Source organism: Thalassotalea piscium (assembly GCF_030295935.1).
GTDB classification, from domain to species: Bacteria; Pseudomonadota; Gammaproteobacteria; order Enterobacterales; family Alteromonadaceae; genus Thalassotalea_B; species Thalassotalea_B piscium.
In genome coordinates this window covers 2768228-2825898 of sequence record NZ_AP027362.1, presented here as the reverse complement: position 1 = coordinate 2825898, position 57671 = coordinate 2768228, and the positions used below count along the sequence as shown (strand labels likewise).

At 38.4% G+C, this 57671-nt stretch carries 53 protein-coding genes, 2 tRNA genes and 3 rRNA genes (1 of these 58 cut by a window edge); 34 read left to right on the top strand and 24 right to left on the bottom strand.

All coding sequences use genetic code 11. The features are described 5' to 3' along the window. Nucleotides 1-32: 32 nt before the first annotated feature. A complete protein-coding gene (gene can, locus QUD79_RS12470) occupies nucleotides 33-668 on the bottom strand; it encodes a carbonate dehydratase (RefSeq protein WP_184421705.1) in 636 nt (211 codons plus the stop codon). A gap of 196 nt (nucleotides 669-864) precedes the next feature. Between can and QUD79_RS12465 the strand changes: the two genes are divergently transcribed. After that, nucleotides 865-1140, top strand: coding sequence for a peptidylprolyl isomerase (locus QUD79_RS12465; RefSeq protein ID WP_184421708.1), 276 nt, complete (start codon nucleotides 865-867; stop codon nucleotides 1138-1140). Here the strand turns inward: QUD79_RS12465 and QUD79_RS12460 are convergent. Further along, nucleotides 1137-1301 (bottom strand): DUF2897 family protein, encoded by a 165-nt coding sequence (locus tag QUD79_RS12460; protein WP_184421711.1) that lies wholly within the window; start codon nucleotides 1299-1301, stop codon nucleotides 1137-1139. The two genes, QUD79_RS12465 and QUD79_RS12460, sit on opposite strands and share 4 nt — an antisense overlap. A 179-nt stretch (nucleotides 1302-1480) precedes the next feature. On the opposite strand from QUD79_RS12460, the gene QUD79_RS12455 reads away from it, so the two are divergent. Beyond that, nucleotides 1481-2647 carry a methyl-accepting chemotaxis protein gene (locus QUD79_RS12455; RefSeq protein ID WP_184421714.1) on the top strand — a complete coding sequence of 389 codons (1167 nt, stop codon included), beginning with the start codon at nucleotides 1481-1483 and terminating at the stop codon, nucleotides 2645-2647. 31 nt (nucleotides 2648-2678) lie between these two features. Here the strand turns inward: QUD79_RS12455 and QUD79_RS12450 are convergent, their stop codons facing one another. The 3 genes from QUD79_RS12450 to QUD79_RS12440 form a co-directional block, all read right to left on the bottom strand. Beyond that, a complete protein-coding gene (locus QUD79_RS12450; protein WP_184421717.1) occupies nucleotides 2679-3272 on the bottom strand; it encodes a PilZ domain-containing protein in 594 nt (197 codons plus the stop codon). Nucleotides 3273-3341: 69 nt separating this feature from the next. Next, the gene (locus tag QUD79_RS12445) at nucleotides 3342-3947 is read right to left on the bottom strand and encodes a TetR/AcrR family transcriptional regulator (RefSeq protein WP_184421720.1); all 606 of its coding nucleotides are present in this window, start codon (nucleotides 3945-3947) and stop codon (nucleotides 3342-3344) included. 12 nt (nucleotides 3948-3959) lie between these two features. Then, nucleotides 3960-5189, bottom strand: a complete 1230-nt coding sequence (locus QUD79_RS12440) for a threonine/serine exporter family protein (protein ID WP_184421723.1) — start codon at nucleotides 5187-5189, stop codon at nucleotides 3960-3962. Nucleotides 5190-5275: 86 nt separating this feature from the next. Between QUD79_RS12440 and QUD79_RS12435 the strand changes: the two genes are divergently transcribed. Continuing rightward, nucleotides 5276-5452: a globin family protein gene (locus QUD79_RS12435; RefSeq protein WP_184421726.1), complete on the top strand. Its 177-nt coding sequence runs from the start codon at nucleotides 5276-5278 to the stop codon at nucleotides 5450-5452. 16 nt (nucleotides 5453-5468) lie between these two features. Here the strand turns inward: QUD79_RS12435 and QUD79_RS12430 are convergent, their stop codons facing one another. Beyond that, nucleotides 5469-6233 carry an NRDE family protein gene (locus QUD79_RS12430; protein WP_184421729.1) on the bottom strand — a complete coding sequence of 255 codons (765 nt, stop codon included), beginning with the start codon at nucleotides 6231-6233 and terminating at the stop codon, nucleotides 5469-5471. Nucleotides 6234-6341: 108 nt separating this feature from the next. Here QUD79_RS12430 and QUD79_RS12425 point away from each other — a divergent pair, with 108 nt between their 5' ends. From QUD79_RS12425 to QUD79_RS12415, 3 genes are read left to right on the top strand one after another with little or no spacing between them, the layout of a single operon-like run. After that, complete coding sequence (locus QUD79_RS12425) at nucleotides 6342-7112, top strand: class II aldolase/adducin family protein (RefSeq protein ID WP_184421732.1); 771 nt, start codon at nucleotides 6342-6344, stop codon at nucleotides 7110-7112. 32 nt (nucleotides 7113-7144) lie between these two features. Then, nucleotides 7145-8329 carry a mandelate racemase/muconate lactonizing enzyme family protein gene (locus QUD79_RS12420; protein ID WP_184421735.1) on the top strand — a complete coding sequence of 395 codons (1185 nt, stop codon included), beginning with the start codon at nucleotides 7145-7147 and terminating at the stop codon, nucleotides 8327-8329. Between the two features lie 22 nt (nucleotides 8330-8351). Continuing rightward, entirely contained in the window at nucleotides 8352-8696 is a 345-nt protein-coding gene (locus tag QUD79_RS12415; RefSeq protein WP_184421738.1) for a YajD family HNH nuclease, read from the top strand. 4 nt (nucleotides 8697-8700) lie between these two features. Here QUD79_RS12415 and QUD79_RS12410 read toward each other — a convergent pair whose 3' ends face one another. From QUD79_RS12410 to QUD79_RS12395, 4 genes are all read right to left on the bottom strand, one after another. After that, nucleotides 8701-9162: an Lrp/AsnC family transcriptional regulator gene (locus QUD79_RS12410; RefSeq protein WP_184421740.1), complete on the bottom strand. Its 462-nt coding sequence runs from the start codon at nucleotides 9160-9162 to the stop codon at nucleotides 8701-8703. A 264-nt stretch (nucleotides 9163-9426) separates the two neighbouring features. Continuing rightward, nucleotides 9427-10284 carry an amidohydrolase family protein gene (locus QUD79_RS12405; protein WP_184421743.1) on the bottom strand — a complete coding sequence of 286 codons (858 nt, stop codon included), beginning with the start codon at nucleotides 10282-10284 and terminating at the stop codon, nucleotides 9427-9429. An 18-nt stretch (nucleotides 10285-10302) separates the two neighbouring features. Then, nucleotides 10303-11028: an SDR family NAD(P)-dependent oxidoreductase gene (locus QUD79_RS12400; protein ID WP_184421746.1), complete on the bottom strand. Its 726-nt coding sequence runs from the start codon at nucleotides 11026-11028 to the stop codon at nucleotides 10303-10305. A 26-nt stretch (nucleotides 11029-11054) separates the two neighbouring features. Beyond that, nucleotides 11055-12563: a dipeptidase gene (locus QUD79_RS12395; RefSeq protein ID WP_184421749.1), complete on the bottom strand. Its 1509-nt coding sequence runs from the start codon at nucleotides 12561-12563 to the stop codon at nucleotides 11055-11057. A 243-nt stretch (nucleotides 12564-12806) separates the two neighbouring features. On the opposite strand from QUD79_RS12395, the gene QUD79_RS12390 reads away from it, so the two are divergent. The 3 genes from QUD79_RS12390 (at nucleotide 12807) to QUD79_RS12380 (ending at nucleotide 14605) form a co-directional block, all read left to right on the top strand. Further along, a complete protein-coding gene (locus QUD79_RS12390) occupies nucleotides 12807-13292 on the top strand; it encodes a GNAT family N-acetyltransferase (RefSeq protein WP_184421752.1) in 486 nt (161 codons plus the stop codon). Between the two features lie 384 nt (nucleotides 13293-13676). Beyond that, complete coding sequence (locus QUD79_RS12385) at nucleotides 13677-13916, top strand: hypothetical protein (protein WP_184421755.1); 240 nt, start codon at nucleotides 13677-13679, stop codon at nucleotides 13914-13916. A gap of 263 nt (nucleotides 13917-14179) precedes the next feature. Beyond that, complete coding sequence (locus QUD79_RS12380; RefSeq protein WP_184421758.1) at nucleotides 14180-14605, top strand: DUF3010 family protein; 426 nt, start codon at nucleotides 14180-14182, stop codon at nucleotides 14603-14605. A gap of 195 nt (nucleotides 14606-14800) precedes the next feature. On the opposite strand, the gene QUD79_RS12375 is transcribed toward QUD79_RS12380, so the two are convergent. From QUD79_RS12375 to rpsT, 3 genes are all read right to left on the bottom strand, one after another. Next, nucleotides 14801-15124, bottom strand: coding sequence for a hypothetical protein (locus QUD79_RS12375; RefSeq protein WP_184421761.1), 324 nt, complete (start codon nucleotides 15122-15124; stop codon nucleotides 14801-14803). Nucleotides 15125-15646: 522 nt separating this feature from the next. Further along, on the bottom strand, nucleotides 15647-17302 hold the full coding sequence (locus QUD79_RS12370; protein ID WP_184421763.1) for a DUF8614 domain-containing protein: 1656 nt from the start codon (nucleotides 17300-17302) through the stop codon (nucleotides 15647-15649). A gap of 177 nt (nucleotides 17303-17479) precedes the next feature. Next, nucleotides 17480-17740, bottom strand: coding sequence for a 30S ribosomal protein S20 (gene rpsT / locus QUD79_RS12365; protein ID WP_184421766.1), 261 nt, complete (start codon nucleotides 17738-17740; stop codon nucleotides 17480-17482). A 467-nt stretch (nucleotides 17741-18207) separates the two neighbouring features. Here rpsT and murJ point away from each other — a divergent pair, with 467 nt between their 5' ends. The 12 genes from murJ to QUD79_RS12305 all read left to right on the top strand — a co-directional run bounded on the left by murJ (nucleotide 18208) and on the right by QUD79_RS12305 (nucleotide 32528). Next, nucleotides 18208-19785, top strand: coding sequence for a murein biosynthesis integral membrane protein MurJ (murJ, locus tag QUD79_RS12360; protein ID WP_184421769.1), 1578 nt, complete (start codon nucleotides 18208-18210; stop codon nucleotides 19783-19785). 133 nt (nucleotides 19786-19918) lie between these two features. Continuing rightward, nucleotides 19919-20869 carry a bifunctional riboflavin kinase/FAD synthetase gene (ribF, locus tag QUD79_RS12355; protein WP_184421772.1) on the top strand — a complete coding sequence of 317 codons (951 nt, stop codon included), beginning with the start codon at nucleotides 19919-19921 and terminating at the stop codon, nucleotides 20867-20869. A gap of 30 nt (nucleotides 20870-20899) precedes the next feature. After that, nucleotides 20900-23737, top strand: a complete 2838-nt coding sequence (gene ileS, locus QUD79_RS12350) for an isoleucine--tRNA ligase (RefSeq protein ID WP_184421775.1) — start codon at nucleotides 20900-20902, stop codon at nucleotides 23735-23737. Between the two features lie 101 nt (nucleotides 23738-23838). Beyond that, nucleotides 23839-24354, top strand: a complete 516-nt coding sequence (gene lspA, locus QUD79_RS12345) for a signal peptidase II (RefSeq protein WP_184421778.1) — start codon at nucleotides 23839-23841, stop codon at nucleotides 24352-24354. Between the two features lie 3 nt (nucleotides 24355-24357). Then, entirely contained in the window at nucleotides 24358-24792 is a 435-nt protein-coding gene (gene fkpB, locus QUD79_RS12340; protein WP_184421781.1) for an FKBP-type peptidyl-prolyl cis-trans isomerase, read from the top strand. Nucleotides 24793-24803: 11 nt separating this feature from the next. Next, a complete protein-coding gene (gene ispH / locus QUD79_RS12335) occupies nucleotides 24804-25733 on the top strand; it encodes a 4-hydroxy-3-methylbut-2-enyl diphosphate reductase (protein WP_184421784.1) in 930 nt (309 codons plus the stop codon). Between the two features lie 323 nt (nucleotides 25734-26056). Then, on the top strand, nucleotides 26057-26602 hold the full coding sequence (pilV, locus tag QUD79_RS12330) for a type IV pilus modification protein PilV (protein ID WP_184421786.1): 546 nt from the start codon (nucleotides 26057-26059) through the stop codon (nucleotides 26600-26602). Between the two features lies 1 nt (nucleotide 26603). Beyond that, the gene (locus QUD79_RS12325; RefSeq protein ID WP_184421789.1) at nucleotides 26604-27551 is read left to right on the top strand and encodes a PilW family protein; all 948 of its coding nucleotides are present in this window, start codon (nucleotides 26604-26606) and stop codon (nucleotides 27549-27551) included. Nucleotides 27552-27618: 67 nt separating this feature from the next. Then, complete coding sequence (locus tag QUD79_RS12320; protein ID WP_184421792.1) at nucleotides 27619-28152, top strand: pilus assembly PilX family protein; 534 nt, start codon at nucleotides 27619-27621, stop codon at nucleotides 28150-28152. A 38-nt stretch (nucleotides 28153-28190) separates the two neighbouring features. After that, nucleotides 28191-31796 carry a pilus assembly protein gene (locus QUD79_RS12315; protein ID WP_184421795.1) on the top strand — a complete coding sequence of 1202 codons (3606 nt, stop codon included), beginning with the start codon at nucleotides 28191-28193 and terminating at the stop codon, nucleotides 31794-31796. Further along, the gene (locus QUD79_RS12310) at nucleotides 31796-32200 is read left to right on the top strand and encodes a type IV pilin protein (protein ID WP_184421798.1); all 405 of its coding nucleotides are present in this window, start codon (nucleotides 31796-31798) and stop codon (nucleotides 32198-32200) included. Before QUD79_RS12315 ends, QUD79_RS12310 begins: the two co-directional genes overlap by 1 nt. Before the next feature lies 1 nt (nucleotide 32201). Continuing rightward, on the top strand, nucleotides 32202-32528 hold the full coding sequence (locus QUD79_RS12305) for a TapY2 family type IVa secretion system protein (protein WP_184421801.1): 327 nt from the start codon (nucleotides 32202-32204) through the stop codon (nucleotides 32526-32528). 80 nt (nucleotides 32529-32608) lie between these two features. On the opposite strand, the gene QUD79_RS12300 is transcribed toward QUD79_RS12305, so the two are convergent. The 4 genes from QUD79_RS12300 to nadE form a co-directional block, all read right to left on the bottom strand. Continuing rightward, the gene (locus tag QUD79_RS12300) at nucleotides 32609-33817 is read right to left on the bottom strand and encodes an IS256 family transposase (RefSeq protein WP_184426950.1); all 1209 of its coding nucleotides are present in this window, start codon (nucleotides 33815-33817) and stop codon (nucleotides 32609-32611) included. Between the two features lie 152 nt (nucleotides 33818-33969). Further along, complete coding sequence (locus QUD79_RS12295; protein ID WP_184426882.1) at nucleotides 33970-34575, bottom strand: GspH/FimT family pseudopilin; 606 nt, start codon at nucleotides 34573-34575, stop codon at nucleotides 33970-33972. Between the two features lie 332 nt (nucleotides 34576-34907). Further along, nucleotides 34908-35465, bottom strand: a complete 558-nt coding sequence (locus QUD79_RS12290) for a GspH/FimT family pseudopilin (RefSeq protein WP_184426884.1) — start codon at nucleotides 35463-35465, stop codon at nucleotides 34908-34910. A 110-nt stretch (nucleotides 35466-35575) separates the two neighbouring features. Next, nucleotides 35576-36406, bottom strand: a complete 831-nt coding sequence (nadE, locus tag QUD79_RS12285; RefSeq protein ID WP_184426866.1) for an NAD(+) synthase — start codon at nucleotides 36404-36406, stop codon at nucleotides 35576-35578. 230 nt (nucleotides 36407-36636) lie between these two features. Here nadE and glnB point away from each other — a divergent pair, with 230 nt between their 5' ends. Next, nucleotides 36637-36975: a nitrogen regulatory protein P-II gene (gene glnB / locus QUD79_RS12280; RefSeq protein ID WP_184426868.1), complete on the top strand. Its 339-nt coding sequence runs from the start codon at nucleotides 36637-36639 to the stop codon at nucleotides 36973-36975. Nucleotides 36976-37051: 76 nt separating this feature from the next. Here glnB and QUD79_RS12275 read toward each other — a convergent pair whose 3' ends face one another. Next, the gene (locus tag QUD79_RS12275) at nucleotides 37052-37816 is read right to left on the bottom strand and encodes an outer membrane protein assembly factor BamD (protein WP_184426870.1); all 765 of its coding nucleotides are present in this window, start codon (nucleotides 37814-37816) and stop codon (nucleotides 37052-37054) included. A 151-nt stretch (nucleotides 37817-37967) separates the two neighbouring features. Here QUD79_RS12275 and rluD point away from each other — a divergent pair, with 151 nt between their 5' ends. From rluD to clpB, 3 genes are all read left to right on the top strand, one after another. After that, nucleotides 37968-38942, top strand: a complete 975-nt coding sequence (rluD, locus tag QUD79_RS12270; RefSeq protein WP_184426872.1) for a 23S rRNA pseudouridine(1911/1915/1917) synthase RluD — start codon at nucleotides 37968-37970, stop codon at nucleotides 38940-38942. After that, a complete protein-coding gene (pgeF, locus tag QUD79_RS12265; protein ID WP_184426874.1) occupies nucleotides 38923-39684 on the top strand; it encodes a peptidoglycan editing factor PgeF in 762 nt (253 codons plus the stop codon). Before rluD ends, pgeF begins: the two co-directional genes overlap by 20 nt. A 135-nt stretch (nucleotides 39685-39819) precedes the next feature. Beyond that, nucleotides 39820-42396: an ATP-dependent chaperone ClpB gene (gene clpB / locus QUD79_RS12260; protein WP_184426876.1), complete on the top strand. Its 2577-nt coding sequence runs from the start codon at nucleotides 39820-39822 to the stop codon at nucleotides 42394-42396. Nucleotides 42397-42419: 23 nt separating this feature from the next. Here clpB and QUD79_RS12255 read toward each other — a convergent pair whose 3' ends face one another. After that, on the bottom strand, nucleotides 42420-42821 hold the full coding sequence (locus tag QUD79_RS12255; RefSeq protein WP_184426878.1) for a DUF4124 domain-containing protein: 402 nt from the start codon (nucleotides 42819-42821) through the stop codon (nucleotides 42420-42422). A 207-nt stretch (nucleotides 42822-43028) separates the two neighbouring features. Here QUD79_RS12255 and pssA point away from each other — a divergent pair, with 207 nt between their 5' ends. The 6 genes from pssA (at nucleotide 43029) to rrf (ending at nucleotide 50215) form a co-directional block, all read left to right on the top strand. Beyond that, entirely contained in the window at nucleotides 43029-43850 is an 822-nt protein-coding gene (pssA, locus tag QUD79_RS12250; RefSeq protein ID WP_184426880.1) for a CDP-diacylglycerol--serine O-phosphatidyltransferase, read from the top strand. A gap of 695 nt (nucleotides 43851-44545) precedes the next feature. Continuing rightward, a 16S ribosomal RNA gene (locus QUD79_RS12245) occupies nucleotides 44546-46088 on the top strand. 115 nt (nucleotides 46089-46203) lie between these two features. Further along, nucleotides 46204-46280, top strand: a tRNA-Ile gene (locus QUD79_RS12240). Between the two features lie 128 nt (nucleotides 46281-46408). Further along, nucleotides 46409-46484: transfer RNA gene (locus QUD79_RS12235), tRNA-Ala, on the top strand. A gap of 396 nt (nucleotides 46485-46880) precedes the next feature. Then, nucleotides 46881-49876: ribosomal RNA gene (locus QUD79_RS12230) — 23S ribosomal RNA — on the top strand. Between the two features lie 224 nt (nucleotides 49877-50100). Next, nucleotides 50101-50215 (top strand): 5S ribosomal RNA (rrf, locus tag QUD79_RS12225). Together the 16S, 23S and 5S rRNA genes with 2 tRNA genes alongside form the textbook arrangement of a ribosomal RNA operon. 265 nt (nucleotides 50216-50480) lie before the next feature. Here rrf and QUD79_RS17465 read toward each other — a convergent pair. The 3 genes from QUD79_RS17465 to gdhA all read right to left on the bottom strand — a co-directional run bounded on the left by QUD79_RS17465 (nucleotide 50481) and on the right by gdhA (nucleotide 52745). Beyond that, nucleotides 50481-50639, bottom strand: coding sequence for a winged helix-turn-helix domain-containing protein (locus QUD79_RS17465; RefSeq protein WP_184424120.1), 159 nt, complete (start codon nucleotides 50637-50639; stop codon nucleotides 50481-50483). A 96-nt stretch (nucleotides 50640-50735) separates the two neighbouring features. Beyond that, a complete protein-coding gene (locus QUD79_RS12220; RefSeq protein WP_184424121.1) occupies nucleotides 50736-50909 on the bottom strand; it encodes a helix-turn-helix domain-containing protein in 174 nt (57 codons plus the stop codon). Between the two features lie 483 nt (nucleotides 50910-51392). Then, nucleotides 51393-52745, bottom strand: coding sequence for an NADP-specific glutamate dehydrogenase (gene gdhA / locus QUD79_RS12215; protein ID WP_184424122.1), 1353 nt, complete (start codon nucleotides 52743-52745; stop codon nucleotides 51393-51395). A gap of 404 nt (nucleotides 52746-53149) precedes the next feature. Here gdhA and ylqF point away from each other — a divergent pair, with 404 nt between their 5' ends. Together ylqF and QUD79_RS12205 are read left to right on the top strand one after the other, a co-directional pair. Next, entirely contained in the window at nucleotides 53150-54094 is a 945-nt protein-coding gene (gene ylqF, locus QUD79_RS12210) for a ribosome biogenesis GTPase YlqF (protein ID WP_184424123.1), read from the top strand. 3 nt (nucleotides 54095-54097) lie between these two features. Beyond that, nucleotides 54098-54529, top strand: a complete 432-nt coding sequence (locus QUD79_RS12205) for an HIT domain-containing protein (protein ID WP_184424124.1) — start codon at nucleotides 54098-54100, stop codon at nucleotides 54527-54529. 146 nt (nucleotides 54530-54675) lie between these two features. Here the strand turns inward: QUD79_RS12205 and megL are convergent, their stop codons facing one another. Beyond that, on the bottom strand, nucleotides 54676-55857 hold the full coding sequence (gene megL / locus QUD79_RS12200; protein ID WP_184424125.1) for a methionine gamma-lyase: 1182 nt from the start codon (nucleotides 55855-55857) through the stop codon (nucleotides 54676-54678). 266 nt (nucleotides 55858-56123) lie between these two features. Here megL and QUD79_RS12195 point away from each other — a divergent pair, with 266 nt between their 5' ends. Further along, on the top strand, nucleotides 56124-57647 hold the full coding sequence (locus QUD79_RS12195; RefSeq protein WP_184424126.1) for a sigma 54-interacting transcriptional regulator: 1524 nt from the start codon (nucleotides 56124-56126) through the stop codon (nucleotides 57645-57647). Between the two features lie 11 nt (nucleotides 57648-57658). On the opposite strand, the gene QUD79_RS12190 is transcribed toward QUD79_RS12195, so the two are convergent. Continuing rightward, a protein-coding gene (locus QUD79_RS12190; RefSeq protein WP_184424127.1) for a response regulator crosses the window boundary here: on the bottom strand, nucleotides 57659-57671 show its final stretch. The gene runs 785 nt beyond the window's last position; 13 of the gene's 798 nt are visible here — the last part of the coding sequence; its start codon lies beyond the right edge, outside the window; it ends in the stop codon at nucleotides 57659-57661.

Genomic DNA, 57671 nt, shown 5'->3' with positions numbered 1-57671 from the left:
TTGCATGATTTGCTTTAGCTTAAATAGTTTTACTATTTATTTCTTTTGGGAATATTATAGTTTTCTTCTGAATTTAACCCACTAGAGACTTTCATATCTCTTAATATTCCGTCTTTTAGGTTGTAAACAAAGCCGTGAACCGTGGTGTTTTGTTTTTTCTTCCATGCATTTCTTAATATTGTTGAACTACAAACATTAGCAACTTGTTCTATAACATTTAATTCACATAAAGTGTTTACTTTTTCTTCTTCGTCGGTGATGTTGTCAAATTTACTTCGATGGAACCGGTAAACATCTTCAATATGGCGTAGCCAGTTATCAATTAAACCATAAGTTTTAGTATCTAATGCCGCTCTTACGCCACCACAGCCATAATGTCCGCAAACTATTATGTGTCTTACTTTTAAAATTTCTACCGCATACTGTATAACAGAAAGGCAATTTAGGTCGGTATGAATAACTTGGTTAGCAATATTACGATGAACAAATACTTCACCTGGCAGCATTCCTAATAATTCATTTGCCGGTACGCGTGAGTCTGAGCAGCCGATCCAGAGATATTCGGGTGACTGTTGCTGTGAAAGTAGTTCGAAAAACTGTGGGTCTTTATCGGTTATATCTTTCGCCCACTGAGTGTTCTTTTCAAATAAATGATCGATTGATGACATAGAATTTTTACTCTGTTTTATGCGGTTTTAGTTTTAAGTTGACTACGTATTTAGTACAACTACTATCAAGTGTATAATTCAATATAAGTGTTGGTATTTGGCGCTACGCTTAACAGTAACGCCAACACTATTTGACTGTTATTGTCATCTTTTATGCTGTATTTATCAAACGTTTATTATTGTAAGGAGATAAAAAATGACTGCATGTGCCCGACATATTTTAGTGAAAACAGAAAAGCAAGCACAAGAAATTAAAGATAAATTATCTAACGGTGGAGACTTTGCTCAATTAGCTAAAAAATTTTCTACTTGTCCTTCGGCTAAAAAAGGGGGGGATCTTGGTGAGTTTAAAAAAGGACAAATGGTTAAAGCATTTGATGATGTTGTGTTTAAAAAAGAAGTATTAAAAATTCATGGTCCAGTAAAAACGCGATTTGGCTATCATATTATTCAAACTATCTATCGCAATTAATCTTTTTTATCTTCGATTTCTTGTGCTTTTTGCCTTGCTTGTACTTTTTTAAGTTGGTCATCAGTTAAATTAAATTTTTTGGCTGATTGCTTCACCAGCATGATGCCGCCAATAATTAGGCAAACCGCGAGTATTATAATAAAAAGAACGTACATGGGCATAACAAAGCGCCTGAAAACTATTGATAGTTATCAGCATTATCCTTGATTATCACCAAAATATATAGCCATAAAGCGCTTTTGCCTGTAATTTATTAACTTGCCCTATGCTTTAATAATTATTGTACTGTATTCTGATGACCTTTTTTGGTGTGAATATATAATTAAATAACGGATTCCTTATGCTAAATCGCTTAAGTATTAAACTTTTATTACCTACTTTGGTTGTTGGAGTATTAGCCACTGTAACTGTGCTTTTATTTGCTAGTGAAATGAGTAAATTAGGCGTTGTATTTTTATTGTTTGGCACCATTGTTGGACAATTAGTAGTGAGTTTTATTTTTACTACACAACAGTTAACTTCTCGCATTGAAAAACTACAGCACTATTTAAATTTAGTGGTTAGTACAGACCAAGCACCAACAAGCTCCTTAGTTGATGATAAAACAGATGATTTAGCTAAAGTCACCAATGATTTAAGTGGTTTTATCGAGAACTTGTCTGATGTTATTAATGAAATAAAGCATGAGTCTGAAATTTTACGTCAGGGCTCTTCTTCTCTCACTAGCCAAATTAGTGATTCTGTTATTGCTGTTGATAACTCTTCAGAGCAAATAGCATTAATGGCGAACTCTATTGATGAAGTTGCGGCTACTTCAGCTACGTTATCGCAAAGTGCTACCCAGATGAGCGACTCTGCCAATCAGGTGGCTGAAATTCTAGCTCAAGGTACAAATGCTTCTAATACAAGCCAAGCTACTATCGCTCGATTTGCTGAGGAAGTAGCGGTTATGGTAGACGATTTAGCATTATTACAAGAAGAAGCTGCAAAAATAGGCTCAGTATTAGATGTTATTCGGGGAATTGCAGATCAAACTAACTTGTTGGCACTAAATGCAGCAATTGAAGCTGCAAGAGCAGGGGAGCAAGGACGAGGCTTTGCTGTAGTTGCTGACGAGGTAAGGGCGCTTGCCCATCGAACTCAGGAATCTACAGTTGTAATTCAATCTATGGTTGAAGGATTACAGTCTAAGTCAAACAATGCGGTAACAGCGATTGCCAGAGGGCAAGAATTAACAAAAGATAGCTTATCTCAATCACAAGATGTGGTAACAGCGCTATCTAAAGTAGGTGGTGTTTTTACAGAGGTTAACCAATTGATTGAACAAATGGCAAGCGGTACTGAGCAGCAGCAGAAGTCGACAGCATCGATTAATGATAATATGGCTGAAATCGTTTCTTTAAGTGCAGATGTAACCGCAGGTTTAAGTGTTGTTGCAGAGCATGCAGAACAGCAAAAAGCGACCACTGAAGAAGTAGATACTACCCTTAATCGAATTTGCGTTTAATATTAAGTGGCAGCAACTAAAAATCTAGGGTCTAGCTTTGCTCTTGACGTTTTTGCGCTAAAGCTTGTAGCTGTTTTTGCTGAGTATGAAGGCTACAGCGAACTAATAGTTCTCGATCATCTTCCCTAATATGATGAAATAACACTTTATGTTGATACCCTTCATCAACATTGGTTATTTCAATCACTTCGCCATGACAATATATGTTGCAATTATCAATATTGATAAATAACTTTATTTCTACGCTTTCATTTAAGTTTAAAGGGCTATCTGAAATGAAGGTTATGCCACTACCACTAAAACGAATGCCCTGAAAGCGATACGCAACTTCGTCTTGCTGACTAATAATAAAATTCATTAGCAAGTCAATTTTTTGTGATTGTAAATGCAAATACTGAGTTAATTGGTTTGCAACACCGCTAAGCGTTTGTAATGGTTGCAGTGCCATATTATCGATGGCAACAACTTGGGTAGCAAGTAGAAAAGGCGTAGGGATTTGCGCTTTAAACTCTTCAAATGTACAGTCTGAATTACCTTCTAAAGGTTTTACGTTAATTTTAAAGCTGTGCTCAATTGAAAAATATTGATTATATTTTGCTAGTTTTTCGTCGGTAGTGCTTTGCATAGAGAGTTTAACCTAACAAATGAGAGTTTTTAATAATATAAATAATGTACAAGGTTATCATTACAATGACTAGCGCTTTGAACCGACAAACATTGCAATAGCGCAGTCACACATTTCAATAATATTGCTATTATCTGTGTATACTCCGTCTAAAACCAACTTTGAAATACCGTGTAATGTTCCCCATAACACTTGCGCTAGGCGCAATGCATTTTCTGACTGGGGAAGCAACCCTTGCGCTTGCCAAAACTTTGTCATAGTGACTTGATAGTCAAAACTTGGATAGGCTACACTTTTTAACTCTTCAGAGCTTACGTTGTTTTTCCAAAGCGTTCTGCCAAACATCAGGTCGTAAATATTAGGATTGCTAATTGCAAACTGGATATAAGCATGACAAAACTGGCTGAGTTGCTGTGATTGACTAATACGCTTGTTATTAAAGATTAACCCTATTTCTTTTTGCCACTTTATAAAACCTTGACTTGCTATGGCGCTTAGTAGTTCATTTTTGTCTTTAAAATGATGATAGGCAGCAGTGCGAGAGACACCCACATTCTCGGCTATTTTTCGTAACGAAAGTGCTTCAATCCCCTGTGTGTCTAACATTTCACTTGCCGCTTTTATGATAGCCGCTTTTAAATCACCATGATGATATGGTGTTTTAGTTTGAGTCATTTGATTATGTACTTATAGTGGTTTTCGTGGTGCTAATACCACGTTTGCAAATATTAACCCTGCTACTAAAGACATAAAAATGAGGAAAGTTTGAGAGCCAACATTGGTTGAATTTAATATCATTTGACCTGATACCGCACTATTTAAGCCTATATAAACCTTGCTTCCAGGTACAAGTACAACTAAACCTAGTAATTTTACAATACTTGAAGGAAGGTTCATTAAGCGTGAAAAAATATTACTGTATATTCCTAACGCAAATGCTCCGGCAAAAGCTCCCAACGCAATGCCTAAATAGGTTCCCCCCCAAATACTCGCACCATAAGCTACATAACCCGAGATAATGCCCCATGGTGCATCCTTTAAACGTGCTTTAAATAAAATAACAAGGCTAAAAGAAAGTGTAGTAACAGCAACCCATGAAACCCATTCAGGCGTGTTTACTGGTTGTACAAATTCGGCGATTCCCCAAAATTTATTACCTAATGCCAAGCCTAATGCTGCGCCAAAATAAATTTTAAATAGCACCATAATAGCGTCCATTATGCGAGCTGTACCTGATATTAAGTGTCGAGCAGCGAGTTCAGAAAGGCCTAAAGTTAAAGCAAGGCCTGGAATAAATGCAATAATACTAGAAAGCACAACAAGCGGCAGGTTAATACCCGGATCAATTAATGTAATAGCTGAAGCAAGAAGCGCAACAGTTAAGGCGGCAATTGGCTCTAGCATTTCGGTCACACGCTTAGACCGCTCAGCCCAGAATACAAAGAGACAAACAACTAAACCGAGTAAGGTTGACCAAATTACATCATTCCAGCTGGTGCGCATTAACATGGCAAATGCGCCACTTGATGCACCAAAAGCAAGGAAAGTAAGCAAGCGACCATAAGGGTTCGGTTTATTGACTATTTCGTCTAGCCTTTCTATAGCTTCGGTTAACGTGCGCTGACCTGAAGATAGTTCATCAACTAACTCATCTGTTCTAGCAAGTGCACCTAGGTCGAGATCACCAGGATTTACCCGAACAATATGATTATATTCTTGAAAGTCTGGTTTTTCACCCATCAACATGAAGGTTAAAGACGTTGGTGTTATTACAAAGCTTGCATCAACGCCCAAGTTTTTAGCAACTGTTTGAAGGTGATCTTCCAAACGATAAGCAGGCGTACCAAACTTATGCAGGGCTTTGCCTAAACGAATAATAAAGTTGCGTTTATCGGTAAAGTTGTCTTGTTGTGCCATTGAGCAAAAATCCAAAGTGAATAAACTAATTTATCTATATGGTATAATAGGTTAAGTTCCACTTTGAGAAAAGAAAGTATTTAGATATGACATTATTAATTATTTTAGGTGTAGTATTTTTAGGTGTGATGTTAATGGTTGTTTTGGGTGAAAAGTTTGGTAAACCAATGGAGCCTGAACAGCAAGCAAAGTATTCAAAGTTAGTGCGTTACTTAGTGTTCGCTTTGATTATTATTGCAATTATTAAAGGTTTAGCTGGTTAAATTTAATACTCAAGGCTTAAAATGAAAACTCAACTTGATTACTTGTTACACCGTAAGCGTTGAAACTTCGCTCAACAACATGGCAACGGCCACACTTGTCTTTAAGAAATATGGTCGTTGAACGTGTACCATATTCGGGTGATACAATAAATATACTACTTAGCAACTGTTCCCAGGTAGTTGAAATGCCTGTATTTGGAAGTTGTTTAAAGTCTGCTTGGGTGTTGTTTTGCATTAGTAAAAACAATTCATCAATATTGAGTTTACCGTGAGCGCTTACTAACTTTTCAAGCTTTTGTTTGCCAAACTTCATTTTAGGCCAAATATCATTTAATGCACCATTGCATAGGCTAAATGTACCATTATTTAGCACTGTAAATTGTTGAGTCGTACTATCAAAACAATGTAAGTGTGTTTCATCGCCACGAAGTAAATTAAAACCATTGTAATTAGATGAGCTTTTTTGTAGTGCTATCTGCATTTCTTTTGGGTTTTGACTTACTAAATTTGGTGTTAATGCATTTATTACTAGGTTACCCCGCGACTTTTTAGAGCTATCAAATTTATTGGGCAGCCGATAATTGGTTAACGCAGCAAATTGTTTTTGTGCGTTTACCCCAAACCATGTACCACCCGCCTGTAAATCTTTACCTGCAAGCATCGATGTATCTTGCCACCAGTGCATTGCTTGAGTTGGACGTTGATGAAACTCGTCTCGATTTGCACATACAATAAGCGGATAAATTGGGTGTTCATTGATGGATATAAATAAAATACACATATAATTCAGTTATTCTCTATCTATCAGCTTTAACTCACGTAGGGCATTGGGTACACTTCTTACACTATCACTTAATAGTTAACAGTCCCTAACAACTAAGGAAAATAAATGTTTGAGATACCACAACTGTCTTTGCAGGGTAAAGTGTCAGATGAAGAATGGCAAACAAGGGTTGATCTTGCAGCGTGCTATCGCTTGGTTGTTTTGCATGGTTGGGATGACCTTATTTATACACATATTTCTGCACGTATTCCAAACACAGAGCATTACCTAATAAATGCTTTTGGTTTAGCATTTGATGAAATTACCGCATCTAATCTCGTTAAAATTGATATTGATGGCAATATTATTGATAAGGATTGTCCTTTTACGATAAACCCTGCTGGTTTTACTATACACAGTGCCGTACATGAGGCTAGACACGACGCGCAATGTGTTATGCACTTGCATACTAATGAAACGATTGCGGTAGCTAGTATTGAAGAAGGGCTATTACCGCTGAGTCAATATGCAATGTTCGCACTTGCGTCGATTAGCTATCATAACTACGAAGGCTTAGCGGTTAATGCGCAAGAGAAAAAACGCTTGCAAAGTGATTTAGGCGATGCAAATTTTATGTTATTACGTAATCACGGTGGTTTAACCTTAGGACAAACCGTAGGCGATGCTTTTATGCACATGTACGATTTAGCGCGTGCTTGTCAGATCCAAGTACAAATATTATCTCAGGGAAAGCCTACCGTTTTGGTAGAACAACATATTGTTGACGGTATAAAAGCACAAGCAAATGTTGTTCATACAGGGGCTACAGGGGGACAAAAGTCTTGGCCTGCTATGCTAAGACGTGTTTATCGGCATGATCCTACCTTTGCAAGCTAGTCGATTGAACAATTAATTATACGAGAAATTTAATGAAAATTACCAAAGTAGAAATTTTTGATATTGAATGCCCTGATCGTCCAGCATGGACGCCTGTTTTTGTAAGAGTATATACTGATGAAGGTCTTGTTGGGCTTGGTGAAGCTGGTTTAGCTTACGACTGGGGGCACAGTGCTGCTGCAGCAATGATCAAAGAAATTGCTGAAGCAGTACTGATTGGTTTTAACCCTATGCAAACAGAATTGTTATGGTCACGTATGTTAAGGGAGAGCTTTTGGGGTTTAGGTGGCGGACCGGTTCTATATGCTGCAATGAGTGCCATAGACACTGCATTATGGGATATAAAAGGGAAAGCTTTAGGTGTGCCTGTTTACCAATTACTTGGTGGAAAGGTTAACGATAAGCTTAGAACCTATGCGAGTCAATTGCAGTTTGACTGGGATAAAGAATGTAAAAAGTTAATTCAACCTGAAGAATATGCACAAGCCGCTTTAAAAGCAGTAGCGCAAGGGTACGACGCAGTAAAGGTAGACCCTATTGTATATAACGCTGATGGTAGTTCTTCGTTTGATCGCACTAAATTATTTACCCGTCCGCAAATGCGTCTTTTTGGCGATAGACTACGCGCAATAAGAGATGCTGTTGGCGAAGATGTTGATATTATTTTTGAATCACATTCATTGATGGGAGCCGCATCTGCGATTCAAATGGGTGAAATAGTGGAAGAAGTTGGCTGCATGATGTACGAAGAGCCAGTTAATTATTTAAACCCTAAAGTGCATAAAAAAGTGTCAGATCGCGTTAATGTTCCAATTGCTGGTGGCGAACGTTTATATCATAGATGGGATGTACGTCAGTATTTTGAAGATCAAAGTATTGATGTGCTGCAACCAGATGTTGGTCTTTGTGGTGGTTTTACTGAGAGTAAAAAGGTGTGTGACTATGCTGATGTGTACGATATTCGTATACAAGCACATGTCTGTGGTGGGCCTGTAGCAACGGCAGCTTCGTTACATTTAGAAACGGCAATACCCAACTTTTTAATTCATGAGCATCACACTTATGCGATTAAATCATGGAATCGAGAATTATGTATTCAAGACCCTCAGCCAGTAAATGGTTTTTTTGAAGTATCAGAAACACCAGGTATTGGCATTGAATTAAATGATGAAGTGGTAAAGCGTTCACCCCATTTAACGGTTACGTCGTTAAAGTAAAGGTTTAACAAAAGAGAATAATATGGCTTCAGATAAGTTTGGCACAAGTGCCAATTATAAACAAAAAGAGCAGGGCTATCGAGATAAAGCGCTGAAGCTTTATCCATGGATTTGTGGACGCTGTGCGCGTGAATTTGTCTATTCAAATTTAAAAGAGTTAACTGTTCATCATGTTGATCATGACCACACAAACAACCCTAATGATGGCAGCAATTGGGAATTGTTATGCATATACTGTCATGATAATGAGCATGCGAAATATACAGATCATGCACAGTATAAAACGGAAATAAAAGCAGGCGATAGTAATCAAGATACCGCTACTTATAACCCGTTTGCAGAGTTAAAGTCGTTAATGAAAAAGTAGTGAGCTACGGTAAGTAATCAACAGGTAATGCGGTGGTGTATTTAATTTCTTCCATCGCAAAGCTTGAACTTATGTCTGCAAAGCTAGCTTTGTCGATTAACTTTTTATAAAAGTGATCATAAGCTTTCATGTCGGGTACTACTACTTTTAGTAGATAGTCTACGTCGCCACTCATGCGATAAAACTCGATTATTTCTTGAAATTCATCGGCTATTTTTGCAAAAGTATTTAGCCAGTCTGGGTTATGTTGGTTGGTTCTAATAATAACGAAAACCGTTAAGCCAACATTAAGCATTTCTGCATTGGTTAACGCAACCCGACCTCGAATAACACCTGACTTTTCCATTGCTTGAATACGGCGCCAACATGGTGTGGTTGAAAGGCCGACTTGTGCTGCTACTTCACTTACTGCAGCCGTGCAGTCTTGTTGAAGTATACTGAGTATGTGTTTATCGAATTTATCCATAATGGCTTTTTTGTACTCTATATTCTTGTTTATCTACTATTTCAGTTTTTGAATTTGCATGCAACAGGTATGTTATACCAATCTCACTAACTATGTGATTATTTCTACTGGCTAAAACAGTCAACTACTGCGTTATTTATTTTATAATTAGAACAACTAGTTATAAAAATAAATGCCTTGTATTTGACTGTTTTCACTGCGTATAAAATAGATCACTTAATTAATGAAACTGGTATTAGAATAATATTTCTAAAAATTAGGTTTTTATGTAAAGCTATACCAGTGCTGGCTATTGTCATGCAGTAAGCACTGAAGATTTTTAATATTTGTTCTGATGATCATGTTCCAATAATCTTGATAGCTGTGGCTGAATAAAGTTAAAGGAAAGTTACTGCTGATCATTACTCTGTTAGCACCAAAAAGCGTAAGACAGTACTCTATTATTTCTTTGCAGATGTTTTCGTTATAGTTACGTTCAAGCATCTCCCAGCCAGAGCACTTAATTGCAACATTCTGTTGTTGAGCAACTATCGCTAGTCCTTGGCGCCATAATGCAACAATTGAGTCATTGTACTCTTGTGCTATGGGTAACCCTGCATGATTAATAATAAAATTAATTCGAGGGTTGTTAATGATCACTGCTTGTAAAGCATTAACAGCCTGATGATCTGAAAAATGCATTTGTACTTCAAAATTTAATGACTGCTGATTTAATACCCCAAAGTTATTTTTTACTTGTTTATTTGTCAGGAGTGCTAAGGCGTGTTGGTCTAATATATGTCGACAACCCACTACTGAGGGGTAGGTTATTAGCTTTTTTATTTGTTGTTGAAATTCGTTGCTTGGTAAAGTTAAGTTAATGTTAGCAATGCTGCGAAAGGGCAACTGGCAGCTTTGCTCTAACCATGAAATTTCTTGCCAAGGAGCTTGGTTATTATAACCTGCTTCAATATGAACAAAGCCACCAATTGTTAATGGATTGAGTAACACTAAATCGTGCTCAGTAAAGCTTTTATTAATAACTTGTTTGTCTGGCCAGAAAGGTGGGGTTTCGGGTTTAAGCCAGTGATAGTCACCGTGTGCTAGGTCAAAAAAGTGAACGTGACTATCGATTATCTTCATTTTAGTGAGTGACTCGTATTATTGTACGGTATAACCGCCATCGATAACTTGCAGGCTGCCAGTGATAAATGTTGCTTTGTCTGACGCTAAAAACAATGCTAATTGGGCAACTTCTTCAGGCTGCCCCAAACGGTTTAAAGGCTGTAATGCGGCTTCTTCTTGGTGCACTAGGTCTTTATTGGCACCAGAATGTTCACAGTAATTATTAATGGCTTGATGATAAAGTGGTGTTTCGATAGTGCCTGGGCAAATAGCATTGGCTCTGATATTAAATGGGGCGTAATCTAAAGCAGTTGTTTTTGCCAGTGAGGCTAATGCACTTTTACTAAGGTTATAGGCAAATGAGTTATGTTTTGCTACTAAGGCTTGGTCAGACGCAATAATTACAATAGCGCCATTTTTTTGTGCTTTCATTGAGGGAAGTACGGCTTTTACTGCTGAATACGCACCTTTAACATTGATGTTAAAAACGTTGATAAGGTCATCTTCGCTAGTGTTCTCAATATTAGCAGAAAAGTGAATGCCAGCGTTGGAAACTAACACATCAATAGTGTGGTGTTCAGCTATTTCAGTAATGATTTGCGTCACTTGTTGATGACAGGTTATGTCGCAATAGCAGAATTTACCAAAGTTACTGGGGTTTCGATCTAAGTTGAAAACGTGATAGTTATTGTTTAAAAATAACTTAACAATACTTAGGCCAATGCCTGAACTACCGCCAGTAACCACACATACTTTTTTCATAAAAATTATACCTATTTTGCTAAGTTCTATTGAGCCAACTCTACCATTACTGCGGTATACATTTTTAAATTAAGAATAAATTGCTTCATGGTAATAAACTCATGCTCTGAGTGGCCAGTATAAATAGTGTTTGGCATTGAGGGGCCAAACGACACTGCGTTAGGAAACAGACGAGAGTTAGTGCCACCGCCAATAGAAACTGGCTTAGCATCTTTTATTCCGGTGTATTTTGAAAAAACATTTAGCAGCGTATAGATGTGTGGCGCATCATTTTGTACAAATGGTTCACCAATGTAATGATCTAGCTCGGTAATGTCAGCTAAATTATTGAGTTTCCACTTAGCGATCGTGTCGGTAATTTCACTGCGTAATTGCTGCGCAGTTTTACCTTTAGGGCGACGAATATTAATGTTTAACTCAATATTACTATCGTGCTGTTTAATTACTGTGGGGGATACGGTCATTGGGCCCATAAAATCATCATGGTAAGCTATTTTACCGAATTTTTTACCTTCTAAGCCTAAGCCTATATTGTCATTAATAAAGTTAACAAGAGTGCCTGCTCCGTTATTGTCCCAACGAGTATCTGAAAGTAAATCAGCTAGGTACGGTATGGCATTTACGCCGCCTTCCGGCTCTGATGAATGAGCTGATTTACCTAATGCGGTAATGACTAATTGCTTAGCTTTTAATTCAAAATTAAAGTTAATGCCGTCATGGTAAGTTTGCGCTTTATTCATTAAAGAATTTAGTAGTTGAACAGTTGCATTTTCAATAACGGCTTTGGCATCTTCAGGTATTTGGCTGCCAAAATATCCACCCTCAAAATGGCTAAGATAAGCCCCAATAGTAGGCGGTTTTTGCTTGTTAAAGGCTATTTTTAACGTTCCATAGCCTTTTTCTGCGGTTACAACCGGATATGAAGCATCAATAGTGATGTTAGTTTGCGGTAGCTCATTATTGTTAACATATTCTTGTAAAGGCCCCCAATCAGACTCTTCCGCCATATATACATATAATTCGAGGCGTTTATTGAGTTGAATACCTTTATCTTTTATGGCTTTCATTGCGAATAATGCTGTTGAAATAGGACCCTTGTCGTCTTCAGTTCCACGAGCGATTAATTTGCCAGGCTCGGTAGTAGTATCTAATTCGAAAGGTGATTTAGCCCACTTACTTGGATTGACAGGTTGAATGTCACCGTGGGTGATTATACCGACGCGCTCCTTATTGTCTCCTAAACCGATAACAACAATATAACCGTGATCAGTAAAGTCTAATCCTAAGTTCTTGGCTTGTTTTTCCAATTCGGCTTTAAATGCTATATGTGCGGGGTTTTCGGTAGAGGCAATGCCTTCTTGAGCAACCGTATTGTGTTTAACGAGCTCAGCTAAACTTTTCACCATCGATTCAGTATAAGTAGCCACAGCATATTCAGCTGTTTTATCAGCAAGATCACTAACCGGAGCAGCGAATGAAGGGCTTACTAAGAGTGGCAGTGTCAACAGTGGTAGTAGTGAGAATAATTTAAACACAGGTTTTCCTTATATTAAGTCGCACATTAATAGAGCGTCAGACTATACATTAGTTCAGTTCTACGCAACATTTAGGTTTGTTGGTTTGGATAACATTGGCGAGTTTGTCGATGTTATCCAATATTCTTATTATTAACTCACTACATTATAACGAAAAGATTGGTATTAAGCAGTGAGCGAGTTCTTCCTTTTACACTTAAATAGCGTTAAATTGCACAGCTAAGAAGTTTTAAGGAATTATTTATGTCTCAATTAACAATACGCCAAGCAACGGAAAATGATTGCGATATTATTTTGTATTTTATTCGTGAGTTAGCTATTTATGAAAAAGCAGAGCATGAAGTGCTAGCAACTACAGACACCATCAAAGAAAGTATGTTTAGTAAGCACAGTGGTGTGTATGGACTTATTTGTGAGCTTAATGGGGAAGCTATTGGCTTTTCAGTATATTTTTATAATTACTCAACTTGGCTTGCCAAGCCAGGGCTTTATCTAGAAGATTTGTATGTATCTTTAGAGCATCGAGGTAAGGGAGCTGGTATTGCACTATTGAAAAAATTGGCGCAAATAGCTGTTGATAAAGGGTGTGGTCGTTTTGAGTGGAGTTGTTTAGATTGGAACACTCCCTCTAGAGAATTTTATGAATCGTTAGGTGCAGAGCCTCAAAACGAATGGATTGGCTATAGAATGTCAGGAAAAACACTAAATGAATTTGCTCAAAAAAACTAGGGGCTGTTGATCTTTCCTTTTAGGCTCTGCTATAGGCTATTTTTTAAGATAACAAGGCGAAAATAGTGCGATGTAGTAATTCTACCTTAACGATTTTTTAACGTAGTTAGGTTAAAAAACAACCATAGCCCTTTGGGTTGTCTTGAAAAAGGGTCACTCTTTGTTGCTTAATGTGCATTTTGAACAACCAAATATTACATTAAGCGCCTCGATTGACACCTTATTCAAGTACAACAGAGCTATAAACTGAAAGATCAATAGCCCCTAGGGTTAGTCCTCTTTTTTGCACAGCTTAGCGTGTTAAAAATGTAGAATTTAAAGAGGTAAAACTGAAATTTAACACTATACTTTTAGCTGTTGTTCTTTTTAAGGCGAGTATGGTTAATGGCTAATACAGAAGTAAATATTTTATCCCAAGCAGATTTAGATGACTTGCTGCGTATTAATGAGTTTATTGAGCAAAGCGATGGCAACTCACTAGTAAGTGAATTAAAAAGAGCTATTCTTGACTCAGGAAAGCTTGAATTAACTCAGTGGCTTTCGCTGAGAGGCCATATTCGTGAAATTGAAGAGCTCATACCGCATATAGATTTAATCATTAAACTCAAAAAAGAAAGTAATTAACGCTGTAGTCAACGTCGTTCTTACGTATAATCTACTTATAGTAAATAGGGATAAATAGATCTTATACCAGTTTCATTAAATAAGTGATCTATTTTATACGCAGTGAAAACAGTCAAATACAAGACATTTATTTTCATAACTAGTTGTTCTAATTATAAAATAAATAACGCAGTAGTTGATTGTTTTAACAAGTAGAAATGATCACATAATTAGTGAGATTGGTATTAACCTAGTTAGGATAGATAAATACAAAGAGGCAAAGAATGAGAGTTTGTGGTGTAGAGTTAAAAGGTAACGATGCGATAATTTGTGTGATGACACGCGAAAATGGTCTTTATGATATTCCACATATTCGTGTACCTAAAATTAGTATCGACGATGCAGGTGATGCAGAGCAAGTAAAAAGGTTTCAATTTACTTTTGCTAAACTGTTAAGTGATTATAAGATTGATCATGTTGTTATTAAAGGGCGCGCACTTAAAGGTAAGTTTTCTGGTGGCCCTGTTGGCTTTAAATTAGAAGCAGCAATACAATTGATTGATGATATGAGTGTTAGTATTGTATCAAGTACCTACATCAAATCTGCGTGGGCGAAAACACAAGTTAATATTGATTTTCGAGATACAGGTTTAAAGAAGTTTCAAGAAGAGGCTTTTTCAACAGCTTTTGCCTTTTTAGAGACTAACTAATTTAATTAGTCCCTTATTAAGGGGCGATGTAGTTAAAATTAAAATACTCTTTTTTGAGCTTTTTGATAACACCTTTGTTCATCAGTGTTCAGTATGCTTGCCTATATTGTTAATACCATTTCCTCATCGCTTTCTTTATTCATAGCTGTATAAAGGCCACCTCCCCAATTTGAAATTGGAAAAAGCTTAATAAGATCATCTGTAGATTTCCCTGCTTACACGAACAAGGTTTTTGTAGCCTCGCTCTGTTAGCGCAGCATCTTCATACGAGTTTACGACGACAGCGGTTATTAATTTTTGACTTGCTTCTTCAGAATAACAATGGACTGACTGATTACTTCTTAATGCATAAAAATTATGAATATTGTCGTCAAGCTGTCCGATCCACTCAAATTGCTGCTCACGGCTTGGCCCTCGATAAATATAAAATATTAGTGTATTTTTGTTTTGTTGAACATCACGATAAGCGCGCTTGCAAGTTAACACTTCAATCGTAAGGATGTCGTTAATACAACTCACAAGTGCGTTAACTGCAGCGGTAGAGAAGCCCGTGAGTTGATTTTCTTCATCTAATACCTGATAAGGGCTAAGCAGCTCAGTAGAGGCAGTAACCTCTTGTGCATTGGCAATACTTGAATAAGAAAATAATAAACTTAAGACTAACCATCGAGTGTAATACCAATCTTACTAACTATGTGATCATTTCTACTGGCTAAAACAATCAACTACTTCGTTATTTATTTTATAATTATCGCTACATGAATGTAGCTTATGTGGACAATGCAGGAGCTTTATTGTCCTGAACAACTAGTTATAAAAATAAATACCTTGTATTTGACTGTTTTTCCTGCGTATAAAATAGACAGCTTAATTAATGAAATTGGCATAATATGCTTTACCCATAATTAATTTAACCCGGTTAGCGTTAAATTAATTATAGTAAAAAACAAAATAACCACGTTAAAAGCTAAAAATAAAAAAGCCCAATGGCGTTAACATTGCACCTTGGGCTATATTTTGTGAAATTTAAGCTTAGTTAAATTATAGTCCTAAAACTTTTTTTCCTTGTTCAAATACAATGTCTACCGGAATATCAGCTTGTGATAATTTCTCTAAATCTTGTGCTAATGTATCGCCTATATAGCCACTATCGTTAACTAAGTTTGCCACGCCTTGGTAATCACCATTACCTTGCAGCTCGAGAATAAGTGCAGAAAGTGAATCAATTGCTTCACCCATTTTGTCCATGTTTACGCTGTATAAACCTTCTTCGTTGCGATCAAAGGCCCCATGATCAGCAAAATAATTAAACCTAACCATATTTGCTTTACCATGAGCAGAACTTGCACCAAATCTTACTGAACGAAAAATGCCTGCCAAGAACGTAGTGTAATAATCAGCTAGAACACCTTCATCAATTTCACCTTTTTCTAGCAGTTGGCTGATCATGTATAAACCTAAAATATCAGCTTTACCTTCTTCTAGAGCTGAAGCGTGCTCTTTCAATGCTTGGCGAACTGTTCCCTTATCATTAATAGTGTTTTTTATTCCTAATCCGTGTGCAACTTCATGAAACATAGTATTAGCAAAAAACGCATTAAAAGTTACATTTTTACGCTGCTCAGGAACAATTAATGTCTCAGCGATCGGAGCAAGAATTGCATCATATTTTGCACGCATCGCATTTTTTAGTTGTAACCTACGAGTTCCTTTTTCTAGTTGTACTTGCTCATCGTTTGGTAAATTAATTGCAATTGTTTTACCGCCAGCATTAGCATGTCCTGAGTAATAAATTACATCGTAAGCATTTAAATCAGCATCTGAACCAGGCACTTCTGCTTTATATTTCTTAGCAACGGGTAAACCTTTTTGAAGCTCAGGTAAAAAGGCGGCGTATTTAGCAAGCTTTTCGCTCCATGCCATATCTTTAATTAACACGTATGACTCGAATGCTGCGCGGTAACCAAATAGCTGGTCTTCATAGGTTTCAATAGGACCAATAACAACATCAATTTGATTGCTTTTCATATCCATCCAAGCAAGATCAGACGCTTGATAATTATCATCACGAAGCGCTTTTGCTCGTAAAGCTAAATAGTTAGCAAATTCTTTGTCTTTAGCTAATGTAGATGCTTTTTCAAGAATGACTGCTGCACGGTTAAGTTCATCGCTGTAGGCTTCTGAGTATGCGACAGAAATTAATTCACCTTGCTGATTACGTTTTATCAGACTGTATAGGCCTTTCTTATCATCTAGTTCACTTGCTTCAAACTCTGCTTTAGTCATATCTGCAGGATAAAACTGTGCACCTGCATGTTTTGGTGCTGTATTGGTTAAAAACGCTTTATCACCATTTAGCCTGTCCCAAGGACCATAATTGATTTTGGTAAATTCACGAACTTTTTCATCTTGTATACCAGCAAGAAAAGCATCTTTGTCTTTACCAAAAGCTTGCTGCCAAAATAAATTATCCATGATGTCAGAGGCTTCAATTAGCAAACCTAACATTTGATGTTGATCTTGAGTTAAGTGGCTTAAATCTGTTGTAAGCTTAATGGTTTGGTATATATCTAATTTATCATTATATTCAGGTGTTAGTGTAGGTGCAGGGCTTGAAGTTGATGTTGGGGCATCTTTACAAGCACTGAGTGCCGTTGTTGCAACAAGCAATGCCATTGCAAGAGTTGTTTTTTTCATTAGGGTAGCCTTATTTTTATTAACGGCTAGAGACTAAAAAAAATAAGGCAATAAGACAAGGGGCTAGCTAAAAATAAGTTAGATATAAACCTATTTTAAGCTTGTTTAGAGAATTTGATGTATTTTGGGTATAAAAAAACCGGCATAAGCCGGTTTTTTAAATTAATTAAACAACAATTAAAGTGCTTTAATCGCCGCGTTTAAACGACTTTTACTACGAGCAGCTTTATTCTTGTGAATAAGGCCCTTAACTGCATAACGGTCAAGGATTGGTGTAGCAGCAGCAAATTCTTTTGTTGCAGCTTCTTTGTCACCGGCTTCAATGGCAGCGATTACTTTCTTTAATAAAGTGCGCATCATTGAACGACGACTTGCATTATGTTGACGGCGTTTTTCTGATTGAACCGCACGTTTCTTAGCTTGCTTTGAGTTAGCCAAGGTGAACTCCTAAAATGATTAAATATAGCTTAAATTTAAGGCGACGAAATATGCCTTTTTTTACCGACTTTGTCAAATCTTTTAGCGGTTTTATTTAAAAAATATCGCGGATCAAGTAGTCAGTTACTTAATGATACAGATTATTTTGTGTCTTTTATACCATTGTGGAAAAATAACAGCAGTTATCTCTTGTTTAAAACGCAGGGTTGACAGCATAATAACAATTAATATCAACTTCACTAATTATGTGACCATTTCTATTGGTTAAAACAAACTACAACTGCGTTATTTATTTGATAATTGTCTGATCAAAGAGTGATTAAAATTGATGCTTTGTCTTTGACTGTTTTTTATGTGTATGAATTAGAACACCTAATCAATGAAACTGGTATATCGTGAGTTTTACTTATTATCGCAACTAGTTTCTATTACTAGTTTTTTTTTAGCTTTATGAATGAGGCTACCCGTTGAGTAGAAAGTTAGTTAAGTCAGGCATTATTGTAAGTGTGATGACATTAATTTCCCGAATCTTAGGTTTGTTAAGAGATGTTGTTATCGCTAGCTTTATTGGTGCGAGTGCCGCGGCTGATGTATTCTTTTTTGCTAATAAAATCCCTAATTTTTTAAGACGGTTGTTTGGCGAAGGAGCCTTTGCGCAAGCATTTGTACCTGTACTGGCTCAATACCATGAGAAAGATATTGAACAAGGCGATGAAAACCATACGCAAACTCGAGAGCTTATTGCGCAAGTTTCTGGCACCTTAGGCGTTATAGTAACTGTTGTTACTCTCATCGGGGTTATTGGCTCTCCTTTACTGGTTGCTTTATTCGGTTTTGGCTGGTTTTTAGACTGGTTTAACGATGGAGAAGCTGCAGATAAGTTTACTTTAGCTGCAGTACTGTTAAAAATAACTTTCCCATATCTGTGGTTTATCACATTAACCGCTTTAGCGGGGGCTGTACTAAATACCCTAGGTAAGTTTGCTGTTGCTGCGTTTACGCCTGTTCTACTAAATGTTTGTATTATTGGTATGGCGATAGTTGGGCAGTCTTGGTTTTCGGAGCCTCAATTTGCATTAGCTTGGGGGGTATTCCTTGGCGGTGTTGTACAATTTTTATTTCAAATACCGTTTTTAATTCAAGCGGGCGTACTTGTTAAACCAAAGTGGGCGTGGCATGCGCCAGGTGTAATTAAGATTAGAAAGCTAATTATTCCCGCGTTGTTTGGTGTATCAGTAACCCAAATAAACCTATTGTTAGATACGTTAATTGCGAGCTTTTTAATTACGGGGTCAATCAGCTGGCTTTATTATGCAGACCGTTTATTAGAGTTTCCATTAGGGCTTTTTGGTATTGGTATTGCTACTGTAATTCTACCAAGCTTAGCGCGGCTTCATGCGACTAAAAATACTAATGAATTTACGCAAACATTAGACTGGGGGATTCGGGTTATTTCTGTATTTGGTTGGCCAGCGCTTGCTGGGTTAATGATATTGGCACAGCCTATTATCATGGTGCTATTTATGCGAGGTGAATTTACTGAGTTTGAAGTGGTTCAAGTTTCTTTTGCGCTATTTGCTTACTTATCAGGCTTGTTGAGTTTTATGTTTATTAAAATTCTTGCGCCCGGTTATTACGCGAGACAAGACACTAAAACCCCAGTAAAAATTGCGATTAAAGCAATGGCTGCTAATATGATTTTTAACCTAATGCTTGCGCCATTTTTAGGTTATGTTGGTTTGGCCCTAGCGACGTCAATGTCAGCGACGTTGAATGCTTATTTATTATATCATGGCTTAAAAACGAATAACGTTTATCAACTGTCTAAGCAAACCAAAGTATTTATCATTAAAATTATGATGTCATCTGCGCTAATGGCAGCAATAGTCTACTGGTTGTCTCCGTCTTTTAATGTTTGGTTGCAATTAACTGTTTTAGAACAACTTATTAAATTGATATATTGCATTGTAGCAGGGGTGGTTACGTATTTTATTAGCATACTGATACTTGGCGTTCGATTTAAAGATTTTAAGGTAACTTCCTGAGCAAAATTTATTTGAACAAATTGCGTTCAAGGGCTGAATCTTATTAGCGACTAAGCTATAATTCGTCGATTTTTTATAAATACTACCATGAGACTTTAATGATCGTGGCCGAGCTTGGAAGGTTTTTAGCTAAATGCAGTTAGTTCGTGGCATACACAATATCGAGTTAAAAACGCAGTTTTCTCGTCAGGGGTGTGTGTTAACTATTGGTAATTTTGATGGTGTTCATTTGGGCCATGGTCGGGTTATTAACGCACTAGTGGCAAAGGCAAAAGCTAGAGGTGTACCGTCGGCGGTAATGGTATTTGAACCACAACCTCAAGAGTTGTTTTCACCTAATACTGCACCAGCGAGGTTAACGCGTTTAAGAGATAAGTACGTATTGTTAAAGCGATTAGGTGTCGATTATTTAATTTGTGTTAATTTTAACCGTAAGTTTTCAAATTTATCAGCGACAGAATTTGTTGAACACTTATTGGTTAATAAATTAAATATTAAACATTTAATTATTGGCGACGACTTTCATTTTGGGAAAAATCGTAAAGGCGATTTTTCTATGTTGTTAGCTGCTGGTAAAAGATTTAACTTTACTGTGTCAGATACCGCAAGTTTTAAACTTGAAAACTGTCGCATTAGTAGCACTGAAATAAGAAAGGCATTAGTGGAAGGCAACTTAGCTGATGCTGAAAAAATGCTTGGTCGCCCGTATGCGATAATTGGACGTGTTTTCCATGGTGATAAACGCGGTCGAGAACTAGGCTTTCCGACAGCTAATATTTTACTCAAACGCAGAGTTTCTCCAGTGTCTGGGGTTTATGTTGTTAAAGTTCACACCCAATATGGTGCGTTTGATGGAGTTGCCAATATTGGTCAACGTCCAACGATATTGGGTGTTAGGCAACAACTAGAAGTTCATATATTTGATTTTGAACAGATAATATATGGGCAAATTATTGAAGTTGAATTGTTATATAAACTTCGAGAAGAGATAAGATTTGCATCACTAACTGAGCTAACAGCGCAAATAGCTATTGACTGTAATAACGCCCGTAAAGTAATTTCGGACATTAACTTGAAAAATTAACCACATTAATAATAACGGATATGAATTTAAATGAGTGATTATAAACATACCCTGAATTTGCCAGATACTGCATTCCCTATGAAAGGTAATATGGCAAATCGTGAACCGCATATGCTTAAAGATTGGGCTAGTAAAGATCTTTACAGTAAAATTCGCGCTGCTAAAAAGGGTAAAAAGTCGTTTATTTTGCATGACGGCCCTCCGTATGCAAATGGTAATATTCACTTAGGTCACGCGGTTAATAAAATTTTAAAAGATATTATTGTTAAGTCTAAAACCCTTTCTGACTTTGATTCTCCTTATGTACCTGGTTGGGATTGTCACGGCTTACCAATAGAGCTAATGGTAGAAAAGAAAGTAGGCAAACCAGGACATAAAGTTTCTGCAGCAGAGTTTCGTCAAAAGTGTCGTGACTATGCGATAAAGCAAGTTGATGGTCAACGTGAAGACTTCAAACGTTTAGGTGTATTTGCTGACTGGGATAAGCCTTACTTAACGATGGATTTTGGTACAGAAGCTAATATTATTCGTGCGTTAGGGAAAATTGCAAAAAATGGCCATATACAGCAAGGTTTTAAACCTGTTCATTGGTGTACAGATTGTGGTTCTGCATTAGCGGAAGCTGAAGTTGAATATAAAGACAAACAATCTCCTGCAATTGATGTTGCGTTCAAAGTGGTTGATTCAACAATTAGCGGTATATTTTCTCACCCTGAAGGACATGAGGGGGAAGGTGAAATATCTACTGTGATTTGGACTACAACACCTTGGACACTGCCTGCAAACCGTGCAATTTGTGTACACCCTGATATTGAATATAGCTTAGTGCAATGTGAAAACGAGCAAGGTAAGTTTCGTTTAATATTAGCCTCAGATCTAGTGCAGTCGTGTATGGATCGATTTGGCATTAATAAATATCATGCGCTTGGCTTCTGCAAGGGCGCAGATCTGGATCGCCAAGAAGTACAACATCCTTTTTACGAATTTACTGTGCCAATTATTTGTGGCGACCATGTTACGACTGATTCGGGTACCGGCTGTGTTCATACAGCAGGTGGCCATGGTGTAGACGATTTTGCAGTAAGTAAGCAATACGGTTTAGAGATTGCCAATCCTGTAGGTGCTAATGGTGTATTTTTAGAAGATACTCCATTATTTGCTGGTCAGCATGTTTTTAAAGCGAATGCGACGATTGTTGATGAATTAAATATACGTGGTGCGTTAATGCATCATCATGCCTATGAGCATTCATACCCACATTGCTGGCGCCATAAAACACCTATTATTTTCCGTGCTACGCCGCAATGGTTTATTAGCATGGATAAAGAAGGTTTACGCCAAGCTTCGTTAGCCGAAATTAAAAAAACAGAGTGGATCCCAGAGTGGGGGCAAAGCCGGATTGAGTCAATGGTTGAAGGTCGCCCTGATTGGTGTATTTCACGCCAACGTACATGGGGTGTACCAATTGCACTCTTTATTCATAAAGATACCGGCGCATTGCATCCGCGTAGCTTCGAATTAATTGAAGAAGTCGCATTGCGCGTTGAAAAATCTGGTATTCAAGCTTGGTTTGATCTTGAAGCTAATGAGCTAATTGGTGATGACGCTAATGAATATATTAAAGTGCCAGATACTTTAGATGTATGGTTTGATTCTGGCGTTACTCATTCAACAGTGATTGATTCACGTGAAGACTTTAGTACACGTGCTGACTTATATTTAGAGGGTTCAGATCAGCACCGTGGCTGGTTTATGTCGTCGATGATCTCTTCAGTAGCTATGAACGGTACTGCACCGTATGGCCAAGTGTTAACACATGGCTTTACTGTTGATGTTAAAGGCCACAAGATGTCTAAATCATTAGGCAATGTTGTAACCCCCTCTGAAATCACTAACAAATTAGGTGCCGATGTTTTGCGTTTGTGGGTTGCTTCGGTTAACTACACTCAAGAAATTACTGTTTCTGATGAAATATTTAGTCGCCAAGCAGACGCTTACCGCCGTATACGAAACACATCACGCTTCCTATTAGCTAATCTAAATGGTTTTGTGCCAGCAAAACATTCTGTAGCAGCAGAAGATATGGTGGCGTTAGACCGTTGGGTTTTAGGAAAAGCGGCACAGTTGCAAGATGAAATAGTAGAAGCGTATGAAAAGTATGAATTTCATAACGTTGTGCACAAGTTAATGAACTTTTGTACTACTGAGTTGGGTGGCTTTTATCTAGATATTATTAAAGACCGTCAATACACTGCCAAAGAAGACAGTGTAGCGCGTCGCTCATGTCAAACTGCTATGTACTTAGTTGCTGAAGCCATGACTCGCTGGATGGCGCCAATTTTATCTTTTACTGCACAAGAAATTTGGCAAGCATTACCTGAACCAGTTAAGGGTTCGCGTGAAGAGTTTGTTTTCACAAATGTATGGTTTGATGGGTTAGTACATTTACCAAAAGAATATGCATTTAGTAACGACTTTTGGTTTAGCATTTTACAAGTACGTGCTGAAGTAAATAAAGCACTTGAGTTAGCACGTAAAGAAAAGGTTGTAGGTAAAGCTCTTGAAGCAAATGTAACCTTGTATGTTAATGAGGCATTAGCAGGTAAATTAAGCCAGTTAGCGCAGGAACTACGCTTTGTATTAATTACTTCGAGTGCTACTGTGAATGTAGTTACATCGGCACCTAACGAAGCAACAGCAACTGAGGTTGAAGGTTTATGGCTGTCGGTTTCTGCGTCAACAGGCACTAAGTGTGAGCGCTGCTGGCATTATACTGACGACGTTGGTAAAGATGATACACATGTAGACTTATGTGGGCGATGTATTACCAATGTAGATGGCAATGGCGAAGTGCGCCAATTTGCGTAATAAGCTTTGTTATTAAATTAACTTGAGTGCTCAGGCTATTAATGTAGCCTCGGGCACTTTTTATTTAAACCGTATTATTGTTGAGAATGGTTAAAACAGAAATGAATGTTAATAAAAGTAACACGAGTTTGCGTTGGTTGTGGATCACCTTTGTCTTTTTAATTTTAGATCAAGTAACCAAACAATGGGTAGCAAATTCATTTGAACTTTATGAGTCTGTAAAGGTATTCCCATTTTTTAATATTACTTATGTACATAATTTAGGAGCTGCTTTTAGCTTCTTAGCCGATCAAGGCGGCTGGCAGCGTTGGTTCTTTACCGCAATTGCATTTGTAGCGAGTATTGTTTTTAGTGTTTGGTTAAAGCGAACGCCATCGAGTCAACCCTTATTAGCAATAGCATTGGCTTGTATGCTAAGTGGCGCTTTAGGTAACTTAATCGATCGAGTATTGTTTGGTTATGTAATTGACTTTCTTGATTTCTATATAGGAAGTAGCCATTGGCCTGCATTTAATGTGGCTGATTCTATGATTTTTATTGGTGCAGCGTTAATGATTATTGATTCTTTCAAACAAGAGAAAATCAAAAAACAAACCTCAGAAGCTAAAGAGCATTAAACTATGAACAAAGTAATTGAAAAAAATTCTCATATTATTGTCCACATTACAATGAAGTTAGCGGATGGCTCTGCTGCTGATAGCACAAAAGTAAATAATAAACCGGCAAAAATAATTATGGGTGATAACAGTATTTCACCTGCATTTGAGCAAGAATTGTTGGGGTTGTCAGCAGGGCAAAGTAAAGAATTTACGCTTGAAGCAGTAGACGCTTTTGGTGAACCTAATCCAGATAACTTCCACTATGTAGACAGCAGTAAATTTTCAGCCGAAGCACCTGCTAAAGTAGGTAATATTATTACTTTTACGCAACCGGGCGGTATTGAACTACCAGGAATGATTAAAGAGGTATCAGGAAACTCTGTCACTGTAGACTTTAATCATCCTTTGGCAGGTCAAGCAGTTACTTTTGTAATTGATGTTGTTGAAATATTATAGGAGATAGTGCTATGGAAATTATTTTAGCAAACCCTAGAGGCTTTTGTGCAGGAGTTGATCGAGCCATTAGTATTGTTGATAGAGCACTTGATCTTTTTGATGCACCTATCTATGTTCGCCACGAAGTTGTTCATAATAAATTTGTTGTAAATGGTCTAAAAAAACGTGGGGCTGTTTTTGTTGATGAACTTCATGAAGTACCTGACGATAGCACAGTCATATTTTCAGCACACGGTGTGTCTAAAGCAGTGAGAAATGAAGCTAAAAACAGAGGGTTGAAAGTCTTTGATGCTACTTGTCCTTTAGTAACCAAGGTTCACATGGAAGTTTCTCGTGCAAGTAGAAAAAACGTTGAGTGCGTATTGATAGGACATGCTGGTCATCCTGAAGTTGAAGGAACAATGGGGCAGTATGAAAGCGAGCAAGGCGGTATTTATTTAGTAGAGTCTGCAGCAGATGTTGAAAACTTAACTGTGAAAAATGCTGAACACTTGTACTTTTGCAGCCAGACTACGTTGTCAGTTGACGATACAAGTGATGTTATTGATGCACTCATTGCTAAGTTCCCAGCTATTCAGGGGCCACGTAAAGATGATATTTGCTATGCAACACAAAATAGACAAGATGCGGTGCGTGCAATAGCAAATGAAGTGGATATGTTATTAGTAGTTGGCGCTAAAAATAGCTCAAATTCAAATCGCTTACGAGAACTCGCTGAAAAAATAGGCACAAGATCTTACCTTATTGATACTGCAGAGAATATTGAAGCTCAATGGCTTGATGGCGTGAAAAAAATAGGGGTAACCGCTGGCGCTTCGGCACCAGATATACTCGTTAGGCAAGTAATTGAAGCACTAAAAATCGCGGGAGGTCAAGAGGTTATCGAATTTCCAGGACGAGAAGAAAATACAGTATTTGCAGTACCGATAGAATTGCGCTAGTCTTAGATTAGGTGAAAAGTTGTGCAAAAATCAATCACAGTAATAAAATCTTGCCAGCATTTTTAAAGTAAGTTACATTCAAACGAATAATAACTGTGCGTCATATAATATTTAGGATGATTATTCGTTATATGGAAATAGGTATGGGTTAATGCGGTTCACTTTAGTGATTTTTAACACATATGTTCGACAATTTTTGACATTTTTAGTTTTCAGAATGTCTTTTTCTTATGCCTGCTTCTTAGCGATCCAATTTCTATTTTTCTATTTTCTTAATTTAAATTTAAGCATGTTTAGACTAGTCAGCTCTAAAGAGGTATTGAATGTATAACCATAAAAAATCACAGCAAAATGGTATGACATTCATTGAAGTATTAATTGCTTTGGTGATAATGGTTACTGGTATATTAGGTGCTGTAGCTATGCAAGCCACGGCTAAAAAAGGAAGCTTTGATGCCATGCAGCGCGCTCTTGCTTCAGGTCTTGCACAAGATATTTTAGAAAGAATGCGTAGCAACGATGCTACTACTTTAGCGAGTTATGCAGGTACTGATTATGGAGCAGCACTTAATGCAGTTCCAGCAAGTCGGTGTAGTAGCCCTGCCACAATTTGCACTGCTGCAGAAATGGTAACCAATGATCAATATGAATGGGAATTAGCCCTGATGGGCGCTGATGTATTGCAGGGAACGAAAAAAGTTGGCGGCTTGACCGGCGCTAGAGGTTGTATAACTGTTGCCAGTATCAATCAAGTAACTGTGACTATCAGTTGGCAAGGTCGTACCAATATTACCGATAGTAGTACCGGAACCTGTGGAACCTCAGGTAAGAAGCGCCGTCAAATTACTATTGAGGCATTTATTTATTAATATGAAAAAACAACTTGGCTACACTATTATCGAAATATTTGTTGCTCTTGCGATTGGCTTAGTCCTTTTTGCGGGGGTTTTAAGTATTTTTGTGGGAATGAAAACAACGTCGGTAGAAACATCTACTTATGGTGAACTGCAAGAAAATGGGAGATTTGCTTTAAGTATCTTAAGTCAAGATTTACAAAAAGCTGATTTTTGGGGAGACTATGCGGGTACTTTAAGTCGTAGTGGATTCCCAACTGTACCGGGTGCACCGGCAAATGAATGTACAGGTGAAGGTCTTAATAATGCAACATTTCCTGCCGCTTTAGGGCACTTTAGAACGGTTTGGGGAAAAACAGCAACTGTGGCGGCTAATATGGGGTGCATTAATGATGCAGTTGTTGGCTCTGACATATTACAAATCAAGCGAGTTATGGGAAATGCTATAAATACCGTGGCTAACCCTACTACTTTAAATAATTATTATATGGTTACAAATACCAATGGTGGTCAAATATTTACAGGGGCTGCTGTACCTGCTGTTGATAATAGCCGAGTATGGGAATATCAACATCATGTTTATTATGTAAAGAGTGATGGAGCTAATAACGTACCAGTATTAATGCAAGGAAGATTAACAAATTCAATGAGCTTTGACCCGCTCATCGATGGTATTGAAATGGTCCGTTTTATGTATGGGGTCGATACAGATGACGATGGTATTGTGAATGCCTATATTCCTGCAATTAATATGACAGAAAATTACTGGGATAGAGGTGATAATAGCCGCATTATTGCGATGAAGATCTATGTTCTTGCTCGTAGTATAAAACCCGATAATAAATATTCTAATAAAAACAGTTATCAATTAGGGGACTTAACTTACAACGTGAATGATAATTTTCGTCGGCTGTTGTTTTCTAGTACGGTTAGCTTATTTAATGCACGGGTAACTAGTTGGTAGTAGATATACATTTATTCTCTTTTAAAAAGAGTTTTAGACTAAACTTGTTAGAGTAATAGGATTCGGTATGAAAAAGTTGTATGCCATAAAATCACATAACCAATTAAGAATTGGTCAATATCAACAAGGGGTTGTGTTAATTGTATCGCTTGTTTTTTTAATCGCACTCACAGCTGTTGCTGTTGCATTAATGCAAAACACTTCAAGCGATGTGCGAATGTCAGGCGCAAGCGAAGAAAAGGTCATTGCTACCCAGCAGGCAATAAGCGCGAATGATGAGGTGATTGCAGATCAACTTTCAGGTGCTGCAGGAACTAATGGTTTTGCTTTTGCTCTGGTGAAGTTTCCAATTACGGGGTTAGAGAATAATTTAACGGCATCACTCAAACCCAATACAGTGGCATTAATTGATATTGCTAATAATGATTTAAAGCTAGAAGGTGATTGTCCGCATTCACGTAGTGCATCTTCTACGAGTGTTTTTAGCTGTAACGTACTCAGAACACAAGTTATTAAAACATACGGACGTGAAAACTCGAGTGGCGTTCAAACTAATAGAGTAATTGTACATTCCGGTATTGCGCAAGAGTTACTTAAATAAGTAGCGCTTTCCCGTTTAAGGATTTTGAGGAACTTGATATGAAAAAGTTAATAATGGTAGGCGCACTGACCTTAGTTTCGCTTTTTACGTATAGTGAAGATATAGAGTTATATATAAGTAATACCGTTAAGCAGTCTGGTAAACGGCCACAAGTACTCATTATTTTTGATAACTCGGGTAGTATGGGCACGGTGGAAACCGTAAAGGAAAGTTATGATCCTAATAAAACTTATCCGGCAATAGGTGGCGATAATTCACTGAAAAATACCAATACTTATTTTACCAAAGGGGGCATTGATGGTGTGGCATTACCCGTACCTAATAAAAATGCCGAACAACGTCGTTTTCTTGCTGCAATAAATAACTGTGCAACAGCACGAGAAACTTTAGCAAAAACGGGGTTTTATACAGGACGTATTCGTGAATATAGAATCAAAGGTAATTCGGGTAGTTGGGAAGAGATACCAGATAATAATGGCTTAAATATTGAGGTGATTGACTGTCAAGATGACGTAAGCCAAGTACCTGAAACTTTTAACCCACCGGTAGACTCTAGTGTTAACTTAGGTATTGATCCGAAAACAAAAGGTGCTATGTCAAATGGTTATCCAGTTGATGGTAAGGGAACAAAACAAAATCCTATTTATTACGGGACCTTAGCAGATTCTAAAGCCAGCGTTAGTTGGACTGGCGAGCTTGTTACGCTTTATACCGATAATTATTTGCGGTGGCATCATAGCACGTCGGTACCTAATGTTAATCGCTCTAGAATGGATATCGCAAAAGAGAGTATAGTTAATGTAATTAATGCGGCACCTGCAGTTGATTTTGGATTGCAAATTTTTAATTACAATAATGGCGACAATTATAATGATGCTAATGGTGGCCGAATCGTAGCAGGTATTAAAGAAATGAATGCCAGCAATAAAAAGGACATTATTGAAATAATTGAAGATGACTTAAAAGCTACAACATGGACACCGCTGTGCGAAACTTTATATGAAGCATCGCGTTACTTTGCTGGAAAGTCAGTGCTTTATGGTGATGATGATAACCAGATAAATTATAGCCTTAAAAATAAGCCGCCCCGAGATACATCAATAGAAGTAAGTAAGGTGTATCAATCGCCTTTTGGTAATTGTCATAGTAAAGCTTACGTTATTTTAATTACTGATGGTGAGCCGACTCATGATAATCGCGCTGATAGTCTTATTAAAAATTTAACCGAAGTAGTTGATAATGGTGATGGCACAACTACAACCAATACTTTTAATGGTTCTAAGTATAATGGCAATTATTTAGCTGCGTTAGCGGGTTGGATGCGTAATCATGATGTTAATGCTTTATTACCGAATAAGCAGACAGTTGATACCTTCCCAATTGGCTTTAGTTCAGGTGCCAATGCTGCTGAACCTTTGTTAAAAGAAACGGCTAAACTTGGTAACCCTAAAGGGCTTTATTTTAAAGCAAACGATAGTAGCCAATTAACAGCTGCTCTTTTGAGCGTATTAGAAAATTTAGAGCCAAGTAATGAAAGTTTAACTTCAGCATCGGTGGCAGCAAATAATTTTGACCGCACTGAAACGCTTAACTCTGTTTATTATGCGATGTTTAACCCTCAGCATGGTCCTCGTTGGCAAGGTAACTTAAAAAAATATAAAGTGTTTAACAGTGTTCAAAAAGGCGCTAATGGGGTAGATGCTATTGACACTAACTCAGGTCACTTTTCTGACAATGTTCGTAGTTTTTGGACACCTAGCAATGCTTCACCTGATGGAGCAACAGTTGAAGAAGGTGGTGTTGCCGAAATGCTGCGCAATAAAACTAATCGAACAATATACAGTAATATAGGCTCGGGGGGCTCATTAGCTCTTTTAACCTCTACAAATAGTAAAAACGCTTTTGGATCAAATGCTGCTTTAGCAACTGAATTAGATGTGACCAACAGCCAGTCTGAAATTGATGACATGATCGATTGGGCAAAAGGTATTGATGTAGATGATGAGGATGAAGATTCTAGCACTACAGATATACGTTATGATGTGTTTGGTGACCCTTTGCACTCTAAGCCTTTAGTTGTTAATTATGGAAATGGTAAAATTCGTATTGTTATTGGAACTAATGCTGGTATGTTGCATATGTTCGAAGATATAAATGATAATATTGATGAACTTTGGTCTTTTATGCCTAAAGAGTTTTTCAAAAATATTAAGCCACTCAGAGAGAATTTCTCAACAGCTGATAAAGTTTATGGAATTGATGGTCAAATTACTTCATACGTTCAAGATCATAATGGCGATGGTATTATAAGTGGTACCGATAAAGTTTGGATTTTCTTTGGTTTACGTCGAGGTGGTGATTCTTATTACGCGCTTGATATTAGTACCACTACCCCAAAATTATTGTGGCATATTGATAGCTCGACTAGTGGCTTTAGCGAGCTAGGTCAGTCTTGGTCACAGCCAAAAGTAACATTTTCAAAAATAAATGCGACGGCAACCGTAGCAAAGCCTGTTGTTATTTTTGGTGGTGGTTACGATATTAATAAAGATCAAGCCGGTGCCGGTACCGATGATAGTATTGGTCGTGCAATATATATGGTTGATGCAGAAACAGGGGCGCTTAAATGGAGTTTGGCACCTTCTGGTGGTACAACCCAATTTAATGGAATAACTGATAGCATAGCCTCAAGTGTTGCTCCTCTCGATAGTAATGGCGATGGTTTGGCAGATAGACTTTATGTAGGAGATACCGGTGGTAATTTATGGCGAGTGGATATGCCTGATGCCAATCCTAATGATTCTAGCAACCCTTGGACTGTATTTAAATTAGCCTCGGTTGGCGGTACAAGCAATAGTGAAGATCGACGCTTTTTTTATGAACCATCGATTGTTAGAGCATTCATTACTGAAACAATTCAAACAACAATATCAGATGGTAGTGGAGGCATGAAAACAGTTGTTAGACAACAAGAAACCCCATACGACGCTATATTGATTGGAACTGGTGATAGAACTAATCCGTTAGGTAACGATAGTCAAGATACCTTTTTTATGATTAAAGATGAGAATATTAATACGCGTTCTTTTTCAGGTAGTACAACACCGCCGACACCTACAACGATTTCACATTCAGGTACAAGCAGTGATTTATACGATTTAACGACTAGTATTTTTGATAACGCATCATTATCAGTTGCTGATCGGGAAAAAGAGGCGATTAAATTAAGTAAGAAGAAAGGGTGGTTTATTAATTTTGCTAAATCCGACGGAGAGAAAAACTCTTCGGCTGCAATCGCAATTAATAATGTTGCCTACTTTACCTCTTATACACCACCAAGTAATGTTGTACAAATGTGTCAGGTTCCTGGGGGAGTGGGTCGTTTGTACGCGGTTGATTTAGCGCAAGGACGACAAATATACAAATGGGAAAATGATGGTGTAACTGATGAGAAAGATAGAAAGATTATAATCGATCAATCCTTCTTGGATAGCCCTACACTAATTGTGGTTCCTAAAGATGATGGTGATCCTAATACGGTTGATCGAGCTGAAGGGAATATTATTACAGGACGTAAAATTATTCCGGTAGGATTTACCTTAAGTACAAGTAGAACACACTTGTATATTCAAGAGGACCAGTAATGTACAACGTAAATAAATTTAAAGGCTTTACTCTGGTTGAGTTGTTAATTACGGTAGCAATTCTTGGCATTTTAGCATCAATTGCCTATCCGTCTTATACCAGTTTTGTTATGCGATCTGATCGCGCAGAACCACAGCGTGAATTGCTTCGTTTAGCCAACCTGCAAGAGCAACTATATTCCGATAGTCGCGCTTATACTGAAGATATGAAGGAACTTGGTTTAAGCCAAGATCCATACATAACTGAGTCAGGTAATTACAGTATTGATGCGACTGTTAATGGGGCAACCTTCATATTAACGGCAACAGCTAAAGCATCGCAAACAGGAGATACAGGCTGTACAACGTTAACAATTAATGAAACAGGATTAAAAACACCTGCAGGCAGTTGTTGGGAGCAATAATATGAATATTAAGTATACAATGTTAGCTATACTCACAATGGCATCAGCGACGTTAGTGAGTCCTATGTTAGTGGCGCAGCAATCAGATAAGCCAAATATTAGTGTAAAATGTTTTGTTGAACTTTTTGGTGGTGACCACAGTATTTACTTTGCAAGATTGAGCGAACTTGAATATGAAAGACTGCCTAGGATGTTAGTTAATCAGAAAGTTTACACTGCCGATAAAAGCTCTAAAATTAAGGTGTATGCTGTTAGAGAGTGTGCTTTAGAGAAAGATAAATTTAAGAGTACAATTGCAAATAAATTGGAAGCTACTATTCCTAAGTAAACCAAAGTAAATGTAAACTAATGAGCTTCATGATGATGTATAGAAAGGACCCTGTAACGCATTTTGTGTAACTGCCAGGTTTAAATAACATCTTTCAAACGGTCTTCGAATTCAATCATAAATCGATTCAAGGCCGTTTTCCAATTTCTTATTGGCATTGTCCACTTTTTGGATGCCTGCTCTATTGCCAAGTAGATGACCTTTTTCGCTGAATCATCATGTGGAAAAAGCTTACGCTTTTTAATTGCCTTACGTATTACACTATTGAGCGACTCAATCGCATTCGTCGTGTAGATAGCTTTACGTATATCTTCCGGGTAATTAAACAACGTACTCACGTTCTGCCAGTTATTACGCCACGAGCGCGATATGTTGGGGTATTTGCCATCCCAGCGCTGTTCGAATTGTTCAAGTGCTAGCAACGCTTCATCTTCGGTGATTGATTGGTATATTCGCTTCAAATCACTCGTGATAGCTTTATAGTCTTTCCATGGAACAAACTTCAACGAATTACGCACCATATGCACAATACACAGCTGTATTTGCGTATCAGGATAAACTGTATTGATTGCATCAGGGAAGCCCTTAAGGCCATCGACACAAGCAATAAGGATATCTTTCACGCCTCGATTTTGAAGTTCAGTTAACACGTTCAACCAAAACTTAGCCCCTTCATTTTCCGATATCCACATGCCGAGCAACTCTTTATGGCCTTCAATATTAACGCCAAGCGCAAGGTAAACAGCTTTATTGATAACCTGTTTATCCTGCCTAATTTTGACCACTAAGCAGTCTAAGTAAACAATGGGGTAAACCGCATCAAGCGGCCTCGCTTGCCATTCCACGACTTGCTCAATAACGGCGTTAGTCACACGTGAAATAAGTGCTGGAGAAACATCCGCATCATACATTTCTTTGAAGGTAGCAACGATATCTCGGGTTGTCATGCCCTTGGAGTACAGATATAAAATCTTGTCGTCCATTGAGGTAAAACGCGTTTGATTTTTCTTAACGAGCTGAGGCTCAAAGCTGGAGTTCCTATCGCGAGGGGCATCTAGGTCGACTTCACCATCTTCAGTGCGAATTGTTTTCGATGAATAACCATTACGGTAATTATCTTGAGTGGATTTTTCATGACGAGAGTAGCCAAGGTGTTCGTCAAGCTCGGCATTAAGTGCCGCTTCAACGGTGACCTTGGTTAACATTTTGCGAAAATCAGTTAAGTCAGCTTCGGACTTGATTGATTTGGCTGCCTCTTTAGCAAACGCTTCTAGTTCTTTCTTATTCATAATTGCCTATCCTAAACCCTATATGGGTATTAATGATAGGCAGTTACACAGATTTTGTTACAGGGTCATAGAAAGCTTTATACTAATCATGAAGCTGAGATTTATAGTCAATATATCCGTTTATAATCTTAAGTTTTTTATTATTTTATCGATTACGAACAAGTAATTTCATTACCACTTCTATCTTCATCTTTGTTGTCGTTATCTATATCGTCACTTGCGTAGGTGCGCCCAGATAATGATATTTCAACAGCTCGTGACAAATCAGGATGGCCTTTTGGGCAATACTTGATCATTACTGGCCCTGGGCTTGCTAGTTTACCTGTGGGTGAAAATACAATCGCTTGCTTTGTTGATTGAACTTTATCTCCACCTTTTGCAGCATTTTTTACTTTTATTTTAAACTCACTTGCCGGTACTAAAGTTGATTGAAATACTTTAGCGTTTGCAAGCGTGTTTGCTTCATTTGTGAAAACTGTCAGGGTATTATGCCAATTAGTTGTTTGACAGTTTATACCAGACAGCGGGCAAACTGTGACATATTGACCGGTGTTTATCGCGGTATTTCGGGCGGTTAGCATGATTCGATGTAATTCTGATATCTCACCGTCAACTCTTGATTTTATCGTGAATTGACTTAAGCCAGGTACTCCTACAGCAAGCAGAATACCAATAATTGCGATACCCACAATAAGCTCTACTAACGTGAAGCCGCGATGAGTTCGATGTAAAACTATATGTGATTGACGATTTAACATAAGAAATACTAAAGCCTATGACGTTCGTTCGTTCAATCTTTATATCATCTATTTAACTATTCAGCCAGAATAATTTATATCCGCTATTTTGATGCTAACCTAAATTTGGGGAAATGAAATATCAATAGAGTCGGATAAATTTAGACGAAAACTTTATACTTCAGGTAGTAAGGCTTAATGAATTTAATGTCATATTCTCATTATAAGTTCTATACTGATCAAGACTACTTTTTTGTAGCTAATAGCAATATGTAGTTGCATGTTAAATGTGAGACCTGCTCAAGTAATACTATTTAAGCACAAAGCACGAATCTACTTCAAACAGCTAAGCTTTATTTACATATAATCTTTTTTCCTGAGCGCGTTTCTTCTTTATTCTTTTTAGGATTAAATTGTGACTTATAGGCTCGACCTGAAACAGCGACTGTAATAGCTCGAGATTTAGCTAGGTGTCCTTTTGGACAGTACATAAAGGTTGCATTTTGCCCCCATCCCATTAAGTAACCGTTTGGTGCATAAGTTAACCCTTTTCTAGTGTTCCCATATTGAAGCTTGTCACCAACAACTATTGCGTCTTTATATTGAATCAGTTGCTCTTTTAAGTGAGGTTCGTAAATTTTATTATTGTTGGCATCGGTAAACACAGACAGTTCTTGATGCCATTGATTGACACAAATATTACTTTGAAGTGGGCAAAAGGTTACCGCTTGATTAGTATTTAATGCGATATTTCTTGTAACGAGCAACAAACGGTTGATACGGTCTATTTCGTTATCGACTCTCATTTTTATTATAAAGTCAGATAACGAAGGTATACCAACTGCAGTAAGTGTCATCAACAGGGCAACTACAACTAATGTTTCAATTAAAGTAAATCCCTTACTATTCATAAAATATCCTCTATCCTTGAGGTTAAGTGATATTTTAAGTTATAGAACAGAGTTTGTTTTTATGCAAATTTCAATAGGCATACTTAATTTAAAGTTAGTGGGTAGACATCTCAGCTGTATATTGTTGGTATAGGAGAGCGCTTATGCTGCGTTTTTAAGTACAGATTCACGATATGTTGTTCAATCTTTTTGCTCACAGCTTTGCCTTCAAGGAAGTCATCAAGCTGATCGTAGGAAATACCTAACGCGTCTTCATCTTTTTTGCTTGGCGATAGTTCTTCTAAGTCGGCAGTGGGTGTTTTGTTAGTTAATAAAGGGGATGCACCTAACGTTTCTGCTAATTGTCGAACTTGTCTTTTTGATAAGCCAAATAAAGGTGCAAGGTCGCATGCACCGTCTCCCCATTTTGTGAAAAAGCCCGTAATATTTTCAGCTGAATGATCTGTCCCTAATACTAAACCAGAAACAATACCTGCAATGTGATATTGCATGGTCATACGAGCTCTTGCTTTAACATTACCTTTGGAAAAGTCTATTTGAGTATCACTTACATTAAGTATTTTGGCCCTTTTTAATGCATCGATAGCTTCGTTATGAATTCCATTAGTACCCAAAGCAATATTGGCTGAAATACTGTGAGTTGGTTGAATAAATGCTAGCGCTAATTGTGCGTCATCTTCATCTGCTTGAATATCAAAAGGTAGTCTTACTGCAATAAATTGAAAGCTATCTTGATGTTCTATATTTAATTCATTTACAGCTAATTGTGCTAATCGCCCACAAACGGAGGAGTCTACACCCCCACTAATACCTAAAACTAGGTTTTTTAAACCTGAGTTGAGCAGGGTGCTTTTGATGAAATTTACACGGCGCGTTATTTCAAACTCAGCATCTATGCTCGGTATGACTTTCATCTCTCTGATAATTTTTTGTGGGTCCATGGTTTCCTCGATCTTTATTTTAAATTAGAACCTAGAATCTAGAGTCTGGAACTTAAGTGTATCAAACAATATTTAGCTTGTGACTGACTTTAGTAAAAATTCAACTTTTAGTTTTTTGACACTATTGTGTACAATAGTGATTTACGTATAGGTAATAAGGTTTTTCCGGTATAGAAAATTACTTAAGCGTTAAGTGGACGTCGTTATTTTTGACATTACAAAGGCTGAATATGAAAAAAATTGAAGCAATTATAAAACCGTTTAAGTTAGATGACGTAAGAGAAACTCTTGGTGAAATAGGTGTTACAGGTATGACCGTTTCAGAAGTTAAAGGTTTTGGTCGTCAGAAAGGCCACACTGAATTATACCGCGGTGCGGAATATATGGTGGACTTCTTACCTAAAGCAAAAATTGAAATTGTAGTTGCTGATGAAGATGTTGATCGTTGTGTTAATGCAATTATGGATACAGCTAAGACAGGAAAAATTGGTGACGGCAAGATATTTGTAACTAATGTTGAACGCATTATTAGAATTAGAACCGGTGAAGAAGATAACGAAGCTATTTAATTTAATATGACTTAATTTTTCCATTATTTGTATATAAAAAAAGACGCTAAGCGTCTTTTTTTATATAGTTTAGATATTAGTTAGCAACAGTTTTATTTTTGGGATAATTAGCCGCTAAAACTTGCATGGCATTATTTCTTAGGTCGATTAATCCCATTTTGTCGTAGCATTTTATCATTATTTCAAGTGCTTGCTCTACTTGGCTTGTTTGTGAATATGCTTCAACAATATATCGCCCTCTATTTGCTGCCGATGCATAAGACTCTCTTTCCATATAAAAACGAGCAATTGCTAATTCATAGTTGGCTAAGCGAGACTTTATTTCTATCATCCGCTTTCTTGAGTCTGCAGCATATTTACTTTCTGGATATTTAGTGACGATTGTTTTTAAATCACTAAACGCGGCACGAGAAGCTGTTGGATCACGATCTGAGCGGTCAATACCTGCAATATCTTGAAAGAGATTACTTTCTGTAGATAAGTTAATTAATGCACGCATGTAATAAACATAATCAACGTTGATATGGGCGGGGTTTAAACGCAAAAAACGGTCTGTTAAAGCAATACCTTGAGCTGAATTTCCACTTTTGTAATATGCATAAATCAAGTCTAGTTGTACTTGGTGGCTAATTGGGCCGTAAGGAAAACGAGAGTCAATTGCAGATAAAACTTGTATAGCTCTTTGATACAAACCATTATCTAAAGCCTCGCGAGCGTCGCTAAATAGCGCTTGAGCAGACTTGTCTGGCACTTTGTCCACTTCATTTTCACTAGAAGATGAACAGCCTACTATTGCTAGCGTAAGCACTAAAAATAGGGTTCTAAATGTCACTTTTTCCATAGACTTAATATCACTACTTTGTTTTTAATTAAAATAAAAATACTGTTGATCATATTTACTTAATGTAATTGAATGAGCAAAAGGGTAAAATAAGATTTGCATTCTAACCTAGCAATCAAACCTTGCACAGTGCTAATTCACAGAGATTTTAATGGCTGAGAAAATTCAACACCAAGATATAGTTCCAGATTCATGCTTAGGTAAGCGTTTCGACCAGACTTTGGCTGAAATGTTCCCTGATTATTCACGCTCTCGTTTAAAAGAATGGATTTTAGCTGGCCAAGTGTCAGTAAATGGTAATGCGTTAACCAAACCCCGCGAAAAAATGTATGGTGGCGAGCAAATTGAAATAGTCAGCGAAATCGAAGCTGATATTCGTTTTGAACCTCAGGATATTCCATTAAACATCGTGTATGAGGACGATGATATTTTAGTCATTAATAAGCCTGCTGGCTTAGTTGTTCATCCTGGTGCTGGTAATCCTGATGGCACCGTATTAAATGGTCTACTTCATTACTGCCCACAGTTAGATATTGTGCCTAGAGCTGGTATAGTTCATCGGCTTGATAAGGATACTACTGGCTTAATGGTGGTGGCTAAAACAATTGCGGCGCAAACGAATCTTGTTGAAGCTTTACAAGCACGAGAAATAACTCGTGAATATGAAGCTATTGCCTGTGGTGTAATGACAGCAGGAGGTGTGGTTGATGAGCCTATAGGTCGGCATTCAACCAAACGAACACATATGGCGGTATCAACAATCGGACGTCCATCGGTTACACACTACCGTGTAATGGAAAAGTTTCGCTTGCACACGCGTTTAAGATTACGCTTAGAAACAGGTCGTACTCATCAAATACGTGTTCACATGTCGTATATTACGCATCCACTTGTTGGTGATCCTGTTTATGGTGGTCGTCCAAGACCCCCTAGAAATGCGACTACAGAACTTCGTGAAGTATTAAAAGACTTTAAACGACAAGCTTTACATGCAGCTATGTTGTCACTATTTCATCCAATAACAGGAGAGGAAATGACGTGGCATGCAGAAATACCAAAAGATATGGTTAACCTAACTAATATTCTAAGAGAAGACACCAAGCTTAATGGCGAAGAAAGCTACTAAGGCATCAATTGAACATATTAACTTGCCTGTTCGTTCAGTTCAGGCAATTCAAACAACTAAATACCCACTGAATAACGGGGGAATTAGCCGTTCTTGTTATGGTGGTTTTAATCTAGGGTTACACGTTAACGATAATAAAAGTGAAGTCGAAACCAATCGACTATCTTTACTAAAGGCTTTACCTGAAAACAGTCAAATTCAATGGCTTGAGCAAACTCATAGTAATAGTGTTATTGTTGCTGAAAACCTAATATCTCCTTCGCCCTCAGCAGATGCAATAATTACTCGAACACCTCACTTAGCTTTAGCGATCATGACCGCAGATTGCTTACCTATTCTACTTTCAAATACAAAAGGTAATGAAATAGCTGCTATTCATTGTGGTTGGCGTTCAACTGTTAATAATATTATTTCTAACACACTTGATAAAATGGTGAGTAAACCTTATGAAGTTGTTGCTTGGTTAGGACCTTGCATCAGCCAGCATCATTTTGAAGTAGGAGAGGAGGTGATAAAGGCCTTTTTATCACAAGATGCTAGATTAGCTTCATTTTTTATCCAAAATAATGCGTTTAAGTATCAGGCTGATTTACCTGGCATCGCAACGTTTCTTCTAAAAGCTGCAGGGGTTACTTCTATAATTCAAACATCGCAGTGCACTTATTCTAATAATGAAAAGTATTACTCATATCGGCGTAATAAAGTAACTGGCAGAATGGCATCATTAATTTGTATTAAATAAGTCGTATAACTTATTCTAGATCAAACGATCTAAACAAAGTGTATTGAAAGAATTACATTACCCCCCATCTAATAACTATAAGGTGAGTAATTCCATTAATTTTTAAGTGGAACAATATTACTGTAGGAGTTATATATGCGTTTAGATAGATTCACCCAATCATTCCAAGTGGCAATTTCAGATGCACAGTCTATTGCTTTAGGCAAAGATCATCAATTTATTGAGCCTGCACACTTAATGCTTGCGTTACTTAATCAAAGTAACGGGAGTATTATTCCACTATTAAAGAGTGCGGGAATTGATGTATTTACCCTGCGCTCGCAAATTGAAAACATACTTGCAAATTTAGCACAAGTTAGTGGTACTGGTGGTGAGGTACAGCTTTCTGCTGCATCAGGCAGTTTACTTAACCTATGTGATAAATATGCACAAAAGTTCGGTGATAAATATATATCATCAGAAGTCTTTATTTTAGCTGCCCTAGAAGATAAAGGGCAATTAGGTCAAACATTAAAATCATTAGGAGCAAGTGAGCAGCGTATACAAGATGCTATTTTGCATATACGTGGCGGCGAAAATGTGAATGATCCTAATGCTGAGGAATCACGGCAAGCCCTAGACAAGTATACAATCGATTTAACTGATCTTGCTGAACAAGGTAAATTAGATCCTGTTATTGGCCGAGATGATGAAATTAGGCGAACAATTCAGGTTTTACAGCGTCGGACTAAAAATAACCCTGTACTAATTGGTCAACCTGGTGTTGGGAAAACGGCTATTGCCGAAGGGCTTGCTCAACGTATTGTTGATCATGAAGTTCCTGAAGGTCTCAAGAATAAACGTGTTTTATCTCTTGATATGGGCTCACTTGTTGCCGGTGCAAAATATCGAGGTGAGTTTGAAGAAAGACTGAAAGCGGTGCTAAATGAACTGTCAAAACTTGAAGGGCAGGTTATATTATTCATCGATGAGTTGCATACCATGGTTGGTGCTGGAAAAGGTGAGGGAGCCATGGATGCTGGCAACATGCTTAAGCCCGCTCTTGCTCGAGGCGATTTACACTGTGTAGGAGCAACAACACTTGATGAGTATCGTCAGTACATCGAAAAGGATGCTGCACTTGAGCGACGCTTTCAAAAGGTACTTATTGAAGAGCCTTCCGTAGAAGATACTATTGCTATTCTTCGAGGACTTAAAGAGCGCTATGAGCTGCATCATAATGTTGACATCACTGACCCAGCAATAGTCGCTGCGGCTACACTATCTCATCGATATGTAAGTGATAGACAATTACCTGATAAAGCGATTGATTTAATTGACGAAGCAGCATCAAGTATTCGACTGCAAATGGATTCTAAGCCTGAAGAGCTAGATAAACTTGAACGCAGAATTATACAGTTAAAACTAGAGCAGAAAGCTTTAGCAGGTGAACCTGACGACTCATCTATTAAGCGTTTATCATTAATCAATGACCAACTAACAGAGCTAGAAGGTAGCTACAACGACTTAGATGAGGTTTGGACTTCAGAAAAAGCGGCTATTCATGGCAGTCAGGCGATAAAAACAGATCTTGATCACGCTAGAATAGAATTAGACTCAGCTCGTAGGGCTGGCGATCTCAATAAAATGGCTGAATTACAATATAGCCGTATTCCAGCACTGGAAAAACAGCTTGATCTTGCAAGCCAGGCAGAAATGCAAGAAATGACATTACTGCGCAACAAAGTGACTGAAGTTGAAATAGCCGATGTGCTAAGCAGGGCTACAGGCATACCCATAGCTAAAATGTTAGAAGAGGAATGCGATAAGTTGTTAGCTATGGAAGATAACTTACATAAGAGAGTTATTGGGCAGTCCGAAGCCGTAGTGTCAGTTTCAAATGCTATACGACGATCTAGAGCTGGCTTAGCTGATCCTGATCAGCCTATTGGATCATTCCTGTTTCTAGGGCCTACAGGGGTTGGTAAAACAGAGTTATCCAAAGCATTAGCGCACTTTTTATTTGATAGCGAAGATGCATTAATTCGTGTAGATATGTCCGAGTTTATGGAGAAACACTCTGTAGCTCGACTGGTAGGGGCCCCTCCTGGATATATAGGTTATGAAGAAGGTGGTTACTTAACTGAGGCTGTTCGAAGAAAGCCTTATTCTGTAATTTTACTTGATGAAATTGAAAAAGCGCATCCTGATGTATTTAATATTTTACTGCAGGTTTTAGACGACGGGCGTTTAACTGATGGTCAAGGGCGCACTGTTGACTTTAGAAATACGGTAGTGATTATGACCTCTAATATAGGTTCTGATATTATTCAATCGTTTGGTGACGATACTCGGTATCAAGAAATGAAACTACAAGTAATGGCAGAAGTTAGTCAGCACTTTAGACCTGAGTTTGTTAACCGAATTGATGAGTCAGTTGTCTTCCATCCTTTATTACAGGAACAAATAGGAAGAATTGCATCTATACAATTAAGCGGTCTTGCTCAACGGTTAAATGACAGGGATATAAACCTCGAAGTTTCAACTGATGCACTTGAATTAATATCAGCCGCTGGTTTTGATCCTTTATTTGGGGCCAGACCTTTAAAAAGAGCGATACAGCAAATGATTGAAAACCCATTAGCTCAATGTATATTATCTGGTGAATTTAAAGCCGGTGATACCATTGAAGTGCTTGAGACTGATCAGTCACTGACATTTAATAAAAAGTAAATTAAAGTATTATATTGTCGGGGTTATCCTCGACAATATACTTCTACTTGAGCCTTATTGATCTGTATTTGTTGCTGCTTTTGCACTTTACCAAGTATTTTTATTGCCCCACCTTCATCTTTATATTGGATTTTGTCATAAGTCATTAATGTTTGAAGGTTCGCTTTAGCTTCCTCACATTTATCTTTAGACCCTTGTATTGCTAATTGTGTATCTACTTTCTCTTCTTTTTCTGTAGTTTTTTCAATTGGGGAGTTTACTTTAGGGGAAGACATCGACAGTTCGGTATAGTTTTCATGCTCTGGTTGCTGTTGACTAAAATGTACCACTTGTTTGTCATCAACCCAGCGATAAATAGTAACATTCGTCGCAGAACTTATAAATGACACAGTAACGAGCACTAGAGCTATATATTTTTCTTTCATATTTATACCTGTTTACTACTCTTAAAATTATTAAATCAAGCGTTATTCGGACGAACTAATATATTGTGTTATATCAACTAAGAATAAAGTTTACAAACTTTTATCTGCATGGATTTAGTATTAAACAATAAATTTCACTGCCTTAGTATAGGCTTTTATGTTAAATTAAAGGTTAATTTAATCACTTGAATTATGTAAAAAAAATTTATGCAAGATAAAAATAACACCAACAGCTCCCCAACTAGAGGGATTTATTTATTACCTAACCTTTTAACAACAGCAGGTTTGTTTGCCGGTTTTTTTGCCGTTGTTTCATCAATGAATGGTCATTTTGAACATGCAGCTATAGCAATTTTTATTGCAATGATTTTTGATGGTTTAGACGGTCGTGTTGCACGAATGACTAATACACAAAGTGAGTTCGGTGCAGAATACGATAGTATGGCTGATATGGTGTCATTTGGAATTGCTCCTGGCTTGGTAGCTTATAATTGGGCGCTTTCAGGCATGGGAAAATTTGGTTGGTTAGCTGCTTTTGTATTTGTTGCAGCGGCAGCATTGCGTTTAGCCCGTTTTAATACACAAGTTGGTGTGGCTGATAAACGATACTTTCAAGGTTTAGCAAGCCCTGCCGCGGCGGGGGTTATTGCTAGTCTTGTTTGGCTAGGAACTGAATATGAGCTTAATGGCCAAGATTTTGGCTTGGTATTAGGCGTTATTACCATTGTCTCAGGACTTTTAATGGTCAGTAACTTTCGATATAACAGCTTCAAAGATGTAGACTGGAAGGGAAAAGTTAGCTTTATCGTTGTTTTACTTATTGTCTTGGTATTCGTAATTGTAGCGGCTAGTCCTGCGGAACTATTAGCTGCGATATTTGTTTTATATGCAAGCTCAGGTCCCTTTACCACAATTCGCTCAGTTAAAAAGTTAAAACTTGAACATGTTGTTGGTGATGATAGCGATGCTGACTTTCCTACAGAAGAAAGCAAAGAAAAAGAAAAATCAGATGAAACTAATAATACTTAGTTAAGTTAGCTACCTTTACTTTAAAAGAGCGCGTTTTCGCTCTTTTTATGTATATTTATTGGTAAAACTGAAATCTTTGTACTATTTTTAAACATCCAGTCAATTAATCATAAAAAATTTAAATTAATGGTTGACGTGGTCATAAAAATCGCTAGAATGCGCTCCACTTCTTCAGGGGAACTTGAGAAGGACGAAGTAACGGAAAATACGACGTTCACTTAAATAGGATGACCAAGTGAGAGTTTTAACAGGTTTACTAAGCGCTTTAGCTTCTTAAACGGTTAACTAAGGTTTAAAAATGTTTTGATAAATTTAAAAACTTTTTAAAAAACCTGTTGACATTAAAATTCAAATGCGTAGAATGCGCATCTCGCTTAAGGCAAGGCCTAGAGCGATAAAGTTAAACGAATGTGCTTTAACTTTTCTTCCACTTCTTGTAAGTCGAAGAATTTCTTTAACAATTAGTTATCATGCAATTTGTGTGGGCACTCACATTGATGTTGATTTTACCAGCTACTTAGGTAGCAAAAACAGCGCAATGAAGAAGTCACACAAATAAGTATTAATTTTCTCTCCTTTTATTAGGAAAGAATAATTAGTACGTTTTATGTAGTTATTCACTTCGGTGAATAACACGACAGAATTCATTGAGCAGCGAGCCTTTACTTAGGTAGAGGAGAGCACAAACGATTTTTTAATTGAAGAGTTTGATCATGGCTCAGATTGAACGCTGGCGGCAGGCTTAACACATGCAAGTCGAGCGGTAACAGAGATAGCTTGCTATCTGCTGACGAGCGGCGGACGGGTGAGTAATGCTTGGGAATATGCCTTTAGGTGGGGGACAACAGTTGGAAACGACTGCTAATACCGCATAATGTCTACGGACCAAAGGAGGGGATGCTTCGGCACCTTTCGCCTTTAGATTAGCCCAAGTGAGATTAGCTAGATGGTAAGGTAAAGGCTTACCATGGCGACGATCTCTAGCTGGTTTGAGAGGATGATCAGCCACACTGGGACTGAGACACGGCCCAGACTCCTACGGGAGGCAGCAGTGGGGAATATTGCACAATGGGGGAAACCCTGATGCAGCCATGCCGCGTGTGTGAAGAAGGCCTTCGGGTTGTAAAGCACTTTCAGTTGTGAGGAAAGGTGTAAGGTTAATACCCTTGCACTGTGACGTTAGCAACAGAAGAAGCACCGGCTAACTCCGTGCCAGCAGCCGCGGTAATACGGAGGGTGCGAGCGTTAATCGGAATTACTGGGCGTAAAGCGTGCGTAGGCGGTTAATTAAGTCAGATGTGAAATCCCGGGGCTCAACCTCGGAACTGCATTTGAAACTGGTTAGCTAGAGTACTGTAGAGGGTGGTGGAATTTCCAGTGTAGCGGTGAAATGCGTAGAGATTGGAAGGAACATCAGTGGCGAAGGCGGCCACCTGGACAGATACTGACGCTGAGGCACGAAAGCGTGGGGAGCAAACAGGATTAGATACCCTGGTAGTCCACGCCGTAAACGATGTCAACTAGCTGTCTGTGGACTTGATCTGTGGGTAGCGTAGCTAACGCGCTAAGTTGACCGCCTGGGGAGTACGGCCGCAAGGTTAAAACTCAAATGAATTGACGGGGGCCCGCACAAGCGGTGGAGCATGTGGTTTAATTCGATGCAACGCGAAGAACCTTACCATCCCTTGACATCCACAGAAATTTCTAGAGATAGATTTGTGCCTTCGGGAACTGTGAGACAGGTGCTGCATGGCTGTCGTCAGCTCGTGTTGTGAAATGTTGGGTTAAGTCCCGCAACGAGCGCAACCCCTATCCTTATTTGCCAGCGAGTTAAGTCGGGAACTTTAAGGAGACTGCCGGTGATAAACCGGAGGAAGGTGGGGACGACGTCAAGTCATCATGGCCCTTACGGGATGGGCTACACACGTGCTACAATGGCGTATACAGAGTGCTGCAATACCGCGAGGTGGAGCGAATCACACAAAGTACGTCGTAGTCCGGATCGGAGTCTGCAACTCGACTCCGTGAAGTCGGAATCGCTAGTAATCGTAGATCAGAATGCTACGGTGAATACGTTCCCGGGCCTTGTACACACCGCCCGTCACACCATGGGAGTGGGTTGCAAAAGAAGTGGCTAGTTTAACCTTCGGGAGGACGGTCACCACTTTGTGATTCATGACTGGGGTGAAGTCGTAACAAGGTAACCCTAGGGGAACCTGGGGTTGGATCACCTCCTTATCTTGAAGTAAAACGGCTCAATGGAAATGCTTGCATTTCAGAGTGTCTACACAAATTGCAATGATAACTAAAGTAAAGAAGAAGTCCTAACATGTAAGCTTCGGGCAATTTATATAGGTCTGTAGCTCAGCTGGTTAGAGCGCACCCCTGATAAGGGTGAGGTCGGCAGTTCAAGTCTGCCCAGACCTACCAAATTACGCGAGATACTGCGTTGAATAAACACTCATGTGCGCGTTGCACACGTCGTATTTATTCGCCTTGTCTATCACGTAATTGAAGTTGCTTTAATAACATGTTACCCACTCTCTTTGAGTAAAAGAGGGGCTATAGCTCAGCTGGGAGAGCGCCTGCCTTGCACGCAGGAGGTCAGCAGTTCGATCCTGCTTAGCTCCACCACTTCTTCTAAAGGAAATAGAAACCAAACTTAAGGTATTCAGATGAATAGATTACGTTTGGTTTTTTAAACCACGGGTTAGGCGAATGCGTCCTAAAACGAACTCTTTAACAATTTGGAAAGCTGATATAAATACCGGTATTTATCAGGCAAATGGCGTGTCGCGCGCTCAAATGCATAATGATAACTACCCACAGCGAGTCAGATGATTTTATCGGTCATCGAACGAGCTGGTTAAGAGATAACTTGTTATCTGTTAACGAAAAATCTAATTCAAGTAACTCCATTATGACTACTTAGCAATAAGTACCATAACGAGTACGTGAAAATGTCAGACATACATTCAGTCTTGGTCTTGTCATCAAGACACCACAATAGGAAACTATTTGGGGTTGTATGGTTAAGTGACTAAGCGTATATGGTGGATGCCTTGGCAGTTAGAGGCGATGAAGGACGTGTTAATCTGCGAAAAGCTCAGTTAAGGTGATAAAAACCGTTACAGACTGAGATATCCGAATGGGGAAACCCACTTGCATAAGCAAGTATCTTTGCGTGAATACATAGCGTAAAGAGGCGAACCGGGAGAACTGAAACATCTAAGTACCCCGAGGAAAAGAAATCAACCGAGATTTCCTTAGTAGCGGCGAGCGAACGGGAATTAGCCCTTAAGTGGTTTGTAAATTAGTGGAATGCTCTGGAAAGGGCAGCGATACAGGGTGATAGCCCCGTACACGAAAATAAACTTATCATGAAATCGAGTAGGTCGGCACACGTGAAACGTTGACTGAACATGGGGGGACCATCCTCCAAGGCTAAATACTCCTAACTGACCGATAGTGAACCAGTACCGTGAGGGAAAGGCGAAAAGAACCCCTGTGAGGGGAGTGAAATAGAACCTGAAACCGTATACGTACAAGCAGTGGAAGCCCTTCGGGGTGACTGCGTACCTTTTGTATAATGGGTCAGCGACTTATATTTTGTAGCAAGGTTAACCGAATAGGGGAGCCGTAGCGAAAGCGAGTGTTAACTGCGCGTTTAGTTGCAAGGTATAGACCCGAAACCCGGCGATCTACCCATGGGCAGGTTGAAGGTTGAGTAACATCAACTGGAGGACCGAACACACGTATGTTGAAAAATGCGGTGATGACTTGTGGGTCGGAGTGAAAGGCTAATCAAGCCGGGAGATAGCTGGTTCTCCCCGAAATCTATTTAGGTAGAGCCTCGCACGAACACCATTGGGGGTAGAGCACTGTTAAGGCTAGGGGGTCATCCCGACTTACCAACCCTTTGCAAACTCCGAATACCAATGAGTGATATGCGGGAGACACACTGCGGGTGCTAACGTCCGTTGTGAAGAGGGAAACAACCCAGACCGCCAGCTAAGGTCCCAAAGTCATAGTTAAGTGGGAAACGATGTGGAAAGGCATAGACAGCTAGGAGGTTGGCTTAGAAGCAGCCATCCTTTAAAGAAAGCGTAATAGCTCACTAGTCGAGTCGGTCTGCGCGGAAGATGTAACGGGGCTAAACTATGCACCGAAGCTGCGGATTAGGACGTATCACTTAAGCTATTTAAGACTAACGTTTTTCTCATTGTTTTAGAGAAGAAAAACGGTCAAGCTCACCCGAACGTTGAGTTGGGAAGCGAAGTCAACAGATACCTTAAGGATACGTCCTAGTGGTAGGGGAGCGTTCTGTAAGCCGTTGAAGGTGAGTTGTAAAGCTTGCTGGAGGTATCAGAAGTGCGAATGCTGACATGAGTAACGATAAGGGGAGTGAAAAACTCCCCCGCCGAAAGACCAAGGTTTCCTGTCCCATGTTAATCAGGGCAGGGTAAGTCGGCCCCTAAGGCGAGACCGAAAGGTGTAGTCGATGGGAAACAGATTAATATTTCTGTACTTCTATATATTGCGAAGGAGGGACGGAGTAGGCTAGGTGAGCACGGCGTTGGTAGTCCGTGTGAAAGTATGTAGGCTGGAAACTTAGGTAAATCCGGGTATCCTTAAGGCTGAGATACGAGACGAGTGTCCAAGGACACGAAGTCATTGATGCCATGCTTCCAGGAAAAGCTTCTAAGCGTCAGATATATAGGAACCGTACCCCAAACCGACACAGGTGGTTAGGTAGAGAATACTAAGGCGCTTGAGAGAACTCGGGTGAAGGAACTAGGCAAAATAGTACCGTAACTTCGGGAGAAGGTACGCTCTCTAATGTGAAGCACTTGCTGCGTAAGCATCGGAGAGTCGAAGTAACCAGGTGGCTGGAACTGTTTATTAAAAACACAGCACTGTGCAAAATCGAAAGATGACGTATACGGTGTGACGCCTGCCCGGTGCCGGAAGGTTAATTGATTGGGTTAGCTTCGGCGAAGCTCATGATCGAAGCCCCGGTAAACGGCGGCCGTAACTATAACGGTCCTAAGGTAGCGAAATTCCTTGTCGGGTAAGTTCCGACCTGCACGAATGGCGTAATCATGGCCACACTGTCTCCACCCGAGACTCAGTGAAATTGAATTTGCGGTTAAGATGCCGTATACCCGCGGCTAGACGGAAAGACCCCGTGAACCTTTACTATAGCTTGACAGTGAACATTGCTCCTACATGTGTAGGATAGGTGGGAGGCTTTGAAACCGCGTCGCTAGATGCGGTGGAGCCAACCTTGAAATACCACCCTTGTATGCGTGATGTTCTAACCTAGGGCCCTTATCGGGCTTGGGGACACTGTCTGGTGGGTAGTTTGACTGGGGCGGTCTCCTCCTAAAGAGTAACGGAGGAGCACGAAGGTTGGCTAAGTATGGTCGGACATCATACGGTTAGTGCAATGGCATAAGCCAGCTTAACTGCGAGACAGACACGTCGAGCAGGTACGAAAGTAGGTCATAGTGATCCGGTGGTTCTGTATGGAAGGGCCATCGCTCAACGGATAAAAGGTACTCCGGGGATAACAGGCTGATACCGCCCAAGAGTTCATATCGACGGCGGTGTTTGGCACCTCGATGTCGGCTCATCACATCCTGGGGCTGAAGTCGGTCCCAAGGGTATGGCTGTTCGCCATTTAAAGTGGTACGCGAGCTGGGTTTAGAACGTCGTGAGACAGTTCGGTCCCTATCTGCCGTGGGCGTTTGAGAATTGAAGAGGGCTGCTCCTAGTACGAGAGGACCGGAGTGGACGAACCACTGGTGTTCGGGTTGTCATGCCAATGGCATTGCCCGGTAGCTACGTTCGGAACTGATAACCGCTGAAAGCATCTAAGCGGGAAGCAGGCTTTGAGATGAGTTCTCACTGGAGCTTTAAGCTCCCTAAAGGGTCGTTGGAGACTACAACGTTGATAGGTTGGGTGTGGAAGTGCTGCGAGGCATTGAGCTAACCAATACTAATTACCCGTGAGGCTTAACCATACAACACCCAAATAGTTTTGCGTGCTCGATAGAGACGTAAACGGGTTGTTTGTTTGACGAGTGCGATAAGCACAAATCACGTACTCAGTAGTGAGTTAGAGTGAATTAGATTGAATAACACGTATTTATAAAGCTTTCCGAATTAATTTGTAGATGGAGATACGTCGCTCCTAGCCATCCATGGCTTCGCGACATAAGTACATCCATGTACAAAACGTTTTTTGTCTAGCGACAATAGCACTGTGGTACCACCTGATCCCTTTCCGAACTCAGAAGTGAAACGCAGCAGCGCCGATGGTAGTGTGGGAGTTCCCATGTGAGAGTAGGACATTGCTAGACTTCTCTTTAAAAAAGCCCGATTCGAAAGAGTCGGGCTTTTTGCTTTGTGTGAAACGCAGTAGCGGCGGATGGTATAGCGTGTGGGTGTTCTTCTTTTTATGTGAGAGTAGGACATTGCTAGACTTCTTTTTAGGTCGTTCCTTGCCATCTCGGTAATTGCTCCTGCATTACCCTAATGACTTACATCCTTGTAAGAATATGGCAGCTCGACATTAGTGCATCCATGCACGTCAAAAGCCCGATCCGAAAGAGTCGGGCTAACATTCTAGGGGATCATTATGATTTCCAGTTTTTCATAAACCTTATTGATTTCATATGACTGTTTAGGATGTCTAGAACTGCTCGTTATCCATGAAAAGCCTAAGTGGTGAAACAACCGATATACATTGGAAACACAATAATTGAGTTTAAATTGCTTGAGCAATATAATTAACTAGCTCGTGTGCGTTAAGCCTACCATCACTTGTTTTAATGCTATTACTACGTATGTACTCGATCAGTTTGGTAAGTTGATCTTCATTTAAGCGTGAAGACGAATAGAGTGATGTTTTCCTTTTAATCCATAAATACCATGAGCGTAATACTTTTTAACCCAATCATTAACAGTACGGCGGCTAATATTGAGATTTCTTGCACTTTTTGAATTATTAGCGCCTTCCTTTATATGAGAGAGTACCATTAGACGCACACGCATACATCCATTAGTTTCCTTGTTGATAAAGGGGGTAAAATGAATATAATCGAAGGGTCTCATAATTCTTATTTTAAAAGGTATAAAATAAAGTAAATTAGATCATGGGTTTAAGAAAGTTGGTATTATTATTAATTATTAATTTGCAATGTCCGTTTTTTATTCTATGCTTAAGTAGTTGGTAACAACACAAGTCAGGAAGACTTGTTTAGGACGTTTGAAGGATTAAGCGAAGTAGCATGAAGCTGCTTAAGGACTATTGAAACAGGGAATGTTGATCATGGATGATTTCCCCTGTATTCACTAAACTTAATTCTGTTTTTATACCAGTTTCATTAATCAGGTGACAATTCTACTAGTTAATACCCTAAACTAGTGCATTATTTAGTTGGTAATTGTCATGAACAACTTGCTATAAAAGCAAATGCAGTGTTTTTAACTTCTTTTCCTGCGTATAAAATAGATCACCTAATTAAATAAACTGTATTAGACTACGCCTTGTTCTAGCATTGCATCAGCAACACGTTTAAAACCCGCGATGTTAGCTCCAAGTACAAGGTTACCAGGCTGGCCAAATTCAATTGCAGCTTCATGCGCAGTTTCAAAAATATTCTTCATAATTTCTTTCAATTTTTCATCCACTTGCACAAATGACCAGGTTTGCATGCTAGAGTTTTGAGCCATTTCTAATTGACTCGTGGCTACACCTCCTGCATTTGCTGCTTTACTTGGTCCATAAGCTATTTTTGCATCAACAAAAGTGTTAATTGCATCTTGTGTAGAAGGCATGTTAGCGCCTTCACTTACTAGTTTACAGCCATTAGTGATTAATGCTTGTGCATCAGCTAGCGTTAGCTCATTTTGTGTAGCACATGGGAAGGCTGCATCTGCTTTGAAACGCCATACAGCATGGCCACCTTTAGGATATTCATTTATAGGTATAAACATCGCATTTTTATGCACTTCTATGTATGAAGCTAAGCTTACTCTTGATTCTTCTTTTAATTTTTTAAGTAAAGAAAGATCAATACCCTCTTCATGATAAAGAGTACCTGTTGAGTCACTACATGTGATAGGCTTTGCGCCCAATTCGTAGAGTTTTTCAATAGCATAGATTGCGACATTACCTGATCCTGAGATTAAACAACGTTTATCTTTTAGTGTTTTATTCTTTATTGAAAGCATATTTTCAGCAAAGTAGACCACACCGTAACCAGTCGCCTCTTTACGAACTAATGAGCCACCCCATAACAAGCTTTTACCCGTTAAAACGCCTTCGTATCGACCAGTTAATCTTTTATACTGACCGAACATATAACCTATTTCACGGGCTCCTACGCCTATATCCCCAGCAGGAACATCTGTTGTTGGGCCAATATGGCGGTAAAGTTCAGTCATAAAAGACTGGCAGAATCGCATTATCTCTCCGTCAGATTTACCTTTAGGGTTAAAGTTTGAACCACCTTTACCACCTCCAATAGGCAGTCCAGTTAGAGCATTTTTAAAAATTTGTTCAAAGCCTAAGAACTTGATAATACTTGCATTAACGCTGGGATGAAATCTTAAGCCACCTTTATAAGGTCCTAGTGCTGAATTGAACTCGATTCTGTATCCTTTATTCACTTTAATCATACCCTGATCATCTACCCATGGTACACGGAACATAATTTGTCTTTCAGGCTCTACAAGTCGTTGTATTATTGCTTGTTGCTGATAGAGTTTGTTACTTTCCAATATAGGAGCTAATGAGTCTAAGACTTCTTCGACCGCTTGATAAAATTCTGCTTGAGCAGGGCTTGTGCTTTTTAAGCCAGAAATAGTCTTATGTATATATGACATTTATATTTATCCTTCAGAAGTTATATCAGTATGGTATGCCCAAGCTTTATTTGGATTGAGTTAGGAATACTTAAAGTTAAGCAAAGTAAGTGTTCTTTGATTAGTAATACACAAGACTTATTATTTCTGCTTATTATCAATAACCAGATTTAAAGAAAGTTTATTTATCGCTTTTGATCCTGCTACCACTAATTATGCATTATTATTCTATTAAGTTGCATAATATTTCATTTATGGTAGCTAAAACTATAATTATTTCAACTAATAATTATCATTGATTAATAAAACAAATACTCATTATTGGTGTAAACTATAGCGTTATCTATGTATTTAGTTTAATAACATATTTAGATATTCATTATAGTTTTATATTATATAGGTTTACATTTAAGGTTAATTCATCAATGAGTCGTACTGGTATTCAATGGTTTCCTGGGCATATGCACAAAGCTCAAAAAGAAATAAGAGAAATTCTTCCTCAAATTGATGTTGTCATTGAAGTTTGTGATGCACGGCTTCCTTTTAGTAGTGAAAATCCAATGATCACAGAAATTAGAGGTAATAAACCGTTAATTAAAATCCTTAATAAATCTGATCTAGCTGATCCTACGGTAACTGAACAATGGCTTGAATATTTACATGCCCAACAGAATGTTAAAGCTATTGCGTTAACAACAGATAACCCATCAGTAGCAAAAACAATCCCAGAGCTAATTAAAAAGCTAACTCCAAATAAAGATGAGGCTGGTAAGCAAATTAATGTCGTTATTATGGGAATTCCAAATGTCGGTAAATCAACGCTATTGAATACGCTAGTGGGTAAGGCTAAAGCAAAAGTAGGTAATGAGCCTGCAGTAACTAAAGGGCAACAGCGAATTAAACTTGAAGATGGTTTATATCTTTATGATACCCCAGGTATGCTGTGGCCAAAAATTATCAATGAAAATAGTGGTTATCGGTTAGCGATCACAAGTGCAGTTAAAGACACTGCATTTGATCATGATGATATCGCTTTCTTTGCTGCTGAATACTTATTACAAAATTATCCTGAGCGATTGAAACAAAGATATAAATTAGCATCTATCCCCCAAAGTGAAGTTGAGCTTTTAGAAGCGATCGGAAAGTTACGTGGGTGTGTTAAAAGTGGTGGCCATGTTGATTTTCATAAAGCATCAACGATCTTAATTCAAGAAGTCCGCGACAAAACGCTCGGGGGATTAACATTCGAAACCCCTGCTATGATTGAGCAGGAAATACACTATTTTGCTGAACTTGAAAAAAAGAAAATAGCTGAGCGTGAAGCCAAAAAACAAGCTCGTGGTCGTGGCAGAAAAAATAAGAGGAAATAGCTAATGGAAGCGGTATTTAAATTAGACCCTATGCTTAAGCGTGATTGCTTCGAATTATTAGAGTTAAAGCTGTCTAAATTATTACTAATGAATGATAGCCAATACCCTTGGTTTATTCTTGTGCCTAAAAGGACAGGTATTGAAGACATTTATCAATTAGATTGGCAAGACCAACAACAATTGTTAAATGAGTCTAGTGCTTTGAGTGAAATATTAATGCAGGCATTTACAGGCAGAAAAATGAATGTTGCCGCCCTTGGTAATATGTGTTCTCAATTGCATGTACATCATGTTGTTAGGTTTGAAAATGATTGCGCTTGGCCTAAACCTGTATGGGGCTATTCTCCTGCGATAGCTTACACTGAATATGAAATCAACGCGCTTAAAACCAAACTGCTTCCGCCATTAAAAAAAGTGTTAATGCCGGAATGCTGAAAGCTTTTAACTTTACTAAACTTAGGCTTGAGAGAATAGGTTTTCGAACACTCCCAAAGTTTTCCCCTATTACTCTCAATTACTACTTTCTATATCAAAATATAGATGTGCCATTAATGTGATTCGTTTAATTAAAACGCAGGTTTTTAGATCAAGTCTAATGATTGCTTTAAATCAGCGATTATATCATTAACATTTTCTAGCCCTACAGATACTCTAATCAAACCATCACTTATACCAGCAGTACGGCGTTCTTCTTCCGTATAAGGTGAGTGTGTCATAGAGGCAGGGTGTTGAATTAATGATTCTGCATCGCCTAGACTAACAGCAATTGAAAATAATTCCATACGATTGATAAATGCTGCGCCACCTGCCAAATCTGTTTTTAATTCAAAGGCAATTACACCACCAGCAGCCTTCATTTGTTTGCCAATATATTTAAAGCCAGAGTGTGATTTCAACCCTGGGTAATAAACAGTATCAACAGCTGGGTGTTCTTCTAAAAATTCTGCGATTATTTGTGCATTGTAGCAATGACGTTCAATACGAATAGGGAGGGTTTTTAAGCCCCTTAAGATTAACCATGCGTCATGTGGGCTCATGGTTGCCCCAATATCTTTAAGTGCGGTTAACTTTATATGCTCAATCATTTCTTTATTTGAACAAATGATCCCTGCAACTACATCACCATGGCCATTTAAATATTTAGTTGCACTATGTATAACAATGTCAGCACCTAACAGAGCGGGTTTTTGTAATACTGGTGTTAAAAAGGTATTGTCTACAACAGATATTAGTTGATGCTTTTTAGCGATAGTTAAAATGTATTCTAAGTCTAAAACAACGAGGTTAGGGTTAATAGGCGTTTCTAAGAATATTAATTTTGTATTTTCTTTGATTTCACTTTCTATTGTAGAAGGATCTGTCATATCAATAAATGAAACTTCAATACCAAACTTGGTGAGCATGTGGCTCATTAAAGCAAAAGAACATCCATATACTGCATTAGATGAAATTATATGATCGCCGGATTGTAAATTAGCCAGCAATGCACCTGAAACCGCAGCCATTCCTGTCGCTGTTGCTGCTGCATCTTCCATCTCTTCTAAAGCGGCCATTCTCATCTCAAGCTGCCTAGTTGTTGGGTTGCCTAGGCGAGTGTAAATATAACCTTCTGACTCTCCTGCAAAACGCTTAGCACCTTGCTCAGCACTATCAAATATAAATGTTGATGTTTGATATAAAGGAGTGGCTAGAGATCCAAACTGCTCATCATTAATTCTGCCAGAGTGGATAGCTTGGGTTTCAATATGTTTACTAGTTGTCATTCTTACCTCGAAAGTGAACTTTATCATTCTTATTATATTTTCTTTATACAGGCAAATTTCAAGCCATTAATATTAAAGCTATAATATTCAGTTGTTTATGGGTGTAACATTAAAATAAAGTGTTTTTTTTGTAATATAATTATTACACATAATGTTTTTATATTGATTATTTAACTTTGATTGTCCCTAGTTATTGAAATACAATGATAAATCCAATGTAATAGTTGTATTACATTGTAATGCTTATATTACACTTGGTGCTTTAAATGAAAGTTGAAATAAAATCTTCTGATAGAATAGGAATGAGCCAAGAAATTCTTGCTGTTTTTGCTGAGAAATCTTGGAATGTTAAAGCTATTGAAGTTCAGCGACACTTAACCTTTGTTTATATTGATAGCGAAACACTAGATATTAGCGAGATTGCTGAATCTCTCTGCCACATAGTAGGTGTTAAAGGGTGTAAAAAAATAGATTTAATGCCCTCAGAGTTACGAGAAAATCACTTACATACGCTACTCGCTAGAGTTCCCGATCCTATTATTGATTTGGATGGTAATGGTAAAATATTAGCTCTCAATCGTGCTGCCTCTGAGCTTTTTTCGCCGAATAATGAAACGATTGTGGGGAAGTTAATAACTCAATTGGCTGATATTAGTCTAAAAAACTTATATAAACCGAGTGAGCATAGCTTATCAATTAAAGTGTTTGATGATGATTTTATTGCAGACATAAGTCCAGTAATGGTTAATAAAAAAATAAAGGGAGCAGTGTTAACTCTACGTTCAATTAATAAATTGGGACGACAACTATCAGTTATCCAATCCGCTGTTGAACAGGGCATAGACAACATACTTGGTGATTCAGAAATAATTAAACTTGTAATATCGCAAACATTACGATTTGCAGATCTCGACTTACCGGTGTTGATTGCAGGAGAAACAGGCACTGGTAAAGAATTGATTGCTAGGGCACTTCATCAGTCGAGTAAGCGAAAAAGTAGCCCATTCCTTTCAATTAACTGCGCAAGTTTACCTGAGCAACTATTGGAGAGTGAATTATTTGGCTATGAGTCGGGCGCATTTACCGGAGCGAGTAAAGCAGGCAAACCGGGTTTGTTTGAATTAGCCTCTGGGGGAACAGTATTTCTAGATGAAATAGCTGAAATGTCGATATATTTACAAGCTAAGTTATTACGATTTCTTCAAGATTACCGTTTTAGAAGGGTAGGCGGGACAAAAGAAATAATAGCAGACATTAAAATAGTAAGTGCGAGCCATCAAAATTTTAGCCAGTTAATAGAGCAAAAAAAGTTTAGAGAAGACTTATACTATCGTTTAAATGTACTTAGACTTGAATTACCGTCGTTAGCCAAAAGAATTGAAGATATCCCTATATTGGTAACACATTTTGTTAATAATGCAGCTACCCATGTCAATCAAATTGTTCCTAAAGTAACTGATGGCGCGATGTCAGCCTTAAAGTCATATCATTGGCCTGGCAATATCAGGCAATTAGAGAATACAATTTTTAGGTTAGTTGCATTAAATAATAACCTAGAAATAACTGCTACTGATGTAAGTGCTATTTTATATGACCAGGAAGGCAGTGAGACAGTAAAAAAACTTCATAAAGAAGAATTTAAAGATTGGGCAAGCGCTCAAGCTGCTTTTGAGAAACAATTACTTAGAGAGCTTTACCCACTTTATCCGACAACGCGTAAGCTTGCACAAAGGCTTAATGTTTCACACAATAAAATTGCAATGAAGTTGCGCACTTATAATATTGTGTAACCATAATAGCGCTAGTGTTCAAGT

What these genes read in the sequence shown, in the direction of transcription:
- QUD79_RS12300 (WP_184426950.1), bottom strand. Translation starts at nt 33,817, where the DNA reads ATGAATAAGAAAGAACTAGAAGCGTTTGCTAAAGAGGCAGCCAAATCA.
- QUD79_RS12450 (WP_184421717.1), bottom strand. Translation starts at nt 3,272, where the DNA reads ATGCAAAGCACTACCGACGAAAAACTAGCAAAATATAATCAATATTTT.
- nadE (WP_184426866.1), bottom strand. Translation starts at nt 36,406, where the DNA reads ATGGACCCACAAAAAATTATCAGAGAGATGAAAGTCATACCGAGCATA.
- QUD79_RS12220 (WP_184424121.1), bottom strand. Translation starts at nt 50,909, where the DNA reads ATGCGTGTGCGTCTAATGGTACTCTCTCATATAAAGGAAGGCGCTAAT.
- lspA (WP_184421778.1), top strand. Translation starts at nt 23,839, where the DNA reads ATGAATGTTAATAAAAGTAACACGAGTTTGCGTTGGTTGTGGATCACC.
- QUD79_RS12255 (WP_184426878.1), bottom strand. Translation starts at nt 42,821, where the DNA reads ATGAAAGAAAAATATATAGCTCTAGTGCTCGTTACTGTGTCATTTATA.
- megL (WP_184424125.1), bottom strand. Translation starts at nt 55,857, where the DNA reads ATGACAACTAGTAAACATATTGAAACCCAAGCTATCCACTCTGGCAGA.
- QUD79_RS12380 (WP_184421758.1), top strand. Translation starts at nt 14,180, where the DNA reads ATGAGAGTTTGTGGTGTAGAGTTAAAAGGTAACGATGCGATAATTTGT.
- QUD79_RS12315 (WP_184421795.1), top strand. Translation starts at nt 28,191, where the DNA reads ATGAAAAAGTTAATAATGGTAGGCGCACTGACCTTAGTTTCGCTTTTT.
- QUD79_RS12405 (WP_184421743.1), bottom strand. Translation starts at nt 10,284, where the DNA reads ATGAAGATAATCGATAGTCACGTTCACTTTTTTGACCTAGCACACGGT.
- QUD79_RS12295 (WP_184426882.1), bottom strand. Translation starts at nt 34,575, where the DNA reads ATGTTAAATCGTCAATCACATATAGTTTTACATCGAACTCATCGCGGC.
- rluD (WP_184426872.1), top strand. Translation starts at nt 37,968, where the DNA reads ATGGCTGAGAAAATTCAACACCAAGATATAGTTCCAGATTCATGCTTA.
- QUD79_RS12195 (WP_184424126.1), top strand. Translation starts at nt 56,124, where the DNA reads ATGAAAGTTGAAATAAAATCTTCTGATAGAATAGGAATGAGCCAAGAA.
- QUD79_RS12460 (WP_184421711.1), bottom strand. Translation starts at nt 1,301, where the DNA reads ATGCCCATGTACGTTCTTTTTATTATAATACTCGCGGTTTGCCTAATT.
- QUD79_RS12275 (WP_184426870.1), bottom strand. Translation starts at nt 37,816, where the DNA reads ATGGAAAAAGTGACATTTAGAACCCTATTTTTAGTGCTTACGCTAGCA.
- ileS (WP_184421775.1), top strand. Translation starts at nt 20,900, where the DNA reads ATGAGTGATTATAAACATACCCTGAATTTGCCAGATACTGCATTCCCT.
- ylqF (WP_184424123.1), top strand. Translation starts at nt 53,150, where the DNA reads ATGAGTCGTACTGGTATTCAATGGTTTCCTGGGCATATGCACAAAGCT.
- fkpB (WP_184421781.1), top strand. Translation starts at nt 24,358, where the DNA reads ATGAACAAAGTAATTGAAAAAAATTCTCATATTATTGTCCACATTACA.
- QUD79_RS12420 (WP_184421735.1), top strand. Translation starts at nt 7,145, where the DNA reads ATGAAAATTACCAAAGTAGAAATTTTTGATATTGAATGCCCTGATCGT.
- QUD79_RS12445 (WP_184421720.1), bottom strand. Translation starts at nt 3,947, where the DNA reads ATGACTCAAACTAAAACACCATATCATCATGGTGATTTAAAAGCGGCT.
- QUD79_RS12390 (WP_184421752.1), top strand. Translation starts at nt 12,807, where the DNA reads ATGTCTCAATTAACAATACGCCAAGCAACGGAAAATGATTGCGATATT.
- pgeF (WP_184426874.1), top strand. Translation starts at nt 38,923, where the DNA reads ATGGCGAAGAAAGCTACTAAGGCATCAATTGAACATATTAACTTGCCT.
- QUD79_RS12410 (WP_184421740.1), bottom strand. Translation starts at nt 9,162, where the DNA reads ATGGATAAATTCGATAAACACATACTCAGTATACTTCAACAAGACTGC.
- glnB (WP_184426868.1), top strand. Translation starts at nt 36,637, where the DNA reads ATGAAAAAAATTGAAGCAATTATAAAACCGTTTAAGTTAGATGACGTA.
- QUD79_RS12440 (WP_184421723.1), bottom strand. Translation starts at nt 5,189, where the DNA reads ATGGCACAACAAGACAACTTTACCGATAAACGCAACTTTATTATTCGT.
- can (WP_184421705.1), bottom strand. Translation starts at nt 668, where the DNA reads ATGTCATCAATCGATCATTTATTTGAAAAGAACACTCAGTGGGCGAAA.
- pssA (WP_184426880.1), top strand. Translation starts at nt 43,029, where the DNA reads ATGCAAGATAAAAATAACACCAACAGCTCCCCAACTAGAGGGATTTAT.
- QUD79_RS12310 (WP_184421798.1), top strand. Translation starts at nt 31,796, where the DNA reads ATGTACAACGTAAATAAATTTAAAGGCTTTACTCTGGTTGAGTTGTTA.
- QUD79_RS12455 (WP_184421714.1), top strand. Translation starts at nt 1,481, where the DNA reads ATGCTAAATCGCTTAAGTATTAAACTTTTATTACCTACTTTGGTTGTT.
- QUD79_RS12400 (WP_184421746.1), bottom strand. Translation starts at nt 11,028, where the DNA reads ATGAAAAAAGTATGTGTGGTTACTGGCGGTAGTTCAGGCATTGGCCTA.
- QUD79_RS12430 (WP_184421729.1), bottom strand. Translation starts at nt 6,233, where the DNA reads ATGTGTATTTTATTTATATCCATCAATGAACACCCAATTTATCCGCTT.
- QUD79_RS12435 (WP_184421726.1), top strand. Translation starts at nt 5,276, where the DNA reads ATGACATTATTAATTATTTTAGGTGTAGTATTTTTAGGTGTGATGTTA.
- QUD79_RS12425 (WP_184421732.1), top strand. Translation starts at nt 6,342, where the DNA reads ATGTTTGAGATACCACAACTGTCTTTGCAGGGTAAAGTGTCAGATGAA.
- QUD79_RS12205 (WP_184424124.1), top strand. Translation starts at nt 54,098, where the DNA reads ATGGAAGCGGTATTTAAATTAGACCCTATGCTTAAGCGTGATTGCTTC.
- ribF (WP_184421772.1), top strand. Translation starts at nt 19,919, where the DNA reads ATGCAGTTAGTTCGTGGCATACACAATATCGAGTTAAAAACGCAGTTT.
- ispH (WP_184421784.1), top strand. Translation starts at nt 24,804, where the DNA reads ATGGAAATTATTTTAGCAAACCCTAGAGGCTTTTGTGCAGGAGTTGAT.
- QUD79_RS12305 (WP_184421801.1), top strand. Translation starts at nt 32,202, where the DNA reads ATGAATATTAAGTATACAATGTTAGCTATACTCACAATGGCATCAGCG.
- QUD79_RS12325 (WP_184421789.1), top strand. Translation starts at nt 26,604, where the DNA reads ATGAAAAAACAACTTGGCTACACTATTATCGAAATATTTGTTGCTCTT.
- QUD79_RS12370 (WP_184421763.1), bottom strand. Translation starts at nt 17,302, where the DNA reads ATGAAAAAAACAACTCTTGCAATGGCATTGCTTGTTGCAACAACGGCA.
- QUD79_RS12465 (WP_184421708.1), top strand. Translation starts at nt 865, where the DNA reads ATGACTGCATGTGCCCGACATATTTTAGTGAAAACAGAAAAGCAAGCA.
- QUD79_RS12320 (WP_184421792.1), top strand. Translation starts at nt 27,619, where the DNA reads ATGAAAAAGTTGTATGCCATAAAATCACATAACCAATTAAGAATTGGT.
- QUD79_RS12290 (WP_184426884.1), bottom strand. Translation starts at nt 35,465, where the DNA reads ATGAATAGTAAGGGATTTACTTTAATTGAAACATTAGTTGTAGTTGCC.
- gdhA (WP_184424122.1), bottom strand. Translation starts at nt 52,745, where the DNA reads ATGTCATATATACATAAGACTATTTCTGGCTTAAAAAGCACAAGCCCT.
- QUD79_RS12415 (WP_184421738.1), top strand. Translation starts at nt 8,352, where the DNA reads ATGGCTTCAGATAAGTTTGGCACAAGTGCCAATTATAAACAAAAAGAG.
- QUD79_RS12385 (WP_184421755.1), top strand. Translation starts at nt 13,677, where the DNA reads ATGGCTAATACAGAAGTAAATATTTTATCCCAAGCAGATTTAGATGAC.
- pilV (WP_184421786.1), top strand. Translation starts at nt 26,057, where the DNA reads ATGTATAACCATAAAAAATCACAGCAAAATGGTATGACATTCATTGAA.
- clpB (WP_184426876.1), top strand. Translation starts at nt 39,820, where the DNA reads ATGCGTTTAGATAGATTCACCCAATCATTCCAAGTGGCAATTTCAGAT.